The sequence below is a fragment of the Streptomyces sp. NPDC007264 genome (genome assembly GCF_042869095.1).
In the GTDB taxonomy this organism is placed as follows: Bacteria; Actinomycetota; Actinomycetes; order Streptomycetales; family Streptomycetaceae; genus Streptomyces.
The window spans coordinates 1-56283 of record NZ_JBIAFD010000020.1; the positions used below are offsets into that span (position 1 = coordinate 1).

General features: G+C 71.0%; 50 protein-coding genes and 11 pseudogenes (1 of these 61 only partly in view). 26 read left to right on the top strand and 35 right to left on the bottom strand.

Features of this window, described 5'->3' with window-relative positions:
• Together ACFYMU_RS28035 and ACFYMU_RS28040 are read right to left on the bottom strand one after the other, a co-directional pair.
• A partial coding sequence (locus ACFYMU_RS28035) for a hypothetical protein (protein ID WP_388378754.1) occupies positions 1–507 on the bottom strand: 507 nt, incomplete at its 3' end.
• On the bottom strand, positions 504–1112 hold the full coding sequence (locus ACFYMU_RS28040) for a hypothetical protein (RefSeq protein WP_388378757.1): 609 nt from the start codon (positions 1110–1112) through the stop codon (positions 504–506). The genes ACFYMU_RS28035 and ACFYMU_RS28040, both read right to left, overlap by 4 nt.
• 186 nt (positions 1113–1298) lie before the next feature.
• Here ACFYMU_RS28040 and ACFYMU_RS28045 point away from each other — a divergent pair, with 186 nt between their 5' ends.
• From ACFYMU_RS28045 to ACFYMU_RS28065, 5 genes and pseudogenes are all read left to right on the top strand, one after another.
• A complete protein-coding gene (locus tag ACFYMU_RS28045) occupies positions 1299–2696 on the top strand; it encodes a DNA-binding protein (protein WP_388378760.1) in 1398 nt (465 codons plus the stop codon).
• Positions 2697–2806: 110 nt separating this feature from the next.
• Positions 2807–3613, top strand: a complete 807-nt coding sequence (locus tag ACFYMU_RS28050) for a TnsA-like heteromeric transposase endonuclease subunit (RefSeq protein ID WP_388378763.1) — start codon at positions 2807–2809, stop codon at positions 3611–3613.
• A gap of 59 nt (positions 3614–3672) precedes the next feature.
• Positions 3673–5715, top strand: coding sequence for a Mu transposase C-terminal domain-containing protein (locus tag ACFYMU_RS28055; protein WP_388378765.1), 2043 nt, complete (start codon positions 3673–3675; stop codon positions 5713–5715).
• Positions 5716–5789: 74 nt separating this feature from the next.
• Positions 5790–6758 carry a TniB family NTP-binding protein gene (locus ACFYMU_RS28060; RefSeq protein ID WP_388379035.1) on the top strand — a complete coding sequence of 323 codons (969 nt, stop codon included), beginning with the start codon at positions 5790–5792 and terminating at the stop codon, positions 6756–6758.
• Positions 6759–6990: 232 nt separating this feature from the next.
• Positions 6991–7359, top strand: a pseudogene (locus tag ACFYMU_RS28065) (SRPBCC family protein); the annotation flags it as partial.
• Between the two features lie 22 nt (positions 7360–7381).
• Here ACFYMU_RS28065 and ACFYMU_RS28070 read toward each other — a convergent pair.
• Positions 7382–8398 (bottom strand): amidohydrolase family protein, encoded by a 1017-nt coding sequence (locus tag ACFYMU_RS28070; RefSeq protein ID WP_388378768.1) that lies wholly within the window; start codon positions 8396–8398, stop codon positions 7382–7384.
• 282 nt (positions 8399–8680) lie between these two features.
• Entirely contained in the window at positions 8681–9271 is a 591-nt protein-coding gene (locus ACFYMU_RS28075) for an NADPH-dependent FMN reductase (RefSeq protein WP_388378770.1), read from the bottom strand.
• Between the two features lie 86 nt (positions 9272–9357).
• Between ACFYMU_RS28075 and ACFYMU_RS28080 the strand changes: the two genes are divergently transcribed.
• Positions 9358–9843 carry a MarR family winged helix-turn-helix transcriptional regulator gene (locus tag ACFYMU_RS28080; RefSeq protein ID WP_388378773.1) on the top strand — a complete coding sequence of 162 codons (486 nt, stop codon included), beginning with the start codon at positions 9358–9360 and terminating at the stop codon, positions 9841–9843.
• A gap of 126 nt (positions 9844–9969) precedes the next feature.
• Here the strand turns inward: ACFYMU_RS28080 and ACFYMU_RS28085 are convergent, their stop codons facing one another.
• Entirely contained in the window at positions 9970–10497 is a 528-nt protein-coding gene (locus ACFYMU_RS28085; protein WP_388378776.1) for a hypothetical protein, read from the bottom strand.
• A gap of 343 nt (positions 10498–10840) precedes the next feature.
• On the bottom strand, positions 10841–12319 hold the full coding sequence (locus tag ACFYMU_RS28090; RefSeq protein ID WP_388378779.1) for an MFS transporter: 1479 nt from the start codon (positions 12317–12319) through the stop codon (positions 10841–10843).
• Positions 12320–12561: 242 nt separating this feature from the next.
• Between ACFYMU_RS28090 and ACFYMU_RS28095 the strand changes: the two genes are divergently transcribed.
• Positions 12562–13452 carry a helix-turn-helix domain-containing protein gene (locus ACFYMU_RS28095; protein ID WP_388378781.1) on the top strand — a complete coding sequence of 297 codons (891 nt, stop codon included), beginning with the start codon at positions 12562–12564 and terminating at the stop codon, positions 13450–13452.
• 21 nt (positions 13453–13473) lie between these two features.
• Here the strand turns inward: ACFYMU_RS28095 and ACFYMU_RS28100 are convergent, their stop codons facing one another.
• Together ACFYMU_RS28100 and ACFYMU_RS28105 are read right to left on the bottom strand one after the other, a co-directional pair.
• A complete protein-coding gene (locus tag ACFYMU_RS28100; RefSeq protein WP_388378784.1) occupies positions 13474–13905 on the bottom strand; it encodes a tautomerase family protein in 432 nt (143 codons plus the stop codon).
• A gap of 72 nt (positions 13906–13977) precedes the next feature.
• On the bottom strand, positions 13978–14607 hold the full coding sequence (locus ACFYMU_RS28105) for a carboxymuconolactone decarboxylase family protein (protein WP_388378787.1): 630 nt from the start codon (positions 14605–14607) through the stop codon (positions 13978–13980).
• 81 nt (positions 14608–14688) lie between these two features.
• Here ACFYMU_RS28105 and ACFYMU_RS28110 point away from each other — a divergent pair, with 81 nt between their 5' ends.
• Positions 14689–15600 (top strand): LysR family transcriptional regulator, encoded by a 912-nt coding sequence (locus ACFYMU_RS28110; RefSeq protein ID WP_388378789.1) that lies wholly within the window; start codon positions 14689–14691, stop codon positions 15598–15600.
• Positions 15601–15970: 370 nt separating this feature from the next.
• On the opposite strand, the pseudogene ACFYMU_RS28115 reads toward ACFYMU_RS28110, so the two are convergent.
• Positions 15971–16684: pseudogene (locus tag ACFYMU_RS28115) on the bottom strand (alpha/beta fold hydrolase).
• A 419-nt stretch (positions 16685–17103) separates the two neighbouring features.
• Here ACFYMU_RS28115 and ACFYMU_RS28120 point away from each other — a divergent pair.
• Positions 17104–18090 (top strand): Ig-like domain-containing protein, encoded by a 987-nt coding sequence (locus ACFYMU_RS28120; protein WP_388378792.1) that lies wholly within the window; start codon positions 17104–17106, stop codon positions 18088–18090.
• Positions 18091–18383: 293 nt separating this feature from the next.
• Positions 18384–19403 (top strand): DUF4331 family protein, encoded by a 1020-nt coding sequence (locus ACFYMU_RS28125; protein WP_388378795.1) that lies wholly within the window; start codon positions 18384–18386, stop codon positions 19401–19403.
• 152 nt (positions 19404–19555) lie between these two features.
• Here ACFYMU_RS28125 and ACFYMU_RS28130 read toward each other — a convergent pair whose 3' ends face one another.
• On the bottom strand, positions 19556–19693 hold the full coding sequence (locus ACFYMU_RS28130; RefSeq protein ID WP_388378798.1) for a hypothetical protein: 138 nt from the start codon (positions 19691–19693) through the stop codon (positions 19556–19558).
• A gap of 283 nt (positions 19694–19976) precedes the next feature.
• Here ACFYMU_RS28130 and ACFYMU_RS28135 point away from each other — a divergent pair, with 283 nt between their 5' ends.
• Positions 19977–20642, top strand: a complete 666-nt coding sequence (locus tag ACFYMU_RS28135; RefSeq protein WP_388379038.1) for a nitroreductase — start codon at positions 19977–19979, stop codon at positions 20640–20642.
• Positions 20643–20687: 45 nt separating this feature from the next.
• A pseudogene (locus tag ACFYMU_RS28140) lies at positions 20688–21184 on the top strand (IS5 family transposase); the annotation flags it as partial.
• 188 nt (positions 21185–21372) lie between these two features.
• Here the strand turns inward: ACFYMU_RS28140 and ACFYMU_RS28145 are convergent.
• The gene (locus ACFYMU_RS28145; protein ID WP_388379041.1) at positions 21373–22608 is read right to left on the bottom strand and encodes an IS701 family transposase; all 1236 of its coding nucleotides are present in this window, start codon (positions 22606–22608) and stop codon (positions 21373–21375) included.
• A 214-nt stretch (positions 22609–22822) separates the two neighbouring features.
• A pseudogene (locus ACFYMU_RS28150) lies at positions 22823–22921 on the bottom strand (IS5/IS1182 family transposase); the annotation flags it as partial.
• Here ACFYMU_RS28150 and ACFYMU_RS28155 point away from each other — a divergent pair.
• Positions 22919–23125, top strand: a pseudogene (locus ACFYMU_RS28155) (transposase family protein); the annotation flags it as partial. The pseudogenes ACFYMU_RS28150 and ACFYMU_RS28155 overlap by 3 nt on opposite strands.
• A gap of 89 nt (positions 23126–23214) precedes the next feature.
• On the opposite strand, the gene ACFYMU_RS28160 reads toward ACFYMU_RS28155, so the two are convergent.
• Together ACFYMU_RS28160 and ACFYMU_RS28165 are read right to left on the bottom strand one after the other, a co-directional pair.
• Complete coding sequence (locus ACFYMU_RS28160) at positions 23215–24849, bottom strand: hypothetical protein (protein WP_388378801.1); 1635 nt, start codon at positions 24847–24849, stop codon at positions 23215–23217.
• 698 nt (positions 24850–25547) lie between these two features.
• Positions 25548–25712 carry a hypothetical protein gene (locus ACFYMU_RS28165; protein WP_388378804.1) on the bottom strand — a complete coding sequence of 55 codons (165 nt, stop codon included), beginning with the start codon at positions 25710–25712 and terminating at the stop codon, positions 25548–25550.
• 115 nt (positions 25713–25827) lie between these two features.
• Here ACFYMU_RS28165 and ACFYMU_RS28170 point away from each other — a divergent pair, with 115 nt between their 5' ends.
• Positions 25828–26265, top strand: coding sequence for a hypothetical protein (locus tag ACFYMU_RS28170; RefSeq protein ID WP_388378807.1), 438 nt, complete (start codon positions 25828–25830; stop codon positions 26263–26265).
• A gap of 268 nt (positions 26266–26533) precedes the next feature.
• A complete protein-coding gene (locus ACFYMU_RS28175; RefSeq protein ID WP_388378810.1) occupies positions 26534–26680 on the top strand; it encodes a hypothetical protein in 147 nt (48 codons plus the stop codon).
• Between the two features lie 125 nt (positions 26681–26805).
• Here the strand turns inward: ACFYMU_RS28175 and ACFYMU_RS28180 are convergent, their stop codons facing one another.
• Both ACFYMU_RS28180 and ACFYMU_RS28185 read right to left on the bottom strand, forming a co-directional pair.
• Positions 26806–26958 (bottom strand): zinc-binding dehydrogenase, encoded by a 153-nt coding sequence (locus ACFYMU_RS28180; protein WP_388379043.1) that lies wholly within the window; start codon positions 26956–26958, stop codon positions 26806–26808.
• Positions 26959–27065: 107 nt separating this feature from the next.
• Positions 27066–27851: pseudogene (locus tag ACFYMU_RS28185) on the bottom strand (NADP-dependent oxidoreductase); the annotation flags it as partial.
• On the opposite strand from ACFYMU_RS28185, the gene ACFYMU_RS28190 reads away from it, so the two are divergent.
• Positions 27801–28229: a winged helix-turn-helix transcriptional regulator gene (locus tag ACFYMU_RS28190; RefSeq protein WP_388378813.1), complete on the top strand. Its 429-nt coding sequence runs from the start codon at positions 27801–27803 to the stop codon at positions 28227–28229. The pseudogene ACFYMU_RS28185 and the gene ACFYMU_RS28190 overlap by 51 nt on opposite strands.
• A 64-nt stretch (positions 28230–28293) precedes the next feature.
• On the opposite strand, the pseudogene ACFYMU_RS28195 reads toward ACFYMU_RS28190, so the two are convergent.
• Positions 28294–28585 (bottom strand): annotated as a pseudogene (locus ACFYMU_RS28195) (dihydrofolate reductase); the annotation flags it as partial.
• Between the two features lie 463 nt (positions 28586–29048).
• On the opposite strand from ACFYMU_RS28195, the pseudogene ACFYMU_RS28200 reads away from it, so the two are divergent.
• Positions 29049–29195: pseudogene (locus ACFYMU_RS28200) on the top strand (helix-turn-helix domain-containing protein); the annotation flags it as partial.
• Here ACFYMU_RS28200 and ACFYMU_RS28205 read toward each other — a convergent pair.
• Both ACFYMU_RS28205 and ACFYMU_RS28210 read right to left on the bottom strand, forming a co-directional pair.
• Positions 29146–29538 (bottom strand): transposase family protein, encoded by a 393-nt coding sequence (locus ACFYMU_RS28205; RefSeq protein WP_388378816.1) that lies wholly within the window; start codon positions 29536–29538, stop codon positions 29146–29148. The pseudogene ACFYMU_RS28200 and the gene ACFYMU_RS28205 sit on opposite strands and share 50 nt — an antisense overlap.
• A 181-nt stretch (positions 29539–29719) precedes the next feature.
• Positions 29720–30075, bottom strand: a pseudogene (locus tag ACFYMU_RS28210) (winged helix-turn-helix transcriptional regulator); the annotation flags it as partial.
• Here ACFYMU_RS28210 and ACFYMU_RS28215 point away from each other — a divergent pair.
• Both ACFYMU_RS28215 and ACFYMU_RS28220 read left to right on the top strand, forming a co-directional pair.
• A pseudogene (locus ACFYMU_RS28215) lies at positions 30050–30743 on the top strand (NADP-dependent oxidoreductase); the annotation flags it as partial. The pseudogenes ACFYMU_RS28210 and ACFYMU_RS28215 sit on opposite strands and share 26 nt — an antisense overlap.
• 170 nt (positions 30744–30913) lie before the next feature.
• A complete protein-coding gene (locus ACFYMU_RS28220; RefSeq protein WP_388378819.1) occupies positions 30914–31435 on the top strand; it encodes a hypothetical protein in 522 nt (173 codons plus the stop codon).
• A 125-nt stretch (positions 31436–31560) separates the two neighbouring features.
• Here the strand turns inward: ACFYMU_RS28220 and ACFYMU_RS28225 are convergent.
• Positions 31561–32258: pseudogene (locus ACFYMU_RS28225) on the bottom strand (SDR family NAD(P)-dependent oxidoreductase).
• Between the two features lie 64 nt (positions 32259–32322).
• Positions 32323–32919, bottom strand: coding sequence for a hypothetical protein (locus ACFYMU_RS28230; RefSeq protein ID WP_388378822.1), 597 nt, complete (start codon positions 32917–32919; stop codon positions 32323–32325).
• 518 nt (positions 32920–33437) lie between these two features.
• On the opposite strand from ACFYMU_RS28230, the gene ACFYMU_RS28235 reads away from it, so the two are divergent.
• Positions 33438–34103: a hypothetical protein gene (locus ACFYMU_RS28235; protein WP_388378824.1), complete on the top strand. Its 666-nt coding sequence runs from the start codon at positions 33438–33440 to the stop codon at positions 34101–34103.
• A gap of 142 nt (positions 34104–34245) precedes the next feature.
• On the opposite strand, the gene ACFYMU_RS28240 is transcribed toward ACFYMU_RS28235, so the two are convergent.
• Genes ACFYMU_RS28240 through ACFYMU_RS28255 form a run of 4 tightly spaced genes read right to left on the bottom strand, consistent with a single transcriptional unit; the run spans position 34246 to position 39115 of the window.
• Positions 34246–34875, bottom strand: coding sequence for a TetR/AcrR family transcriptional regulator (locus ACFYMU_RS28240; protein WP_388378827.1), 630 nt, complete (start codon positions 34873–34875; stop codon positions 34246–34248).
• Positions 34872–35246 (bottom strand): hypothetical protein, encoded by a 375-nt coding sequence (locus ACFYMU_RS28245; protein WP_388378830.1) that lies wholly within the window; start codon positions 35244–35246, stop codon positions 34872–34874. Before ACFYMU_RS28245 ends, ACFYMU_RS28240 begins: the two co-directional genes overlap by 4 nt.
• Positions 35236–35817, bottom strand: coding sequence for an AMP-binding protein (locus ACFYMU_RS28250; protein WP_388378833.1), 582 nt, complete (start codon positions 35815–35817; stop codon positions 35236–35238). The genes ACFYMU_RS28245 and ACFYMU_RS28250 overlap by 11 nt, the downstream gene beginning before the upstream one ends.
• A gap of 22 nt (positions 35818–35839) precedes the next feature.
• The gene (locus ACFYMU_RS28255) at positions 35840–39115 is read right to left on the bottom strand and encodes a carboxyl transferase domain-containing protein (RefSeq protein WP_388378836.1); all 3276 of its coding nucleotides are present in this window, start codon (positions 39113–39115) and stop codon (positions 35840–35842) included.
• 380 nt (positions 39116–39495) lie between these two features.
• Between ACFYMU_RS28255 and ACFYMU_RS28260 the strand changes: the two genes are divergently transcribed.
• The 3 genes from ACFYMU_RS28260 to ACFYMU_RS28270 all read left to right on the top strand — a co-directional run bounded on the left by ACFYMU_RS28260 (position 39496) and on the right by ACFYMU_RS28270 (position 41273).
• Complete coding sequence (locus ACFYMU_RS28260; RefSeq protein WP_388378838.1) at positions 39496–39879, top strand: putative zinc-binding protein; 384 nt, start codon at positions 39496–39498, stop codon at positions 39877–39879.
• 5 nt (positions 39880–39884) lie between these two features.
• Positions 39885–40676 carry a YwiC-like family protein gene (locus ACFYMU_RS28265; RefSeq protein ID WP_388378841.1) on the top strand — a complete coding sequence of 264 codons (792 nt, stop codon included), beginning with the start codon at positions 39885–39887 and terminating at the stop codon, positions 40674–40676.
• Positions 40677–40850: 174 nt separating this feature from the next.
• The gene (locus ACFYMU_RS28270; RefSeq protein WP_388378844.1) at positions 40851–41273 is read left to right on the top strand and encodes a hypothetical protein; all 423 of its coding nucleotides are present in this window, start codon (positions 40851–40853) and stop codon (positions 41271–41273) included.
• 161 nt (positions 41274–41434) lie between these two features.
• On the opposite strand, the gene ACFYMU_RS28275 is transcribed toward ACFYMU_RS28270, so the two are convergent.
• The 3 genes from ACFYMU_RS28275 to ACFYMU_RS28285 all read right to left on the bottom strand — a co-directional run bounded on the left by ACFYMU_RS28275 (position 41435) and on the right by ACFYMU_RS28285 (position 44112).
• Positions 41435–42262: a class I SAM-dependent methyltransferase gene (locus ACFYMU_RS28275; RefSeq protein ID WP_388378847.1), complete on the bottom strand. Its 828-nt coding sequence runs from the start codon at positions 42260–42262 to the stop codon at positions 41435–41437.
• Between the two features lie 99 nt (positions 42263–42361).
• The gene (locus tag ACFYMU_RS28280; RefSeq protein WP_388378849.1) at positions 42362–43270 is read right to left on the bottom strand and encodes an N-acetyltransferase; all 909 of its coding nucleotides are present in this window, start codon (positions 43268–43270) and stop codon (positions 42362–42364) included.
• A gap of 332 nt (positions 43271–43602) precedes the next feature.
• The gene (locus ACFYMU_RS28285) at positions 43603–44112 is read right to left on the bottom strand and encodes a GNAT family N-acetyltransferase (RefSeq protein ID WP_388378852.1); all 510 of its coding nucleotides are present in this window, start codon (positions 44110–44112) and stop codon (positions 43603–43605) included.
• 336 nt (positions 44113–44448) lie between these two features.
• Here ACFYMU_RS28285 and ACFYMU_RS28290 point away from each other — a divergent pair, with 336 nt between their 5' ends.
• Positions 44449–45858 carry an FAD-dependent oxidoreductase gene (locus ACFYMU_RS28290; protein ID WP_388378854.1) on the top strand — a complete coding sequence of 470 codons (1410 nt, stop codon included), beginning with the start codon at positions 44449–44451 and terminating at the stop codon, positions 45856–45858.
• Between the two features lie 312 nt (positions 45859–46170).
• Here the strand turns inward: ACFYMU_RS28290 and ACFYMU_RS28295 are convergent, their stop codons facing one another.
• Positions 46171–47172 carry an ArsR/SmtB family transcription factor gene (locus ACFYMU_RS28295; RefSeq protein ID WP_388378857.1) on the bottom strand — a complete coding sequence of 334 codons (1002 nt, stop codon included), beginning with the start codon at positions 47170–47172 and terminating at the stop codon, positions 46171–46173.
• Positions 47173–47462: 290 nt separating this feature from the next.
• Positions 47463–48647, bottom strand: a complete 1185-nt coding sequence (locus ACFYMU_RS28300) for an NADH:flavin oxidoreductase (protein WP_388378860.1) — start codon at positions 48645–48647, stop codon at positions 47463–47465.
• Positions 48648–48786: 139 nt separating this feature from the next.
• On the opposite strand from ACFYMU_RS28300, the gene ACFYMU_RS28305 reads away from it, so the two are divergent.
• Complete coding sequence (locus tag ACFYMU_RS28305) at positions 48787–49374, top strand: TetR/AcrR family transcriptional regulator (protein ID WP_388378863.1); 588 nt, start codon at positions 48787–48789, stop codon at positions 49372–49374.
• 146 nt (positions 49375–49520) lie between these two features.
• A complete protein-coding gene (locus ACFYMU_RS28310) occupies positions 49521–50975 on the top strand; it encodes a nitronate monooxygenase (protein ID WP_388378865.1) in 1455 nt (484 codons plus the stop codon).
• Positions 50976–51089: 114 nt separating this feature from the next.
• Here ACFYMU_RS28310 and ACFYMU_RS28315 read toward each other — a convergent pair whose 3' ends face one another.
• From ACFYMU_RS28315 to ACFYMU_RS28335, 5 genes are all read right to left on the bottom strand, one after another.
• Positions 51090–51314 carry a hypothetical protein gene (locus ACFYMU_RS28315; protein WP_388378868.1) on the bottom strand — a complete coding sequence of 75 codons (225 nt, stop codon included), beginning with the start codon at positions 51312–51314 and terminating at the stop codon, positions 51090–51092.
• Positions 51315–51424: 110 nt separating this feature from the next.
• On the bottom strand, positions 51425–52345 hold the full coding sequence (locus tag ACFYMU_RS28320) for a GlxA family transcriptional regulator (protein WP_388378870.1): 921 nt from the start codon (positions 52343–52345) through the stop codon (positions 51425–51427).
• Entirely contained in the window at positions 52342–52887 is a 546-nt protein-coding gene (locus ACFYMU_RS28325; protein WP_388378872.1) for a cysteine hydrolase family protein, read from the bottom strand. The genes ACFYMU_RS28320 and ACFYMU_RS28325 overlap by 4 nt, the downstream gene beginning before the upstream one ends.
• Before the next feature lie 208 nt (positions 52888–53095).
• Positions 53096–54817 (bottom strand): SpoIIE family protein phosphatase, encoded by a 1722-nt coding sequence (locus ACFYMU_RS28330; RefSeq protein ID WP_388378875.1) that lies wholly within the window; start codon positions 54815–54817, stop codon positions 53096–53098.
• Between the two features lie 329 nt (positions 54818–55146).
• Positions 55147–56283 carry the 3' portion of an alkaline phosphatase D family protein gene (locus ACFYMU_RS28335; protein WP_388378877.1) on the bottom strand. The gene runs 504 nt beyond the window's last position, so the window shows 1137 of its 1641 coding nt (coding positions 505–1641); its start codon lies off the right edge, out of view; its stop codon occupies positions 55147–55149.

Sequence of the window (56283 nt, forward strand, 5' to 3'; positions counted from 1 at the left end):
GAGAGCTACGAGGCCGGACTGCACCTGTGTGGTGCGATGCTCTGGCTCCGAAGCATCGCACCACACTCTTGATCCGAACTCCAGACAGGACCTAGGAGAGTCGTCGGCCGGCTGGAGTGCGCCGAGCGCGGAAGCGTCGAGGAGCAGCGCGGTGCTGCCGCCGGAAAACGGGGGAAGATCCCCTTGTTGCCGGGCAGTGGGCAGTTGACCGAGAGCAAGAAGCACCGGCCGGTCGTCACGGGGAAGGCGATGGAGGTCGTCCTCTAGTTCGCGCTGGTCCGATGTGGTGCGCAGATAGATGAACCGGCGCGGTGTGCGGGGTCTGCCGGGCCATTCGAGGACCATGTCGGGGACATGGGTGTGGTTGAAGAACTCGGTTTTGGTGACGGTGGCGCCAGGGTCCATGCGGCGCAGGTGCCGGGCGACGATGTCTTTGACCCGGGTGAACATCATCCGGTCGTCGGGCTCGTCCATGGCCTGGGAGATCGACTGTTCGACGATGTTCACCACGAGCCCTCTCTGCGGGTGAGTTCGGCGGCGACGATGGCTGCCCAGTCCTTGAGCGGCAGGAGGGTTTCCTGCTTGTCCGAGAGCACGATCAGCCACAGGCGTGCGGCGACCGACTGGGCGAGTTCGCTGTCCAGGAGTTTTCGGGCTTCCTCGGTGTCGCTGGTGCCGAAGACGCGGCTGCTGTGCTGAAGGACCGCGGCTTCCACCTGGCCGGGTGAGTTGAGGGTGGACCAGGAGTTCGCGCGGAAGGGTGCCCAGGTGATCCACATGAAGTGATCGCTGAGGTGGTGCTGGGCCTGGGCGGCGACGTAGCATTTGGCGAGGAACTCGTCGAACTGCGTTCCTTGATCGCTGGGTTGCGCGTAGTTCTTGACCTCCGCGCAGAACATGTCGTTCTGGTAGGGGTCGCCGCGCATGGCGCCCCCCAGATCGAAGGAGAACGTCCGGCCTCCGTACGGCCACAGCAGAGTCAGCCGGCGACCGCAGGACTCCGAGTCCGTGTTCGCGTACGCGCCGAAGATACGCATCGTGCCCTCGAGCCACTGCTTGGCTCTGCGGGCCCCCGAGAAGCCCTTCACCTGAGCATCTTCGCCAACCACCACGAGCGTAGCTTAGTGCGATCGGATCATCACGATGCGCTCGAATGGGCCAATCCCCCGCCACATCGACGCCTGCCGTCCCTGAAGGGGAAACCCACGGTCTGGGGACGTAAGCAGACGGCGGGCTGGGGACTGGACGGCTACTGCGAAAACGCCCGCCCGGATCGGCGAACGCGAGACCGTGGTGGAGTGACCCATCATCCCGGCCTCCTGCGGACAACTCCCCTGCAGGGGGAGACGACCTCGTCGCTGATCTGCCGCGTCGCAAGCCGCTACGGGATGGAAGCGAAGGTGTTGCGATCATGCTGGCAGTGGCGCAACTACCCGCCGGGGCACGACGGCGGGGGCACGCGGGCCGACGCCGAGGTGCTGCTGAACGCGGCCGGACGGCAACTCCTGGCGGGCCTGTGCGGCGTCGAGGAAGACGTCCTGGCGCGGGCGTTGCCGTCCTGGGGGCAGGAGGACTCCAAGCTGTCGGCCGGAAAGAACGAGGTACCGGCGGCGGCGTGGCGGACCGGGGGCGCGGTCGCCGGGCCGGTGGCGTTCGGCTGCCGCCTGTGCGCGGCCCGGCGCACCGGGACCGCCGTGCGGGTGGTACGCTACGCGCCGCGGTGGGAGCGGGTGTGCGTGCGACATGGGCGGTGGCTGTTGGACGCGGACGCCAACCAGCCGCTGGAGCACCTCGATCTGCGTGGCCTGCCGGAGGTAGTGGCGGCGCAGCGGCGGTGGGCCTCGGTGGCGCGGCGGGCGGTGCGGGCCGGTGCGGAGCCGGAGAGGGTGTTCGCGCTGGCGCACGCGGTGGTCGCCCGGTGGTGGGAGCAGGCCCTGCAGTGGGAGCGGGAGACGATCTGGCCGCGGCGCCTGCACCAGGTTGCGGGCGGGGATGCCGGCGGTGATCTGGAGCGGTGGCGGATCGTGGGGCGGGACGCGGTCGTCTTCCCGGAGGTGGTGGCGGTGGCCGACGCGCTGCTGGACCCGGCCATGGCCGAGCTGGTGTGGACCGACAGCGGTGCCGGGCGGCCGCAGGCGCTTCCCGCCGACGGGATGTTCTGCCGCAGGCTCGGTGAGCGGCTGGGGCGGGGATGGCTGGGGCCGCTGGCCGCGACGGACCACGGCGGGCCCCTCACTGCGTGGATGGGCAGCGTCATCCGCCTTCGCCGCGGCGCCGGCGGGCCGCCCGGGTGCGACAACGACCCGTGGTGGCTGCGGCAGGAGCACCAGAGCGCGACCATGGCCGGTCAGCTGCGGGTGCTGGGCAAGGAGAAGAAGGCGCCTGGTTCGGGGACGATGTGGCGGGCTGCGGTGCCCGCCGAGCAGCGCAGGCTGATCACCAGCGCTATCGACAGCGCCGAGGAGCAGCTGCTGCAGCTGCGCGGTGTGCAGACCGGTCCGACCGCCGAGGTCGCCCGGCGGCTGCTGCGCGGGCTCGGTCACAGTGCCGGTCTGATCGAGGCGGCCTGGAAACGGACCGCGGTGGCGGCGGTGAACGGCGGGGTGCCGCTTGGGGAGGTGGCCCGGTGGGTGGACATGCCCGTTGAGGTGCTCAGCCAGATGCTGACGGCGGGCAGGCAGGAGAACGGCGGCTGAAAGCCGATGCGCCGAGGGGCAGGTCGGCTGTTAGCTGATACGGCACTCGTTCGTGGCAGAAATACTGAAAGCGGCGGCGTCTGCCGGCGGGAGCGGTTTGGCTGGCGCGGGTGACCAGCACAGGAGCGGCCCGGCACTGGAGCCGGGCAGGGCGAGCGGCCGTGGACCAGGGCAGCGGGTTCGAGGCGGTGTTCCTTGACCCGGTGGGGCAGGCGGTCCGGCAGCGGTGGGCGGATGCCGCCATGACCGTGGCGTTCGAGGACTTGCCGCCGGTGTCGGCGTTCCCGGTGGTCCCGGGACGCCGCTGGGGTCCGGGCCTGTGGTGGTCGGCGACCACCGGGCGGCACGTGGCCGCGGGGTCGAACGCGATGCGTGTCCAGCTGATGCTCCTGGACCGCGACCCTGACGTGGCGGGGCTGGCGGGGCGGCCGGTGCGGCTGCTGTGGCGTGATCTGCGCGGGCGGGTGCGTTCCTGGGTGCCGCAGCTTTTCGCCCGCCGTGCCGACGGCACCGCGCTGCTCGCCGACTGTCCCAGCCACCCGGGCGCGGGCGGGGAGCGCGCGAGGAAGGCCGCCGAGGCAGTGGCGCAGGCGTGCGCGGACATCGGCTGGACCTACCGGCGTCTCTCACCGCTCGACGACGTCCTGGCCTCCAACCTGAAATGGCTGGCCGGCTACCGCCACCCCCGCAACGCCGGCCGCCCTGGTCTGACGGAGGCCGCCCTGGCGGCGTTCACGCGGCCACGGCCGCTGATCGAAGGCGCTGAAGCGGCCGGCGACCCGATCGAGGTCCTCCCCGCCGTCTTTCACGCCCTGTGGCAGGGACAGCTGACGGTCGACCTGGACACGCCGCTGCACGAACGCGTCCCCGTCGGCCCGCGGGGCTGGAGCGGCCCCGAGACGGGAGATGCCGGGTGACCGCGCGGCGCAATGCCCGGCCGGCCGTGAAGGTCGGCGCTCACGTCCGCTTCCGTGGCATGAAGTGGCAAGTGGTCGCCCTGTCGGGACAGGACATCCACCTCGTCGGCCCGGACGGCGGCGGTGAGGCCGTGCTCGCCGGGTACCTGTTCGCCGACCCCGGCTTCACCGTCCTCGGGGCCGATGCGCCTCAGGCGGCCCCGCAGTGGGGGCTGTTCGAGACCGCTCCCGCCGCCGCGCGTGAGAAAGCGCTGGCCTGGCAGCGGCACGTCAGGGAAGTCGAATGCGGCCTGCCTGGCGGGCCTGGCAGCGAAGGGGTGGTGCGGGAGCAGTTCGACCCCGAGCGGCACACGCTGGCCCAGCGCGAGCAGGCCAAGGCCGAGGAACTCACCGCGCTCGGCTTCGGCCAGGTCTCGCGCACCACGGTGCAGCGCATGCGGCTCGCCTACCGCAAACAAGGCCTGTGGGGGCTGCTCGACCACCGCACCACCCGCGCCTCCAGCCCCACCGGGCGGGCCGACGAACGGGTCGTCGCCGCCGTCCGCGAGGCACTGCGCCGCCGACGCGGCCGCTCCAAGGGCACCATCAACGGCCTGTTCCCGCTGATCAACCAGATCCTTCAGGACCGGTACGGCCCCGGCACGGTGCCCGCGCCGTCCCAGGCCACGCTGTACCGGCTCGTCACCAATCTCGCCCGGCCCGGCGAACTGCCCTCCGGGCCCGTGAGGCAGGTGCCCGCGAGCATGGACGGGCGGGCCTTCACTCCCGCCACGGCGCTGCGGCCCGGCGAGCAGGTCCAGGTCGACACCACCCGCCTGGACGTCCTCGCCCTCTTCGACGACGGGCGTCTGGCCCGGCCCGAACTCACCATCGCCGTCGATGTCGCCACCCGTGCCATCCTCGCCGCCGTGCTGTGCCCGAGCGCGACCAAGGCCGTCGACGCCGCCCTGCTGCTCGCGGAGATGGCCGTCCCCCACCCCGCCCGGCCCACCTGGCCCGACATCCTGCGCATGGACCACGCACCCGCACTCCCCCACCAGCGGCTGGCCGCACTCGACGAGCGGCTGGCCGGCGCGGCGGCCCGGCCCGTCGCCCTGCCTGAGACGATCGTCGTCGACCGCGGCAAAGTCTTCGTCTCCGCCGCGTTCACCACCGCCTGCGAACACCTCGGCATCAGCGTCCAGCCCGCCCCGCCCCGCGCCCCCACCGCCAAAGGCATCGTGGAGCGGACCTTCGGCACCATCAATGCCCTGTTCTGCCAGCACCTGCCCGGCTACACCGGCTCCGACGTCACCCGCCGCGGCCCCGACACCGAGAAAGACGCCTGCTACAGCGTCGCCCAGCTCCAGGACCTGCTCGATGAGTGGCTGGTGCACTACCACCACCGGCCCCACGAAGGCCTGCGCCACCCGATGATGCCGAAGAAGGCCCTCACGTCGAACCAGATGTGGGCCGCGCTCGTCGCCGTCGCCGGGCACGTCCCCGTCCCGCTGACCGGCAGCGACTACCTCGAGCTGCTCCCCGTGCGCTGGCAGGCCATCACCCCCGCCGGCATCACCATCCACCACCGCACCTACGACCACGATCTCCTCGCCCCGTACCGCGGCCAGGCCTCCCCCGTCGCCGGCCGCGGCGGGAAATGGGAGATCCACTACAACCCCCACGACGTCCGCCAGATCTGGATCCGCCTCACCGACGGCGGCCTCACCGAAATCCCCTGGATCCACCGCGACCACGTCCACCAGCCGTTCAACGACCACACCTGGCAGCACATCCGCACCCACGCCCACCACAACAACCACGACGACAGCCAGCAGCACGAGGCCGGCCTCGCCGACGCTCTCGACCAGCTCATGCGCCGCGTCCACAGCGGCCACACCACCACCACCGAACAAGCTCTCCTGGCCCGCGCCACCACGCTGCCGGTTCCCGCCGCACGGCCCCCGCAATACGGCACCGGCCCCGCCACCGACGAGTCGGCGCAGCACGCCGAGGACGACAGCATCGACGACCTCGACGACCTCCCCGACGACGACACCCGCCCCGCCGCGGCCGCCGGATTCGGGCTCTACGACGCATACGAGGAAGCCGACAAATGGTGAACCCGAACCCGCAGAGTGCGGGCAGCACACCAGTCGGCGCCAGCAACAGTGATGCGGCCGAGCTGTCCTGGCCCCTGACCACCTGGCAAGGCTGGCACCGCTTCGCCACCACCGAGCCGCCCGCCCCGCCCCAGCCCGGCGACCCGCCCCGCAGCACCGACGAACGTCTCGCCTACCACTCCTCGTTCGTCACCATCCGCACCCCCGCCATCAGCCAACTCGCCACCCAGGTCCGCACCCTGATGATCCTCGGCCGCCACCAGCAGACCACCGCGCGGCCCTCCCTCATCGTCACCGGACCCGCCGCAGCCGGGAAAACCACCGCTCTGCTGAACGTCGGCCGCGCCTGCCACCTCGCCCACACCCGCAAAAACCCGCCCCCGCCCGGATCAGCCCACTCCACGGCACCCGTGGCGTACGTCCTCGTCCCGCCCGGCGCCACCGCGAAAACCCTCATCACCGAGTTCGCCCGCTACCTCGGCATCCCCGTGGCCGCCCGCATGACCCAGACCCAGATCACCGACGCCGTCTGCCACACCTACACCCAAGCCGGCGTCCAACTCGTCCTCATCGACGAGATCCACCGCCTCAACCCCCGCACCACCACCGGCGCCCAGGCCGCCGACCTGCTCAAAGACCTCACCGAACGCCTCCCCGCGACGTTCGTCTACGCCGGCATCAACGTCACCGACACACCCCTGTTCAGCGGCACCCGCGGCGCCCAGCTCGCCGGACGCGCCACCCTCATCACCTGCGGCCCCCTCCACGCCCGCCACGGCACCAGCGAACCCTTCCGCGACGTCCTCACCGACATCGAGAACGCCCTCGACCTCACCCACCACAAACCCGGCGTCCTCCTCCGGCACGCCGCCTACCTCCACCAGCGCACCGCCGGCCGCATCGGATCGCTCACAAGGCTTATCCGTCAAGCAGCCATCACCGCCATCCACGACGGCACCGAACGCATCACCAAAGCTGCCCTCGACGCGGTACAGCTCGACCACCTCGCCGAACAACACAGACGCCCCACCCGCAGCCGCTAACCCCCACCCACCGAACAGGCCAAACAGCGCTGACCAGCGAAAACACCAACCGAGCCTTTACGCGCTGACGAAACCCACAACGAACCCGGTCCCACTCAGCACACACGACACAACCCCAGCTCACACCCCGACCCGCCCGCTGGAACCGTGCACCCGGCCTCCCTCAACGAACCCACAACACACCAGGCCAGCAAGCCCGCGATACACCAACAAGCCCCCCTCCGAGCGTTACCACTATCTGACCGACTGGCGCTACAGCGGCCCCGACCGCGGCACCGGGTCCCGCGCCACGGTCACCGCCGCGCTGGGCGGCACGAAGACCGACGTCGCCATCGAGGTCGTCGAGGCCGATGCGCCGCGGCGTATCGTCGAGCGCAACGTCAGCGCGGCCGGCCGGCGCCTGGCCCACGGCACCTACACCATCGAACCGCTGCGGACCGGCGGGAGCCGCATCTCGTTCACGTACGCCTGGGCACGCGCCCCTCTCGCCGACCGGTTGCTGGCCCCTGTCGTACGGCCCACGATGCGGCGCACCAACCGCACGGTCATGCGGCGCCTGGCGGCCGAGTTGGCTCGCCACGTCTCCGCCGCCGGCTCCTGACATCGAGACGTGTCGGCCCTCTTCACAGTCCGAACAGTCCTGCCGCGTTGTCGTGGCACACCGCCCGCAGCCAGTCCTCGCCGAGACCCAGCCGTTCCAGGGCTCGGAGCTGGTGCGCGTACGGGTAGGGGATGTTGGGGAAGTCGGAGCCGAGCAGGATGCGGTCGCCGTGTCCGGCCAGCCGGGGCAGGACCTGGCGGGGAAACGGCATGAACCGCTCCGTGAAGTCGGTGAACGCCATCGTCGTGTCCAGCCGCACCTCCTCGTACCGGTCGGCGAGAGCGAGGAACTCCTCGTACTCGGGCATCCCCATATGCGCGACGATCAGCCGCAGCCGGGGATGCCGCGCCAGCACCCGCGCGATCGGCTCGGGGCCGGTGTGTTTGCCGGGCGCGGGCCCGGAACCACAGTGGATCACTACGGGTGTCCGGGCCTCGGCCAGCAACCCCCAGGCCCGATCGAGGAGTTCGTCGGCCGGGTCGTACGCGCCCACCTGCACATGCGCCTTGAAGACGCGCGCGCCCGCCTCGACGGCCTCCCGGACGTACGCCTCGGCGCCCGGCTCGGGGTAGAGCGTGGCGGTGTGCAGGCAGTCGGGGGTGCGGCGGGCGAAGTCGGCCGCCCAGCCGTTCAGCCACCGGGCCATGCCCGGCTTGTGCGGGTAGAGCATCGCGGTGAAGGCCCGTACGCCGAACCGGCGGAGCAGGGCCGCCCGTTCCGCCTCCTCCTGCCGATAGGTGATCGGCCACTCGAGCCCTCCGGTCAGCGGCCCGAGCGCGTCGAAGTAGGCCCAGACCTTGCGCAGAACGCGCTCGGGCATGAAGTGCGTGTGGACGTCGACCAGCCCGGGAAGACCGAGTCGCTCCCAGAAGCGGCGGACCTCACCGGCCTCCTGGTCCGCGGACGCGTCACTCCCGGTCCCTCGCAGACCCGTGGCCGCGTCCGCGCCCGGCGATCCGTGGCTGGTGCGCGGGGGCGTGGGCGGGGTGGGGTCGGCGGGACCGGCAGGGTCGGCGGGTGCCATGTGCTGATCGTTCATGTCGCCACGATCGGCTCTGGTGCGGTGGCGGGTCCACTGCCTTGCGCAGGGGATCCATGAGGGATGTGTCACCTGGCCCTCCGACCGCGGGACGCCCCGGCACGACGCGCGGGTCCGGCAGAACGGGCCCCGTGCCCGGGATCCGCTCGGCGTGCCGATCCGGCGCCGGCGGGCGGGCGGCGGGCGGCGGGCGGCGGGCGGCGGGCGGCGGGCGAGGAATTCCCCCACATGGCGCGGGGCATCGAGCGTGGCCGTATGGGTGGCCATCGTGAAGACTCTGGTTCAGCGGACGGTTGCGCGCGCCTCCGACTTCGCCCCGCGCAGGCCGCGCAGTGCGCCGGACCAGGCGATCACCTGGTCGAGCATGCCGCGGACCGCGACGTCGAGGTCCTTCGTCGGGACGAAAGCGCCGGTGGAGAACGCGGGGATCAGCGGGACGGCGGGCTGTGCGCGGACCGTGGCCACCTGGAGCTCGGCGAGCACGAGCCGCAGCGCCTCGGCGGCCCGGACGCCCGCCGCCCGTCCGCCGTAGCTGACGATGCCGGCGGCCTTGTCGTTCCACTCCCGGTAGACGTAGTCCAGGGCGTTCTTGAGCGCGCCGGGGAAGGAGTGGTTGTACTCCGGGGTGAGGAACACGAAGCCGTCGAAGCCGTCGATCAGCACAGACCAGGCACGGGTGTGGGGGTGCTCGTACTGCTGATGCGTGGGGTTCCCGCCCTCGTCGAGGTTGCCCAGGCCGTGGTGGGCGAGGTCGATCAGCTCGTAGTCGGCGCCGCCGTGGGCGCGTGCCGTGTCGAGAAGCCAGGAGGCGATCTGGTCGCCCCGACGTCCGGGGCGTGTGCTGCCGAGGATGATGCCGATACGGAGAGCCATGGTGTCCTTTCCAGGCAAGTTGACGTGACAACTCTAGGTAGCGCGAAGTTGTCACGTCAACTCGGCCGGTCGGTATGATCCCGGTCATGGCACAGACCCGTACGCTGGAGCCCGAGGAGTGGGAGCTCTGGGACACCTGGATGCGCGCGCAGCGCCTGCTCACCCGGGAACTCGACCGTGGTCTGCAGCGCGACTGCGGCATCTCGAAGGCCGAGTTCAGCGTGCTGGTGACGCTGTGGCAGGCGCCCGGCCGGGAGATGCGCGTCGGTGAGCTCTCCGAGTCGCTCGACTGGGAGAAGAGTCGCGTCTCGCACCAACTGACACGGATGGAGAACCGCGGCTTCGTGGCGCGGACCCCGCGCGGGGTCGACGGCCGCCGCGCCGGGATCGGGCTGACCGCCAAGGGCCGACACGCCGCACAGAGCGCCATCCTCGTGCACGCCGGCAACATCCGCCACTACTTCCTCGACACACTCACACCCGAGCAGGCCGCGGCCTTCCGGGCCTGGAGCGGGCAGATGATCGACCGGGTCGAGCCGCGCGGCAGCGAGACCACCGACGACGCCCGGTAGGACTCCGTCGGGCCTGTCCGGCGGGCTCGTTCGAAACGCCTGGCAGACCCTCCCCTGCGGCGACGGCGCCGAGGGGCCGCGCGTCCACGACCAGGTAGCGGCCAAGCTGCCCGCCAACCCACCTGTTCACAGGGTGATGACGGCCGTGCGGGCTGCTTCGATGAACTCTTCGAGACGGTGCCGGTAGCGTTCCTGCGCTTCGTCGAAGCGCTCACGTGCCTGAGGCTCCCCCTGAGAGACACGCCATAGCGCCGAGTTGGTCTCCGACGCCGCTTCCAGCACGCTGCGGGCGGCGTGGGCAACGGATTCGGGGCCCTCCAGCACGATGACGCGCACGCAGCGCATGAGGGGGTCGAAGGCGGTACGCAACTGCGTGCGGAGTTCCTCGATGCGCGCCATCTGGTCGTCCTGATCGGTGAGTTGGAAGTACGCGTCGCCGACCTTCCAGTACAACTCGCCGGTGACATGCGCCTGCTCCATCAGCTCCAGGTACGCGTCACGCCGACTGCTCCGCACCCGGTCACGGTGCTGGACCTGTATCGATGCCTCCGCCTGGACTCTTGCCGCCCGCGCGTTCCCGAGAGTGGTCACCCAGCTCGCCAGGACCGCTGTACCGCCGGTGAAGACGGCAACCCACACCGCGCTGTCCCCCATGGTGCTCCAGTTTCGACGGGCGGCTTCGGCCTGTCGAGGCTGCCTCCGGCCGAGGCAGGGCCTGCGCGGCTCACGGTTGGCCGGTCGGCACGTGCGAGGCCGGCGCACCGCATCGAGCGCACACCTGGCATGCGTCGGACACAGGGGGCATCGAGTCGCCTCGGGGACATCAGAAGGACCTCCTGCCGGTGCCTGTCCGGGGCAGCGACGGATGTGTCCGGCCTCCCCCGCCACTCAACTGACGCGCAGTCACAGCGTTGTGGCGCAGTGCCGCGGCGTCGAGGGGCGCGCGCCGTCACCGCCGCAGGCATCCCGCACCCGGAACCGAGCCGTCCCGGCGGGGTCAGCCACGAGGCAGGAGGAGGCGGGAGAGGGCGGCGGTGACGAGGAGGAGGCCGGCGACGGCGAGGAGGCCGACGCGCATGCCCGAGAGGGAGAAGGCGCCGCCGGGGCCGGAGAGCAGGCTGCCGAAGAGGGCGACGCCGAGCGCGCCGCCGGTCTGGCGAAGGGAGTTGAGCAGCCCTGACGCGGTCCCTGCCCGCTCCTGCGGGACGGCGTCCATCAGCAGCGCGGTCAGCGCGGGCACGGCGAGCGCCCCGCCGACGCTCAGCGGCAGCAGCAGGACGAGCACCAGCCACACGGGGGTGTGCGCGGCCAGTGGCAGCATGGCCAGCATCGCTGCGGTGAAGACCAACTGTCCGGCGACGATCACCGGACGCCGCCCGATCCGCTCCGCCAGCCGCGGCGACACCAGGTTGGTCGCCGTCACCGCCGCCGACATCGGGACGAACATCAGCCCGGCCGCGATCCCCGACATCCCGCGCAGCTGCTGGTAGTACAGCCCCAGGAGGAATATCCCGCCGTAGAAGGCGGCGTTGACGGCGAAACCGACCATGAGCGGGACGGCGACCCAGCGGTCCATCAGCATGCCCGGCGGCACCATGGGTTGGTGGTGGCGGGCCTCCAGCACGCGGAAGGCATACCCACAAGCGACGGCGAGCGCGGCAGCGGCCAGCACAGGGCCGCTGGTCCAGCCCAGGTGGCCACCCTCGATCACCGTGAAGGCCAGCCCGGCCAGGGCCAGCACGGCGGTGAGCTGGCCGCCGCCGTCCAGCGCAGCGGGCCGGCGCGGGAAGGGCGGCACCCGCACCAGCAGGCCCAGGATCACCGCGCCCACCGGAAGGTTCAGCAGGAAGACCGCCCGCCAGCCGACGGAGTCGGTGAGCAGCCCGCCCAGCACGGGCCCCGCGGCCATCGCCACCGAGCCGCCGACCGTCCACAGAGCGATGGCGCGGGCGCGGGCCCGGGCGTCGTCGTAGGCATGCCGGATCAGAGCCAGCGAGGCCGGCATCACGACCGCGGCGGCGGCACCCTGCGCCACCCGCGCGCCGACCAGCATGCCGATGCCGGGCGCGAGCGCGCAGCCGAGGGAGGCGAGGGTGAACAGGGCGACCCCCCAGCAGTAGGCGCGGCGGGCGCCGGCTCGGTCGGCGAGGGCGCCCGCCGAGAGCATCAGGGCCGCGAACATCAGGGTGTACGCGTCCACCACCCACTGCAGCCCGGCCATCCCGCCGCTGAGGGAGTCCCGGATCGCGGGCAGCGCGATGTTCACGGCCGAGACGTCGACGGTGATCACGGTGAACCCGAGCAACGACGTGACCAGCGCGACGCCGCCGCGTCGCGGCGCGGCGGGTGCGCCGGCGGGCGGCACGGTGACTCGGGCCCGGTCCGCCGGCCGTCGCCGGAGCCTTGGCGCCGACGGCTCGTCATCGTGCCCGTGAGCGGAGGCGGTGAACCGGGACGGGGACGGGGTGGCCCGCATGGTGGACTCCTGGAGGGTGCAGGTGACGGCTCATCAGGGATGGCCGGGCGGGCGGTCGCAGCGCGCCGGGGCCGCGGTCCGGTGTCTCGCACCCCCTGAGCCACGGCGGCCGGACCGCCCGCTCCAGGATCAACTCTCCACCCGCGAACGGCCGCCCGGCAGACCGCGCTGTACCCAGGGTGCCGCGTTCCAGGCCCTGCCACGGCCCCCCACGATCCTCAACCGCCTGCGACAATGACCGAATGGGAGCATCAGCGGATACGAGGGGCACCGAGCTCGGCCGATACCTGAAGGCCCGCAGGGCGCAGGTGCGCCCGGAGGATGTCGGCCTCCCGGTCGGCGGGAGCCTGCGCCGCACTCCCGGACTGCGCCGGGAGGAGCTGGCCGTGTTGGCCGGGGTGAGCGTCGACTACTACATCCGCCTGGAGCGCGGCCGGGAGACCAATCCCTCCCCCGCCGTCGTGGACGCCCTCGGCCGCGCCCTGCGGCTGCGCGGCGACGGTTACGAACGCCTGCACGAGCTCGCCGAGCTGGCCTCCGGCCGGGCCTCCGAGCTGCCTGCCTGCCCGGACCACATGGTCCGCGAGTCGGTACTGCGGATGCTGGAGTCGGTGCGCCCGCTGCCCGCCTACGTGGTGAGCCGCTACAACCGCGTACTGTCCGCGAACCCGCCCGGCCGACGGCTGATGCCCGGGCTCTGGGAGTGGCCGGAGGACCAGCGCAACCTCACCCGCTATCTCTTCCTCCACCCGGTCGGCCGGACGCTCTACGAGCCGTGGGAGGAGACGGTCGCGCTCTCGGTGGCGCATCTGCGCGCGGTCGCCGGGGCCGACCCGGACGACCTCGAGCTGAAGAAGCTCGTCGGCGAACTGGTGCTGAAGTCCCCGGATTTCGCGCGGCTCTGGGAGCGGTACGACGTCTGCGAGCGCGGCGGCGGGCAGAAGTCCTTCCGGCATCCGAAGGTGGGACTGATGACCCTGACCTACGAGGTGATGCGACTGGCCCGGACGGGCGGCCAGCGGATGGTGGTCTACCAGGCTGCGCCCGGCACCCCGGACGAGGAGGCCATGCTCCGCCTGGAATCCGCGGACGCCCGACCGGAGCCGGCGTTGGCGTCTCGCGGCGCTTCGTGATCCCGGCCTCAGCTCCCGGCCTCAGCTCCCGGCCTCGGGGCCGGTGAGGACGGCGTTCATGCGCTCGTCATAGCCGGTGGCGGAGTCGACGACGCGGCCGGCGGCCCACCAGTTCTCGCCGGCTGTTTCGTTGATCGTCATCAGGATGTCCTCTTCGGGGACGTCGGCGAACAGCTGGAGGTTGTCGACGATCGCCCGGAACAGTTCGGCCTTCTGCTCGGCGGTGCGGTGGTTGAAGGACAGCTGGATGAACATGGCGCGTTCGCTGCGACGGAGGCCGAACACCACGGGCTGCATCTGGAAGTTGTCGGGCGTGACCTCGTGGAAGACGTGGAACTGGTCGTCCTGGGGGACCTTCAGCACGTCGACCATGGCCTTGTGGATGCCCAGGGAGACGTTCCGGCGGTACTCGGGGGTGGTTCCCTGGCGCATGTAGACGTTGATCAGAGGCATGATCCTTTGCCTTTCATTTCGTTCCTTCTTGTTCTCCGTGTCGGCCACCGGTGACGTCGGCGTGTCGGCGCTTCAGGTGGTGGGCGCCTCGGCATGGTCCGGGGAGGGGGCCGGTACCTGGAAGCAGGCCAGCAGGGCCGAGGTGGTGAGGTACTGGCCGATGAGGTTGACCAGGGCGATGAGTGTGTTCGTGCCGAACGCCGCCGTTGCCTCGTCGTAGAGATCGTCCGGCACGCAATGGTCGCGGACCAGTGCGGTGGCCAGACGGTGGGCGAGATCGGCGTCGGGGCGCAGACCGCGGGGAGCCTCGCCGCGGAGCAGGGACGCGATGGCCGGACCGGGCAGGCCGGCCTTCTCGGCGGCTGCGGTGTGGGCGTACAGCGCGTAGTCGGCCCGCCAGTGCGCGGCCACGGTGAGGACGACCACCTCTCGGACATCCGCCGGAACGCCGGCCCGGGTGAGCGCCTGGGCCCACTCCAGCAGCGGCCGGGCGATGTGCGGAGTGCGCAGCAGGGCGTTGAACGGGCCGATGAACCGACCGTCGGGCAGGGCAGCCGTGTAGCCCGCCTCTTCCGCGCTGTGCACCCGCGTGGCCTGCAGACGGTCGCGCAGTGCGCGCTGTGCTTCATCGAGGGCGTCGGGAGGAAGGAGCGGCAACCGGCCGCCCGGTCCGGAAGTTCCGTCGGTGGGGTGCTCGTTCACACCCCCACGCTAGGGACGCGGTGGGCATGCTGCCAACGAATGCCCGGCATAATGGATATGCGGTTTACTCATGGAGAGCTCATGGAGATGACACTGATCGGGCTGCGGGTGCTGCGCGAGGTGGCGGAGCGGGGCACCTTCACGGCCGCAGCAGACGCGCTGGGGTACACGCAGTCGGCCGTCTCCCGGCAGATCGCCGCACTGGAACAGGCGACCGGCGCCCGGCTCTTCGACCGCTACCCCGGCGGCGTCCGGCTGACGGGCTCAGGCCGGGCCCTGCTGCGGCACGCCGTCGTCGCCCTGGACGCCCTGGCGGCCGCCGACCGGGAGTTGCACGGAGCGGAGGAGGCCGAGAGGGGCCGCGTCCGGCTCGGCTTCTTCCCCACCGCCGGAGCGGTGATCGTGCCCCGTGCCCTGGCGTTGCTGCGTCAGGAGCACCCGCACCTCCAGGTGACGACGCGTGAGGGGACCACTCCCTCGCTGGTGCGCGCGCTGCGCGCCGGCACCCTGGATCTCGCGCTCCTGTCCTCCCGGCCACCGCACCGATCCCCCGACACGGACGATCCGCCTCTGAGTGTCGAGCCGCTGCTGGAAGTCCACCTGGCCGTGGCGGTGCCGGCCGGCGGCCCGTTCGCCGAACGGGGCGGCGTCAGCGTCGAGGAGATCGCGCGCGAACCGTGGATCGCCAGTCCCGGCACCGCGGACGAGCCACTGCTCGGCGTCTGGCCCGGTCTGCCCGGGCGGCCCACGGTCCGCCACACAGCCCGCGACTGGCTGACCAAGCTCCACCTGGTCGCGACCGGCGCCGGCATCACCACGGCCACGCCGACACTGCTGCCCGCCGTCCCGTCCGGCGTACGCATCGTGCCCGTCGAAGGCGTCGCGGAGGAGGTCCGACACGTCAGCCTGGTGCGCCTGCCGGGTCCCCTCGGGGCGCCCACGCAGGCGCTGGCACGCGCGCTGCGCCGGCAAGCGGCCGACCTTGCCGACTGACCGTCCCCGCTGCGGACAGTGAACCTTGTCCGGCCTCGACCTGGTGTGAGGAGAAGGCCGAGCACGGCCTTGATCAGGTCGGTGATGCGGGTGGTGCTGAAGCGCAGCTTGCGCAGCAGCCGTCACAGGAGCCGCTCGGCGAGCCAGGCGCAGCCGCTCGGTCCGCCGGCCGAACCGGCGGGTGAACCCCGGACCGAGGAGAACAGCAACTCACCCGGTGGCCGTATTTTGTTCACGGCGCGGCACTGTCGACCAGGAGCCTGAGAACGGGCAGCGCTTCGGCAACGGCTTCGGCGACAGGCGGAGCCGTGGCCGGGGGCGAACGGTGTTCGGGGCTCTCGACAGCTACCAGACGCCCTGTGTCAGCGCTTCACGAGGGCAGGGCGACCAGCCAGTCGGTGAGGATCCGGTTGACCTCGGCGGGGTGTTCTTGCTGGCTCCAGTGGCCACAGTCGTCGAGGAGGTGGGAGGAGATCAGCCCGGGCAGCGTGGCTGGGTATGCGTTGATCGCGTCGGCCAGCCACGTGGTGGAGGCGTCCAGCCGGCCGCCGATGAACACCGACGGCTGGGTGACGGGTGCGCCGTCGAAGGCGGCGAGGTCGTGCCAGTCGCGGTCCATGTTGCGATACCGATTCAGCGCCCGGGTCAGGCCCGTTCTCTCGAACTCCCCGCGTAGACGTCCAGGTCGCTCTCGCCGGGCCAGGCGGGAAGCCGGTCGGCGGGGAACCGGTCACGCAGCATCCCGCCCCTGCCGACGAAGTGCGGGTTTGAGCAGGGCGGAGTCGGCTGCGATCGTCGCCCTCCAGTCGTGGCCGACGATCACGGCCGATTCCTCACCCAGGGCGTGCACCGCCTCGGCGTTGTCCGCCACCAGCTCGAGCATCTGGTATGCGGCCGTGTCAGCGGGCTTGGAGGAGCGGCCGTAGCCGCGGATGTCGATGGCGACCGCGCGGTATCCGGCCGCGGCCAGTACCGGCAGCTGGTGCCGCCAGGAGTACCAGGACTCGGGGAAACCGTGCACGAGCAGCACCAGCGGCCCGGTTCCCTGCTCCACCAGGCGGATCCGGCCTGCCGGGTGGGGAATACCGAGCTGAGGGCCGCGGCTGGGTCCGGGCTGCCCTGAGGGGTCTTGGGGTAGTCGAGCTGGGGGGAACGGGGTCCGCCGCCAGGGGCGGCCGAGGAGGCGGCCAGATCGGTGGGCCGACGCGCGCCGGCCTGGCGGGGGGGGATTCGCCCGTGTCGCGGTGGTCGTAGGGCACGACGTGGAAGCCGCGGCCGGCCGGTTCGGCAACCGGACCGTCCGGCGCCAAGCCGGGAGGTCCGGAGGTGGGAGGTCCGGAGGTGGGAGGCGACGTTGTCGCGCCCCTCGTGAGCCCCGAGCGGGCGGTGCGCACCGAGTTTTGGGACTCGCTTTACGCAGCACATGCAACCGCGGCTCAACCTTCGTTGTCTGACAGGGAGTCGGGCCCGTCAGGGCCGCGGAGCGAGAGAGCGGGGCAAGTCGTGGGACGGCGCAAGGGCGGCATAGCGATCGCACTCGTCACGGGGGCGATGCTGGTGGGCGCGAGTGCCTGCGGGGGAAGCGGCAGCGACAAGGCGAGCGGGGACGACGCAAAGGCACCGGGCAAGCCCAGCGTGAGCGCCTCTCCGTCACCGACGAAGCCCGCGGGTCCGCCGATGCTGTTGGACACGATCACCCCGCAAACGGGGACCACGGTCGGTGTGGCCATGCCGATCTCGGTGGTCTTCACGAATCCCGTGGCGGCGACGGCACGGGCCACCGTGGAGAAGCACATGAAGGTGAGCGCCTCGCAGCCGGTGGCCGGGGCCTGGCACTGGTTCGGGGACAGGCGCGCCGACTGGCGGCCGAAGACGTACTGGCCCTCCGGCACGAAGGTGAAGATCGACGCTGACATGAAGGGCGTCAGCAACGGCAACGGACGTTACGGCGTGCGCAGCTACACGCACACCTTCACGATCGGCGACGACGTGCGCGCCGATGTCTCGGTGACCGGCCACACCATGAAGGTGACCCGGAACGGCACATTGGTGCGCACTCTGTCGATCAATGCGGGCAGCCCCCAGTATCCGACGTGGAACGGCACGATGGCCGTCATCGACAAGCAGGAGAAGGTACACATGACCTCCTGCAGCGTCGGCATCAGCTGCGACAAGGGCAGCCCCAACTTCTATGACCTGACGCTGCCTTGGGACGTCCATCTGACCCAGTCCGGCACCTATGTGCACTACTCGACCGGCGACCCCAATCCGGGCAGCGGCAGTGCGCGCGGCTCGCACGGCTGCGTCCATCTGTCCATTTCGGACGCCAAGTGGTTCTACGGGCAGGTCAAGCAGGGCGACCCCGTCACCATCACCGGCTCGACCCGTGCCAAGGCCCCGGCCGACAACGGCTACGCCGACTTCAACCTGGGATGGGACCAGTGGCTCGCGGGCAGCGCGTCCGGGGAGGGGACGACCGCGACGCTGTGATGCGCCGTGGTGGCGCCGCGCGGCCCCGGTCTTCTCCACGGTCACGATCCAGGAGCCGAAGCAGGCCCCCGGATCGGGTCGAACCCCCGCACCACGGCAAGGGCTCGGCCTCGGTGCCCTTGCCGGTGATCCATTGGGGGGATGTTCGGCAACGGCGCTTTCTCCATCGCGGATCGGGCCGGTGCGGCGGGCTAGCGTGGCGGCGCTGCCAGGGTACAGGGCTTCATGAGGTGCGGATCGGCCGTTCGCTCGCTCTGGCGCGGTCTCATGGAGTGAGAGAGGAAGGGCCTGACATGTCCAACCACTTCACCGGCCTCAGCCTTGGGCCGCCGCTCGGCGACCAGCGGCTCGACCTGTGTGACCTGTACGCCTTCCAAGCACCCGGCGATTCGAGCAGGACCGTTCTCATCCTCAATGCCAATCCCAACGCCGACGCCCTCCATCCGGATGCCGTCTACCGGCTGAACGTCGACAACGACGGCGACTACCTGACCGATGTCGCCTTCAGCTGGGTCTTCGGCCCGGCGGCGGCCGACGGCTCGCAGACCTACAGCGTCTTCATGGCGACCGGTGCGGAGTCCCGCAAGCCGGAAGCGGTCGGTACCAGGATCGTGTCGGATGCCGCCGTCTCCTTCGGCCCGCAGGCCGACGTGGTCAGCAGCGGCGACTACAAGGTGTCCGCCGGCAGCCGCAGTGACGCCTTCTTCTTCGACTTCGACGGCATCAAGAATCTGTTCGACACCAGCGGCAAGCGGAATTTCACCGCACCGCATCTGGGTGGCCGGTCACCGTGGACCGGCGTCGACTCCAACGCCGCGGCCAACGTCTTCTCCATGGCCGTCGAACTGCCGACCGCGGAGCTGGCCCCCGATCCGAAGCTGCACATCTGGGGCAGGTGCAGCGTCCTGCGCGACGGCGAACTCGTCCACGCGGACCGGGCCGGGCACCCCTCGATCAGCAGCTTCTTCAACACCGACGACACCAAGGAGGAGTACAACGCCGGCGAGCCGGTCAATGACCGGGCCAGGTGGACGGACCAGTTCGTCCACCTACTGGGCCACACCGGCGGCTACACGCGCGAGGAGGCGATCGCCGCGCTCGACGAGCACGGCATCCTGCCTGACGTGCTCCACTTCGATCCCTCCAAGCCGGCCGTCTACCCCAATGGGCGGATGTTCACGGAGGACGTCATCGACATCCGCGTCGCGTTCCTCACCAAGAACGAGGCTCCTCCCACCGGTGTGACCCCGCACACCGACATCTTGGACGAGTTCCCGTACCTCGGCGACCCGCACCCGGCGGCCGCCTCCTGACAGGTCCCGGCGGGACGCGCGACGCGCCCGGGCTGCGGCGATCGCGCCGCCGTGAGTCCGTTCGTCAGATGGCCCCTCGGCGGGCCGTTCACGGAAGTGACGCTGGCGGGCGGCACGCACCGTGGCCGGCCGCGGCTTTCGACCGGGCGGGCTCAGACCTGAGCTGCCGGGGAGAGGTGCTCGGGCACGGACAGCCACCGGCCGGACTCCTCGCGGCGGGACACGATCGTCTCGCGTTCCTTGAGCGTCTTCTGCGGCGGCCGTGGTGCGCACCGTGGTTTCGACGGCATGGCTGAACACGGCGGTGTCGCCGAAGAGCTGGACCAGCCGTCCGCTGGAGGTGCAGGCCAGGAGCCGGAAGTCGTTCTCGGGTGCGTTCCATGGCGGAACACCCTCGATCAGGGGGTAGGGGAGGTCGGTGCGTCGGCGGTGGGGGCCGCACGCCGCAGGTAGTGAAGGGCAATTACGGGCGGGCTTTGGGACCGATCACGGCGATACGACTCCACTGTTGCCTCCTTGCATGCTGAAGACGGTAGAGAGGTGGCTGTCGTCGGCTGGGAGGGACAACAAGACGTGGACGTGTATGAGGCCGTGGACAGTCGCCGGGCCGTGCGGGCGTTCAGCGATGAGCCGGTGCCCAAAGAGGTACTCGAACGAGTGCTGGCCGCAGCGACACGAGCTCCGTCGAGCGGGAACCTCCAGCCGTGGCGTGTGTATGTCGTCAGCGGCGAGCCCTTGGCCGAACTGAAGAGGCGCGCAACGGCGAGGGCATGGGCGGGCGACCCGGGCGATGAGCGGGAGTATCCGATGTACCCGACCGAACTGACCTCGCCCTATCTGGACCGCTTTTCGGCCGCGGCCATCCAGCGGTACGAAGCACTGGGGATCGAGCGTGACGACCTCGACAGGCCCAGGAAGATCGCCGCCTTGAACTCGGAGGCGTTCGGGGCGCCGGTTGTGCTGTTCTGCTACCTCGACCGGACGATGGGGCCGGGGCAGTGGGGGGATGCGGGGATGTACTTGCAGACCGTCATGTTGCTGCTGAGGGCGGAAGGGCTGCACAGCTGCCCTCAGGTGATGTGGACGATGTATCGCAAGACGGTCAGCCAGTCGGTCGGGGCCGATGACGGGCTCGTGCTGTTCTGCGGTGTCGCGGTGGGCTTCGAGAAGGAAGGGGTGCCACCGCTGCGCACCGGGCGGACGGACATGGCAGAGACGGTGAGCTTCATCGGGGTGTGACCGCCGGGCGGTCAAGTACGACGGGACCGCGCTACCGCGACCGCCGACACCGCCCATGTCAGGGCTGAAAGAGGGGCGAACACACAGGTCCGAGCCCCGTGGACCGGGACAAGCCGGGTTCCAAGATGCACGTCCTATCGGACGCGAACGGACTGCCCCTTCTGGTCGGCGTCCCGGCCGGCAACACCCACGACAGTGAAGGGCTGAAGCCCATGATCGAGGGTCACCAAACGCGACACGACCCCCGTCGTGGCCGGCACTTCAAGCCCCAGCGCCTGCACGCGGACAAAGCCTACGACCGTGCCGACCTGCGTAGATGGCTGCGGTGGAAGCGCATCGGAGTCCGCATCGCCCGCAAAGGCATCGATTTCAGCGAACGATTAGGGCGCCGCCGCTGGGTCATCGAGCGCACCATGTCGTGGCTCTCCGGCTACCGCCGACTCAGCCCCCGCTACGAGCGGAACCCCCGTAACTACCTGGCATTTCTCGGACGCGCCGCCGCCCTGTGCTACTACAAGCGTCTCATCCGCCTCACCACATAGGAAAACAGTCTAATACTCCAGCAGTACTTCGTGGCTTGACCTGGGGAAACGTCGAGCGGTGGGAGTGTAGCGGGCAGTTGGCCGTCACGGGCGGCTTCTGCCCGCCCACCCCTCGAAGGAGTGCCCCCGACGGCGGTAGTGGCAGCGGCGGGCCACCGCTTGGCGTCGTCGGCGCCAGTGCGACCAGCTCAACGCATGGGTGTGGGTGCGAAGGTCTCGGGGTGCGTGAGCTGCCAGGAGTCGCCGCACTTCCGCCACGGTGAGCTCGATGACCACGGCATCCTCACCGGCGGATCCCCCTTTTCGGCTGCTCGCGCGCTCATCGCCGCGAGGAAGGCGTGGGCGAGCATGGCCAGGGTGATGTGTCGGTACCAGCCGACGTAGCGGCGGACTTCGTACTCGTCCAGGCCGCACTCGTTCTTCGCCGCCTGGAAACACTCCTCGATCGCCCACCGGGCGCCGGCGACCCGCACCAGTTCGTCCACTGCGACATCCAGCGGTGCGTAGCCGAGGTAATAGGCGATCTCGTCCGGCCGGCTCAGGCTGCGCCGTGCCAGCGCCCACCGCCGACGGATCAACACGCCGTCCTGGTGGTCGTACTCGGCCACCGGTCGCAACTGGACGGCCGCCCAGTCGTACTCGCGCTGCCCCTTCGCGCCCGCGCCGCAGGGACGGCGTTCCCATGCCTGGTCGGGGGCCTGCTCGAAGGCCCTGTCGATGCGTGGGCCGGCCAGGGAGAACTGGGACTTGGGGACGGCCAGGACATAGCCGACGCCGGATGTCTCCAGCATCCGGCGGAAGCGGTGGTCCTGTCCGTAAGCGGCGTCCGCCGTGACCCAGGCGATCGGCAGCGGCGAGGCCAGCGCCCTGCGGACGATCGTCGCCGCGAGGGTGTTCTTGGTGGCGAACTCCCGCTGATCGGGGACCTTGGCCGTGCGGCAGCGGTCGCGGTCGTCGGTCCAGGACTTGGGCAGGTAGAGCTCGCGGTCCACCAGGGCGCGGCCGGCTGTGCTGGCGTAGGCGGCGAAGACGCCGATCTGGCAGTTCTCGGTGCGCCCCGCGGTGCCGGAGTACTGCCTTTGGACTCCGGCGGAGGTAGTGCCCTTCTTCAGGAATCCGGTGTCGTCGATGATCAGTACCCCGTTGGGGCGGCCGAGGTGTTCGGCGACGTAGGTCTGCAGGTCGTCGCGGATGTCGTCGGGGTTCCAGCGGGCGCGGGAGAGCAGGTGCTGCAGGCCGTCGGGGGTGGCGTGGCCGGCGTGTTCGGCAAGTTGCCAGCTGTTCTTGCGGGCCACCGGGGCGAGCAGTGCGCGCACGTAGTCCCGCATGCGGCGGCGTGGTTCGACGCGGCCGAAGTGGTGCCCGATGGTGGTGAAGAGGTGGTCCAGGTCGCGGTCCCAGGTCTCGGCTGCCTGTTCGGTGATCACGACCCGAGGCTTCCCAGTGCCCGGGTCGACCTTGCCGTCGGGGGCACTCCTTCGAGGGGTGGGCGGGCAGAAGCCGCCCGTGACGGCCAACTGCCCGCTACACTCCCACCGCTCGACGTTTCCCCAGGTCAAGCCACGAAGTACTGCTGGAGTACTAGGAAGCACTGCATGAACGTGCAGGTCATCGCCGATCCGTTCGGCCGACTGTTGGGATGTGGGCCTGGTCGAGGGCGTTGATGACGCCGTGTTCGCGGGCCGCGCGAACATGGTAAACGGCGCTTGGCAGCGCGGGCGAGGCCCACTGTTTCCGTTCCGCGGCCGATGGGAAACGCTATCCGCAGGTCAGCAGGCTGTGAACCGGTCCCGGGCCAAGATCCGTGCTCTCGTCGAACAAGCCATGGCCAGCCTCAAGAACTGGCTGCTCCTCCGCAAACTCCGCTGCTCGACCACTCGTATCGCGCACCTCGTCCAGGCCCTCCTCACCCTGCATCACGCCAGCTCAGCCGCAGGTTGAAAGGCCTCACCCGAAACCCCGGACCAGCGGCGCCCCGACGGCAGCAAGAGGCGGCAGCGGCACGGTGGTGTCGTGCGCCGTTTCGGGAGCTACTTCCCCGGCTGGGTGAACATGAGGATTCTCGGTGTCAGCAGTTCGGAGGAGTCCGGCCCGCGTTCGGTTCCCGGCTTGATGTAGTCGCGCAACGAGGCCATGAACATGCCATGCAGGGCTGGGTCGCCCTCCGCGGAGGTGTTCACGTGTGACGGCAGCATCTGAGTGGTGATCTCGGTGCAGTTCTTCGGCCAGCCGGGCAGGCGCCGGAGCACTGCGCAGTCCCGGGTGAAGTAGTGCACGAAGAATTTGCCACTATTCTTGACCGTGTTCGCATAGCCGTCCGCGGAACCTTTGAGGGTGGTGTCCAGAACGTTCGCCACGCCCATCAGCAACGAGGCGTCGTTGACGGACAGGGCGGTGTAAGTCGCATTGCCAGTTTCGGTGGCGAGAGTGTCGACCACCGCGTAGACCTGTCCGGAATCAAGCGGCAGCGGTGGTGTGAAGAAGTAGGCCGCGTCCTGCTGGTCGCCCAGGCAGTTCATGTTGATCGCGCGGCAGTACGGCCCGATCCACCCGTAGTCCCGCACCAGGTTGGGGATCAGAGAGGATGCCGGCGGCGACTGCGTGCAGTCGTTGGTCAGCAGGTGCGCCGTACTGCTGACACGGTCGCACACCGCGGCGACCAGATTCCCCAGGTCACCTGCCAGGTGGGCCTCGCTGTTCGCCGTTCTCTTCTCGAAGCTCAGCGATCCGTAGCGCCGTACGGGTCCCAGGGAGTCAGGGGCACGTACGCGCAGCACCGTCAGCGGAGGATTCTTTCGCCACGTGTCCGCAGCCTGCTCCTGGCCGGGGTCGGGGACGGCGTACCGGAACGCGGTGAAGAAGTCGATGGCGTCCTTGCCCATGCCCAGCGGCCCGATCGATCCGAAGTTGTCGCGGGCGGGGATCTGCTCGGTGAAGATGTCCTCGCCGGGAACGCCCTGGGCCTGCAAGGCCTGGCGTACGGCGCGGTCGGTGGTGCCGCTGGGGGTGATGATGAAATACCGGTTCTTCTCGAAGGAGTAACCGGATTGCCGTTCCATGACGACGTTGTTGACGGTGTCCCCGAGTGCGGACAGGCTCTGGACCCGCCCCGACCGCCGGTCGTCGGGTGGAATCGTGTCGAACAGGTATTGCATGGGGACAGGCGGATCGGCCGTGCGCTCCCATTTGAGGTAGTCACTGGTCTTCCACTGCCCACGCTGGCTGGATTCCCACGTCTGGAGCCCCATGTAGCGCCCCGGGGGTGGCATTTTCCCGTAGAGCACGATCGCGTCTCGCGGATCGAGCCGGTAGGCCGCCGTGTAGCCGGGCCTCGTCCGGCCGAACGCGTTCACCACGGCGGGATCCACGTACTCGTCCGGCCAGGTCTTCACGACGGGCACCACGTATGGGGCCGCGGGGTTGTTCAGGAAGCAGTTCTTCAGCAGTGGGTAGGTGGCGTCCTTGCAGTCCTGCTGGGTATACAGCCTCGCGTATCCCGGATTGACCTGAAACCCGCTCTTTTGCAGGCCGGCGACCAGCCCCGTGGTGATCGCATCACCGGCCGCGCCTCCCTCCGCGCCGGCCTGGTGCTGACCACACCCGGATATGGCGAGCAGCATCACGCACGTCAGCGGATACCAGGCTCTCGGCGTGACGTGGCCCATGGTCATCCCTCCTGGCCAATTCAATGCCTTAGGGTGCTCGCAGCCACCCCCACATCGAGGACTCTCAGTAGAACGAGTGTCACCATGAGTACGCGCGCGGTGCCACCGGACCGAGGCAGCCGGGCGAGCTTCCGCCATCGGCGACTGCCGCCACAGCGCTGCGCCACAGTGCCATCCATCCGGCTCACCGGCGCCCGGTCGCAGGTCACGGGTTGTCGGCGACGGCTCAAGAGTGATCCAGAGCCACGGCACCGCGACCTGCTCGAACGGCGCCACGCTGCGACCTGCATGCCGAAGCGCCACGGGCGCCCGCCCGCCGTCCACTCGGTCCGCACACCGACCGGGGCGCGAGCAGGTGCGGGCCCGCACCCGTGCGTGGTGACTCACCGAGCGGAGGATGCCGGCGGCGCGGCGATGTACGCCTTCGCGGCGTGAGATGGCCTGCGTTGGCCGTGAGTACCGTCTGGGACGTCTTCACACGTGCAGCGCCGGGCACCAGGCCGCAGCACCACCCGTCGTCCCGTGACCGGGAGACCAGCAGGGAACGGCAGGTAGGACCCGTACACACCCCGCCCGGCTCCCGCAGTCAGGGCACCGAGCCCCGTCGGTCCGACACCTGACACCGACGGCACCGCGACCACGCCGACGGCCACGCCCTCGGCCGCGAGCTCCTCCACCGTCTCCCGCGTCACCGTCCATCACTCCGGCGGGTTCCGCTCGGCCTCCAGCCGCACAGCCAACTCGGCGATCTCCTGCGCGAGTCCAGCCACCCAACACCGCACCGGCGCCTGCCGTTCCTCCAGTTCCCCGATCAAGGAGCCGCACAGCACGGCAATCGCGCAGTTGGCGCCAAATCCGGACACGCAAGGGCCTGGTACCGGTCATTCCCCCCTGCGACGACTCCCGGGGAGCTCCTGCCACTGAGATTCTGCCGGTGCCCCTGTCGTCATGGGGCGTCCAACATCGGGAGGCGTTGTCGTGACCTTCTCTGCAAGATGGTCGATGCTCACGGCGTCGGCAGCGATGGTCGGCGCGATCACACTGGCGCCAAGCCCGGCCGGCGCCGCCGCTGCCTACAACGACTATTTCGGTGTCAACACGGCTGACGGCTGCGGCTCTGTCGACTTCATCGATTACGGTACATGGCCGAACGGCAGTACCAACGACGACTACGCCGTGGTCCACGATACGTGCAGCGACGGCCACGGTGTGAAGGCATACGCCTGGCTCAACGGCTCATACCTCGGTTCCAAGTACAACGGCAACGGGTTGGCGGGGGCCCCCGTGTACTGGGACCCCTTTGGCAACGTGCTGCCGGACGACGAAGTCGGCCTCAAGGTATGTCTCGTGGACGGGGACGCAGACCCCACTCCGTTCGCGTGCTACTCGGCTTCCCAGGTGAGCGTCGACGGCTGACAACTGCTGGACCAGGCACGGTGCTTCTGTGTCGCGAAGCCGCGGGGCGAGAGCCATGCATGGCCGGTGATGCCACGACGGCTACACCGGAACTGTCCGTCCAGCGGGTGAGTTTCACCGTTCTCCGGGCCTTCGCGGACCGGCTCGTCGTCGCCCCGAGACCGGCCGGAAGACGCCTGCGGGCGCGGCGGCGACATCGCCGACGGCCCGGTCCGGGGCGAGAATTCCGGGAGGCCAGGAGTTCAGTGGCCGAGCGGTCCCAAGACATGTGGCGCAGGACGGTGCCGTCGTCTTCTTCGGACAACTCCGCGTCGGCAGGATCGAGGTCCACTTCGACACCCGCGGGTTCGAGCGATCGGCGTATGCGCTGATCTGCCGCAAAGGCGGTCACACCAAGGGCGTCGGGGCCGCCTGAGTCCGGTGCCGGCGAGGGGGAGTCGTCATGCCGCTCGCCTGGACCGCGGGGAGTGGAGGGGCGGTGACGGGATGTTCTGTGCGGGGTTGACCTCAGCGGCCGATTCGACCGTTCTACGCCGGGGATCAGGGCACCAGCACCAGACGGCCGCGCAGCCCACCCGCCGCCATCCTGCGGTGCGCCTCGGCGACCTTGTCCAGCGGTAGGACATCGGCGACCCGCAGACGCAGCCCGGCGGCAGCCAACTCGGCGAGTCGGGGCCGTCCGCGCGAATCCACACGTTGCCCACCCGGATACCGCGCAGCGGCGTCGGTGCGTTGCCCAGCACGCTGACCAGCGCACCCCCACTGCGCACCGCTTCCAGCGCGAGCATGCCCACCGATGCCGCGTCGACCGCGGCGTGCACGCCGCCGGGCACCAGGTCGCGCACCGCTGCGGGCAGGTCCGCATTGCGCGGCACGAAGAACTCCGCCCCGAGATCGCGCACCATTTCCTCGTCGTCGGCGCCCGCGACTGCAACCAGCCGCGCACCGGCCAGCACGGCGAGCTGGACCGTGTAACCGCCCACCGACCCCGCCGCTCCGGTGACCAGCAGTGAGTCGCCGGGCTTGACCGCAGCCACGTCGAGTGCCTGCACGGCGGTGAGCCCGCCCAAGGGCAGGGGCGCTGCAGCCACCAGGTCGGTGCCGGGAGGCACGGCAGCGACCGCGTCGGCGTCCAGCACCACGTACTTGGCCTGCGTCTTGAGAGGCAGCGCCAACCGGTCGGACAGTCCGATCACCGACTCGCCGGGGCGGAAACCGGCGACCTCGGGCCCGAGCGCGTCGACGGTGCCGGCGACGTCCCAGCCGATGCCGATGACCTCGCGGTCCGGGAGCAGGCCGCCCGCGGTGAGCGCGCCGGAGCGGGTTTGGATGTCCACGGGGTTGACAGCCGCAGCGGCGACCCGGATCCGGATCTGGCCGGGCTTCGGTTCCGGTACCGGAACCTCCGCCACCTCAAGGACTTCCGGGCCGCCGAAGGAACGTACGATCACAGCTCTCCTGTCCACAAACCTAGAGGGCGTTGCTCTCCATAGGGAAGTACGCACTTCGGAGTGCGTACCCGACCTTGGAGTGCCATGGCCACCCGCACCGCCGCCCGGCGGCGCTCCGACGAGCGCGCCGCCCACGACGCCTATCTCGCCACCTGCCCGGCCCGGCAGTTGCTGGACCGGATCAGCGACAAGTGGGTGAGCCTGGTTCTCAACGCGCTGGCTGACGGGTCGCTTCGGTACAGCGACCTGAACCGGATCATCGCGGGGGTCAGCCAGAAGATACTCACTCAGACGCTGCGCACCCTGGAACGCGACGGCCTCCTCACCCGCACGGTGACGCCGTCGGTGCCGGTCCGGGTGGACTACCAGCTCACCATGCTCGGCCGCAGCCTGCTGCCATTGATGGCCTCGATCAAGGAGTGGGCCGAGTGCCATATCGAGGAAGTTCAGACCGCCCGCGCGGACTATGACCGGCGTGCGGCTGCGGAACCGAAGGGTGGCCCTCGGCCGTGATCGTGGCCGAGGGCCACCCTCGTGCCTGTGCGGGGAGCGGTAGCGGGACAGCGGCCGGCTGGGCTCAGTGCTTGGTCACGAAGATGTGCGTGGCGGCCTGGGCGGGGAGTTCGGTGATCTGTCCGCCGCTGCCGACCGTCACGCCGCCGGGCGAGGACGTCACGCTCACGACCGCGCTCGCGCCGTTCCGCCCGGGGCCCGGGCCGCTGAGGCTGACCATGCTTTCGTCGAGGAACGGATCCACGGTGCTGTCCTCACCGAGCTCCTCCAGGCCGGGGATCGGGTTGCCGTAGGGCGAGTGCGTCGGGTACCTCGCTCATCACGTGCTCCCAGCGGCAGGCTTCGGCGTGAACCTGCGGCCTCCCGATCGGGCAGCAGATCAACCGGCCGTCGGGTCTCGACATCGACCAGAGCTGTCCCGTAGACGCGGCCCTTGCGCATGGCGTACTCATCGACGCCGACCACCCGCGGGGCTGGCGTCTGCGGGTCAGGTAACGCGTCCACCAACCGCAACACCGCGCTGCGGCTGACGGACACTCCGAAGACCCGCCGTGGTCCAGCTCGCCAAGCGGATAAAGATGGCGCCGGTGCGTGAGGCATCGGTCCGAAGCTGGCAACCCAGGTCTCGAAAGCACGATCTGCTGCAGCTTCTGCCCCTCCTGGTCGGTCAACCTGCGCACACGGACAGGCTCAGCCACCACACCCCCAGCAGTCGGACGGACGGACGTCACCGCACATCCAACCGCTGCAACCGCCAACCCGGCGGACCTATGTGGTCAGAGCACTAGCCTGGGGCGAGGATGACCGCACCGGCGGGCGATGATGCTGCTGGCCTCGGCCGGCGGGAACCGGGTCCCGGTGATCGCGAAGCTGGTGCAGGCCGACGAGGACACCGTCCGCGACGTGATCCACTGGTTCAACGAGATCGGCCTGGCCTGCCTGGACCCTCGGTGGGCGGGAGGCCGTGCGTCGAACTCAACCGCTCGGTCCACCTGCTGTGCCGCCGGGTCAGCCCAGACAGCTGCTCGACGAACGTCCGCCGTCCGCATGAATCGTCCGGACAGAAGAACCTGCGGACCCGAAGGCAGAGGACCACCCGTCGTCCCGCACCGGGTACGTCGGCGGGAAACCGCAGGTAGGAGCCGTGTATTCGGGCCGATCGGCTCCCACAGTCAGGACACGCTGCCTCAGCAGCCGTACTTCGGGCCCCGATAATTGTCGCCTCGTCGTTCACGTCCACCGACAGCACCGCCACGTCCGCGATGGACGGGAACAGCAGCTCCTCCAGCCGGAGCGACTCCTCTTCCACGACTCCGCACTGTCGACCACACCAAGGTCGGCACCGGTCATTTTCAGGCAGGTTCCCGAAGGTCGATCCGAGCGTCGGTCGTCACTCAGCGTGCCCGCTTCACGGAAAGCGAGCCAGAACCACTTCTCGTGAACGTCCGCTGGCCCTCTGACCACCAACCGTAAATGAGACGATTCCGCCAGTCGCTACGGGCGACCGGTCCGAGATCGGCGTCGAGCGCATCGAGCACTGCCTCGCCGTTTGCCCTCGCCCACTCGGTCAGCATGTGGATCGGATCGATCAGCGTCGCCCCGAGCGGGGTGAGTTCGTACTCGACGCGGGGCGGCACCTCGGCGTAGGCGCGGCGGCTGACAAGTCCGTGCACCTCCAGCCGCCGGAGCGCGTCTGGGTGAGCATCTTGCGGGAGATTCCGCCGATCAGCTCGATCAGCTCGCCTTGGCGCACCGGGCCCTTGCTGAGGTCGTAGAGCACGACCACCGTCCACTTGTCCGCGATGAGCTCCACCGCCAGACGTGCCGGACACGAGGTGTTCGGGATGCCGCTGTTCCCGCGGGCGGCGAGCGCGTACGCCGAGGTCGTGTCGGCGCCCGCGTTGCATCTGGCGCGCAAGCCGGCGCCGCTCTCGCACGTCGAGGCGTCGGCGCTGCCGGTCGTCGGGCTGACGGGGTGGCAGGGCCTCGTCGACCTCGGCGGCGTGACCGAGGGCGACCGCGTGCTGGTCCACGGCGGTGGTGGTGGGGTCGGCCACGTCGCGGTCCAGATCGCGAAAGCGCTCGGCGCGTACGTGATCGCGACCGCCAGTGGGAGCAAGCGGGAGTTCGTCGAGGGGTTCAGCGCCGACGAGGTGATCGACTACACGGCGGTCGACTTCACCGAGGCCGTCCGCGGCATCGACGTCGTGCTCGACACGATCGGCGGCAACCGTCGAGCGGTCGCTCGGAGTGCTCCGCCCAGGCGGTCACCTGGTGACGGCGGTCGCCGAGGAGGATTCGGAGCTCGCCGCCATGTACGAGGCGGCCGGCATGCGCTTCAGCGGCATCGCCGTCGACCCCGATCCGGTCGCCCTGCGAGGTCTCGTCGAGCTCGTCGAACAGGGCAGGCTCCGGGTCCACGTGCAGGAGACGTTCCCGTTCGAGCGCGCCACCGACGCGCACCGGCTGCTCGACGGCGGTCACCTCCGGGGCAAGCTCGTCCTCACCGTGTGAACAGGGCCGGCTCGGTGAGGTCGCCGCGATCGAGGAAGCCCTCTCTCCCCCGCCGAGCAGAATACGCTCGCCGCCATGCGCGACATCGCGGTCCTGCACACCACCGTCCACCTGGGCGTGCCCGATCTCCGCGGTGGCGTCGCGCATCGGCTCCGAGCGGCGAAACACGGATGCGAAGCAGCAGTCCTGAGTACTACAACGAGGGGATGACCGTCTTCCTCTGTTCCAGGTGCGGCACCGCGATCACGCCGGAGCTGGCCGAGCTTGCCACCGTCCCCGACGTCTCCGACGACGAGCGCGACCGGGACAAGAAGACACGCCGGGCACCTTCCACCGTTCCGCGGGGCCACTACGCGATCGATCCCGAACCCTGGGGACCTCCCTACGTCGTGCAGGACGATCAAGGGGACCCGAAGCCTGTCCATGCGCGCGGACCTGTGGTCTCGCGCGAAGAAGGGTTCGTCGTCTCGGCCGGCACGCGAGACACCGTGCTGCTGCATCCCGACGACGCGGCCGGCCTCCGGCCCCTGCCCAACTGGGAGAACAGCACGGGGTGCTGCGGACCGACAGGCGACGAAGGACTCAACCGGGCCTGCCCCTGCGGCGCTCCGGTCGCGACCCTCGCGGCCGACTGCTTCGGGCCCTACGAACTGCACCTCGACCCCGTCCGGACCTCCGCGTTCTCCCGGTGAGACCGCGGAGCGCGCGGCGACGGTGCACTCGACGCAGCCCGACGGAGCGCGGCGCCCCACGGTTTGGTCCTCAACGCGCTCGTGCCTGAGCCGGCTTCGCTCCTCGGCACAGCCCAGGGCAGTGGTCAGGCGTTCAGGAACTGGTGGAACTGCTTGTCGAACTCCCGCGGGTCCTTGCTCAGCGAGGCCTCGACCATTGCGGTGAACTCGTCGACGACCACCTCGAAGGCGTCGGCCTCCACACCGTCGAGGGTGATACGGGCGACATCGGCTGGGTCCGCCTTGGGTATGTCGTAACCCTTCATCAGATCGGTGTCTGCGGCCCCGAGATGGACCGAGGTGACGAGCCTGCGTGAGCGGCCAGTTCCTGGCGCAGCGCTCTGCTCATGCTCCAGACGGCCGCCTTCGAGACCACGTAGGCGCTGCTGCCGGGGAAGACGAACCAGGACGCCGAGGAGGCGATGTTCACGATCGAGCCCCCGCCGTTCGCTGCGAGGACAGGCGCGAAGGCACGGGCCATCGACAGCGTGCCCCAGAAGTTCACGTCCAGCACGGCGCGGACCGCCCGCAGATCGCCGAGCAGGGCGCCGCCTCCGATGCCGGCATTGTTGACCAGCAGGTTCACGTCGTCCGCCACGCGGGCCGCGGCTGCCACGGCGTCCGGGTCGGAGATGTCCAGGGCGAGGACCTCGACGCCGTCGAGATCGACGGACTCGGGGCGACGGGCAGTCGCGTAGACCTGCGCGCCTCGCTCGACGAGTTGGGCGGCGATCAGCACCCTGCCCAGGGCACACGATCGGCTCAAGGAGCTGATCCGCCTCACCGCCCAGTACGAGAGCTCTCCGGCGACCTGCTCGGCGAGCACGGACGTCGCCGCATCGCCCACGTCACCTCGGCGACGCTGACGGCCGTGCGGAAGGCTGTTCCCGCGGAGCCAACGACACGCACAGCGAGGTCGGGAAGGCGGGCTCCACGCGCTCCACGTCCCGGCAGCCTCCGGTCGAGCTCCGGATGATCGGCTCCCAGCCGGACTTCTTCGCCCGGAAGTACCAGCGGTCGCCCAGCCGGGACGCGCAGGCGGGGTCCGTCGGGTCGTCGCAGGCCGGTCCCGTGCGCCAGGAGAAGTCCAGCACCAGCCACCTGCCGTCGCACTTCTCCGAGTCCCGGTACGTGTGCTCGGGCGCGCCGACCGCCATCAACGCCTGGTCGTAGGAGGCGGCGGTGCAGCCGGTGGCCGGCGGTGTGCAGCCCAGCTTCCCGCACAGCCGCAGCGCTGGCGGCCTGGCCCCGTCGGCGGTGAAGCGCGTGAAGTTGTCGACGATCACGTCGCGGTCGCCCAACGACTCGGGCAGCCTGACCCGTGCCGTGGCGGTGCGCTCCTCGGTGCACCCGGAGCCCCGGTCCCCGGACGGTGAGGTGAAGGTGACCTGCACCCGCACGAGGTCCGTCATCGGGTCCGTGAGCACCGCCTTGAGCTTGCGCACGCACGCGCGTGCACCACTGGGCACCCGCGCGTCGAGGAACAGCGTGCGGCGGTCTCCACCGACGCGGACTCCGGTGACGGCGGAGGGCCCCATCGTGGTCCACGGGATCGGTCGGGTCGTCGCCGACGGCGGTGCCCCTCCGTCCCCCTGACCGGCCGTCTGTGTCCCGCACGCCCCGAGAAGAAGCACGGTGACGGCACAGAGCCAGGCCGCCGCAGCCGCTCGACACGTTCCGGCTGATCGCAACACTTTCCGTCCCCCGCCCTGCACCGACGTCGCCCCAGGCAATATAGGGCTCGGAGAGGGTCACACGTGCCCCGGCCGCCGTGGTGGCCCGCGTCGGCCTGCATCGGGACGGTGTAGCCGAGGTGGTGGAGCCTCCCCACCAGGGAGGTGTCGGCAGGACCACCCGCTCATCCGGTGTCCAGGCCCAGCGACGAGCAGCGCCGAGAGCGGCAGGATTCACGTCGTCGGCGACGAACCGACGAGAACCCACCACACCGACTCGGGGGACACCCATGAACGAAGCCGTCGCCAGGCGCCTGACGGGTATCGCGGGCATCGCCACCGCTGCCGCCCTCATCGTCGAAGTACCCCTGTACTTCGTCCACTCGGGCCCGCCACCGGACTCGAACGTCCTGACCAGGCTGCTGATCGGAATCATCGCGCTGGCGTTCCTGATCGTGTTCGTGACGGCCTTCCGCGAACTCGTCAAGCGGGTGAACCCCGACTACGAATGGGCCGGCACGATGGCCTTCGCCGCCGGACTGGTCTATGCGACGGTCACCCTGGTCTCCAGCGGGTTGGAGACCGGCGCGGTCATCGCCGCCGACCACCCGATCGACCCGACCGTCACGGTCAGCGGCACCTACGTCCTCTACGGGTCCATCGGCCGCCTCGTGCTCGCGCTCTTCCTGACCGCCGTGGGCTTCGGGATCTCCCGTACGAACCTGCTGCCGCGCTGGACCGCCCGCTCCGCCTACCTCCTGGCAGGCGTCAACCTGGTCTTCGTACCGTCCCTGTTCTTCGGCAACACCCCCGCGCACTTCTACGCGGCCAACGGCTGGGGCACCACCGCCCTGATGGGCGCGATCCTGAGCTACTGGATGCTGGCCCTGGGCATCTCCGCCTACCGCAGCGCCGCACGACGTGTGCCCGTCGGCTCACCCGCCCGGCAGCACTGACGCCACCGGCGCAGCAGCCCGTCGCGGTGCCCGGCCCTCGGTCCGGGCACCGCAGCTTGCCGCGTGCCCCTCCGGCTCCGGCCCCACCACGCTCGCCGGCGCAGCCCCGGGCCGCGTCGGCCGGGGGTGCCGCGCAGGGTGTTCAGACCCCGCGGGCGTCGATTCCCAGCAGGCGCAGGTACAGGGCGTTGAGCGTGTCCACGGTGTTCTCGAAGTGCGCCGGATCGGTGATCCGGTGCCGCGCGAACCGCGCGAACATCCCGAGAACGGCGTCGGCGACCGCTTCGGCGTCCGCCGCCGGATCGGCCCGACCGGCAGCGGTGAGCCGCTCCACATAGCGGATCATCCGCCGCCGCGGCCTCTCCTGGATCTCCGTCCAGATCACCCCGATCTCGGGGTCGGCGAGGGCCTGGTGCTCGATGACCGTGAGCAGATCGAGGTGCTGGGTATAGGCGGCGAGGAAGGCGGCGCTGGACGCCCGGCCGAGGGCCACCGGGTCGTCCTCGTCGACGCCGGGCACCTCGTGCGCGGCGAGGAACTCGTCGCGCACCGCCGCGGCCACGGACGTGAAGATGTCCGCCTTGGAGGTGAAGTACAGATAGAACGATGCACGGGAGACATGCGCCGCCTGGGTGATGTCGGCGATGGTGGTCCGCGTGTACCCGTGCGCGGCGAAGACATCCTCCGCGCAGCTCAGGAGCCTGGTCCGGGTTTCGTGGTCCTTTCCCTCCCGTGAGGTGCGCGCCCGTGCCCAGGCTGCCTCTTCCGTCATGATGGGCCGTGCCCGCGTTCGTCGAGGATCTGCCGGCGCAGCTTGTACTTCTCGATCTTGCTGGTCGGGGTGCGGGGTAGGTCCTTCACCATGCGTACGATACGTGGCCGCATGTACGTGGGCATCGCCGCGCGCGCGTGGTCGTGCACGTCCTGGACGGTGAGCCGGGTGCCTTCGGCCGGGACGACGAAGGCGACGACGACGTCCTCGTCGCCCTCCTCGGACGGGACGGCGAACACGGCGCAGTACCGGACCCCGGGAAGCTGGTTGATCACGTCTTCGACCTGGTACGACGAGAGGTTCTCGCCGCGGACCCGTATGCGGTCGCCGAGCCGGTCCACGAAGTAGAGCAGCCCGTCCTCACCGCGCACCGCGGCATCCCCGGTGTGCAGCCAGAGGTTGCGCCACGCGGTGACCGTCGCCTCCGGTCCGCCCAGGTACTCGAAGCGCGCAGACGTGGATGGAGTTCCGCGACGTCGGCGACGTGGTCATGGGCGTTCGGGGCGGTGCGTACACCACCAGCGGTGGCGGTGCCTGCAGTTGGTCCACCACGTCGTTGACCGCGGGCAGCAGCCGGGCGTCGGTGACGAGCAGCGAGGGTGCGGTGTCGTTGAGCTGGTAGGCGAGAAGCCGGCCGGTGAATCCGAAATTCACCGGGCAGTAGACGGCTCCGGCTTTCCAGATGCCGAACATCAGCAGCGCGGCGATGTACGAGTTCGTGGTCAGCACGCTGACCCGGTCGCCCTTCGCGATGCCGTGCGCGGCCAGGTTGCCCGCGATGTGATCGCTGATCCGGCCGAATTCGGCGTAGGTGTGGGTGATCCGGTCCTCGCCGTAGTGCAGGAACACCCGGTCCGCGCGAGTGCGGGCCCAGTGGTCGAGGCGCTCGGTGACGATGTCGCCGTCGGCCTGCAGGAGGGCGAGCAGTGCGTCGTTGTCCACCGTGATTCCTCTCTCGGGGATCTCAGGGGCGGGTGCCGAAGGCGGGCCGGCCGAGAAGCGTGGGGATCAGCCGGTACGCGTCGCGCACCCAGTCGCACAACAGCGGCCGGCTGTCCCGGGGATCGATGACGTCCTGGACGCCGAACCTCTCCGCGGTGCGGAACGGTGATCCCACGTTGGCGAGTTCGGTGCGCAGGCGGTCGGACTCGGCGGCAGGGTCGTCGGCGGCCTCGATCTGTGCGCGGAAGGCCGCCTCGACACCGCCCTGCACGGGCAGTGACCCCCAGTCGCCGGACGGCCAGGCCCAACTGCGCATGGCCCGGTGACGGTTGACGATGCCGGCGCCGCCGACGCCGTAGACACGGCGCACGATGAGTTCGGCCTGCGGCACCCGGGCCTGGTAGACGGCGCTGATGGCGCGTGCGCCGTGCCGGATGGTGCCTCGTCGTTCGGCGGCCAGTCCGATGGTCATGCCCGCTTGATCGGTGAGGCTCACGACGGGCAGGTGGAAAGTCTCGCACAGGTCGACCAGCCGCGTGACCGCGAGCGCTCCCTCGACCGACATGGTCGCGCCCTGGCTGGGGTCGGCTGCGATCACGCCGACCGGATGGCCGTCGAGTCGGGCGAGTGCGGTGACGGTGCCCCCGCCGTATTCGGCGTAGGTGAACACCGAGCCTGCATCGAAGATCGCTTCGAGGACCGGTCCGATGGCGTACGGGCGGCGCTTGTTGTGCGGAATCGCCGACAGCAGGCAGTCCTCGCGGCGATCGGCCGGGTCGGTCCCCGGCAGCACGGGAGGCCCCTCGTACACGCTCCGGGGAAGATACGACAGGAAGGCCCTGATCACCTCGAACGCGGCGTCCTCGGACTCGACCACCCGCTCGACGGCTCCGCTGGCGCGGTGCACTTCGGTTCCACCCAGTTCGTCCTTGGTGAGGATCTCACCGGTGGCGCTGCGCACCAGGGGTGGCCCGGCCGTGAAGAGCTGACCGACGCCGTCGACCATGACCGCCAGGTGGGACATGACCAGCCGTGCCGCGCCGAGACCTACCGTCGGCCCCAGGCAGGCGGCCACGACCGGGACCATCGACAGGTTGTCGACCACCGCGTCCCACGCCGGGTTGATCGGGACGTAGGTGTAGCCGGCGTCGAGGGCCATCTTCACGCTGCCGCCCCCGCTCTGACCGTCGAGCAGCCGAACCATCGGCAGCCGCATCTGATGCGCGTACTCCTCGAGGTAGATCTGCTTGGCGTGGATCGCCGCGTCGCCCGCACCGCCGCGCACCGTGAAGTCGTCGACACCGAGCACCACCTTGCGTCCGTCGAGGTGTGCGGTGCCCGCGACGAAGTTGGTCGGGGCCACCGACACGGCCGCGCCGCGCTCGTCACGCGCGGCGAAACCCGACAGCGCGCCGATCTCGGCGAAGCTCCCGGGGTCGGCCAGCGCGGCGATCCGTTCCCGGGCGGTCATGCGGCCGGTGCCGTGTTGGCGGGCGATCTTCTCCGGCCCGCCCAGGGCGCGGGCGAACGCCTCGCGCCGTGCGATCTCCTCGACCTCGGCCGACCAGTCCTCGTCCACGTCCTGTTCGCCGGCCCGGGAGTCGCCCGCAGCGGGATCTCCAGGGAGCGTCGCCGCCTCGGTCGCCTCGACCAGCATGAGGGGTGCACCTGCCTCCACGACGTCGCCCGGAGCGGCCAGGAGCCGCAGCACGTGCAGGTCGCCGTCCGCACGGAGCGCGTGCTCCATCTTCATCGCCTCGAGCACCAGCAGCGGGGCCGAGGCCGGCACGTCCGTACCGGCCTCGGCGGAGACGGAGACGACCACGCCGGGCATCGGCGCCCGCACCGCGTCGGCTCCTTCGGGCAGGGCCCGTGTCGCCTCGTGCGCGACCGGTCCGGACGGTGCCGTGTCGGCGGGGTCCGCGGCGAACGGGGCGGCGGGCGCGAGGTGCGAGGCGAAGCCGGCGAGACGGGCCGGAAGGTAGGAGGTGTCCCATGCGCCGGTCAGGAAGTCGGGGTCGGTGAGGATCGCGTGCAGCAGCGCCCGGTTCGTCGCGACGCCGTCGATGCCGCACTCGGTGACCGCCATGGCGGCGCGGCGCGCGGTGTCCGCGAAGTCGTTCCCGACGGTAATGATCTTGGCGAGGAGGGGGTCGTAGCGGGGGCCGACGGTCCATCCGGCATAGCCCGCGGTGTCGACGCGTACCCCCGGCCCGGAGGGCAGGGTGAAGCCGGTGATCGTACCCGTCGCGGGGTACGGATCTCCGGAACGGTCCAGCTTCTCCGCGTGGAGACGGGCCTGGAGGGCGAAACCGCGGACGGCCGGGGGTTCGGCCAGACCGCAGTCGGACAGACGGGCTCCCCGAGCGAGGCGGATCTGGGTGCTCACCAGGTCGACTCCGGTGACCGCCTCGGTGATCGTGTGCTCGACCTGCAGGCGCGGATTGGCCTCCATGAACCAGAACTCGTCACCGTCGAGGAGGAATTCGACCGTGCCGATGCCGCGGTAGCCCGCAGCGGCCGCCAGACGTGTCGCGGCGGCGATGATCCGCCGTCGGGTGTGCGGGGCGAGCGAGGGGCTCGGAGCGACCTCGATCAGTTTCTGATGGCGGCGCTGGATGCTGCAGTCGCGCTCCCACAGGTGACTGACGCCACCGTGGGTGTCGGCGACTATCTGTACCTCGATGTGCCGGGCGTCGGAGAGCAGTTTCTCCACGTAGAGCGCGCCGTCGCCGAAGGCGGCGCGGGCCTCCGAGGCACAGCGGTCGAACGCCTCCCCGAGTTGCGCGGCGTCGTGCACCTCGCGCATGCCCCGCCCGCCGCCGCCCGACAGCGCCTTGACCATCATCGGGCCGTGCGCCTCGAAGAAGGCGCGCGCCTCCTCAGCCGTGGTGGGCCCGGACGATCCGGGAGGCACCGGAATCCCGGCCTGTTCGGCGACGCGGCGGGCCGCCACCTTGTTGCCGAGCCGGGCGAGCACCTCTGGCAGGGGCCCGATGAACCCGACTCCGGCTTGCTCGCACGCCCGCGCGAAATCGGCGTTCTCGCTGAGGAAGCCGTACCCGGGATGGACCAGATCGGCGCCGCACGAGGCCGCCGCCGCGACCACGGCCTCGATGTCGAGGTACGCGCCGGGTCCCGTCCCGGGCAGCGGGAGGGCGAGGTCGGCGCGCAGGACGTGCAGGGCGCGGGCGTCGTCCTGCGCGTGGACGGCGACCGCCGTATCGCCCAGGAGATGGATCGCCCGGATGATCCGGACCGCTATCTCTCCCCGGTTCGCCACCAGAATCCTGGCCATGCCGCTCCCCACTGACACTGACGTCACTGTCAGCGCCTTGTATAGCACGCCGCCACGGCCGGACCGACCCCGCCCGGTCGCCGGCCCCGGCGCGAGAACGTCAGCCGCGGCGAGCGACTGCCGTGCCGAACGACTGCTGCGCCGAGCGACCGCCGCGCCTCACGGAGGGGTTGGAGAGCCGCGCACGGCGGCCCCGCCCGTCGGGGGCGACCCCTGCCGGGTGGTCGGTCACCTGCTCCCGTGGGCCGCCGCATGTTACAGTACGGGTTAGTAGAAACAATGTTTTTTCGTTTCTATGGGCTCCGGTCGCGTCCGGCGGCCGGACTTGTGGTGCCCGGGCGCCGGCGGACACGGCCGGCCCACCCCGGAAAGGATTTCCGTTGACCAAGCGCCGCGATCTCCCGCTCGTCTATTCCTGCTCCGGCTGCTCGAGCGCCGCGCAGATGACGAACTGGCTCGCCGTCCAGCTCGACCGCCGCGGTGTCGCGGAGATGTCGTGCATCGCCGGGGTCGGGGGCGACGTCCCCAGCCTCGTGCGCAAGGCGACCAGCGGCCGGCCCGTCATCGCCATCGACGGCTGTGTCCTGCAGTGCGCACGCAACTGCCTCGCCCGCCACGGCGTGGCGCCGACGGTGCACCACCTGCTCAGCGACGACGGCGTGCGCAAGCGGCTCGGGGAGGACTTCGACGAGTCACAGGCGCAGACAGTGCTCGGCGGATTGCTCACCCGCCTCGGCAGCGAGCTGAGCCCCCAGGGGCGGTGACGGGGATGTCCGCCTCGACCGACAGGACCCGTGCGACGCGCGGGACCGACGCTCCCCGCCCGGCGCCGCCCGCCCGGCGACGACGTCGCGGCCAGTGGATCCCGCCTCAGCACGGCGCCTGGGCCATGCTGCTCGTCCCCTACGTGGCCGGCCTGATCGCCGTGGGCTTCTCCTGGGTGCAGCTGCCGCTGCTCCTCGCCTGGGTCGGCGGCTACATGCTGTCCTACTTCGCTCTGCTGGCGGTCAAGACGCACCGCCCTGGCCGGGTCCGCGCCCAGCTCGTCTTCTACGGGAGCGTCACCCTGGCGGCCGGGGTCACGGTACTCGTCGCGCGGCCGCGGCTTCTGCTCTTCGCGCCGGTCTTCGCCGTGGTCCTCGCGGTCAACGGGCTCTTCGCCTCGGCCCGGCGCGACCGTGCTCTGGCCAACGGCCTGGTCTCCGTCGTGGCGGCGACGCTCATTCTGCCCGTCGTCGCCGTGGCCGGCGGGACGGCACCCTGGCAGGTCACCGCCACGTTCCTGGTGACGCTTCTCTACTTCACCGGGTCGCTCCTGTTCGTCAGGACCACCATCCGAGAACGAGGCAACCGGCGGATGCTGGCCGTCTCGGCCGGCTTCCACGTCGTCGCGCTCGGGGCGGCGGCATGGCTGGCACCCCTGTACGCCGTGCCCTTCACCGGGTATCTGATCCGCGCGGCCGTCCTGCCGCAGCGCGCTCTCACCCCCAAGAGCATCGGCATCGTCGAAATGCTGTGCTCCGTCGTGCTCCTCGCGACCGTCGCCCTGGTAACGGCCTGACGCCCCTGCGAGGCCCGGTCGGGGCGGCCTGATACCGGCCCCGCAACTCCTCGGCGACGGCGCCGAACTGACGCTCCCGTGACGAGCCGGCACCGCGGACGTCACGCGGCAGTCCCGTCGGTGCGCCGGTGGCTGACTGCATGAGAAGCTCGGGCAGTGACGGGTGGAGGGCGCGTGGATCGGAGTGAGGACGACATCCTGGCTGAGGAGCTTGCTGCTCTGGGGGCCGTGGGCGGCGGCAGCGGTGGCTTGACCCGGCTTGTGGCCAAGTGGATGAAGAAGAACGTCCATGAGATCGACCTCGTCGTCCCCCTGCCGTTCGACGATGCCGTCAAGCGTGTCGTGAACGTGCTCGGACGAGCCGGGCGAATGGTGGAACCCGTGCATGTCGAGCCCGGCAGGAACCTGGGGACGATCCGTGTCGTCGCCGGCGGAGGTGCCGGTGGCTTGAATCCTGTAGTGGTCACTGCCCTGGTGACCGAGGACGGGGCGGGCGGCTCGAAGGTCAGGCTTCGCGCAGCCGCCAAGGAAGGCTTGATCAAGCAGCGAGCGGGCGAGAAGACCGCCGCCCGTCTTGCGGCGTCGCTGAGTACGTAGCGCGGATCAGGCATGACGAGCGAGGCGTCCGGGACGGACCCTCCGGACGCAACCCGGCCCACGGCAGGGCGTTCGGCCTGGTCGGTGGAGGCGGAGGCGGCCTTAGGCTCTTCGGCCGCTCACCGGACCGTGGCCGGCGGTTCGGAGATCGGTCGTCGGCCTCACTCGGCGCGCTGCCCGACACGCAGCACGCTCAGACAGCGGCGTGGCACTCGATCCCCCATCCGCGTGCGGATGCGCTCGGCAACGGCGTCGAGCAGGGGCTCACGGACGTCCCGGTCGAGCCTGCGATACAGCGACGTCGAGCGAAGGAGATCGGCGAAGCCGTCGCCGTCGAACCACTGAACGGTCGGGTACCGGCGCACGGTCGTCGGACCGAACAGTCCTCCGGGGTCGCTGTCCGGGCCCCAGCCCTCGTCGACGAGGCCTACGCCGTCCTCCAGCGGCGGATGCCCCCAGCCCGGGTTGCCGGGGCAGAACCGCTCGTGGAGATCGGCGGTCTCCGCGTACACTTCCGGCTCTCCCGGCCGGCGGACGACGACGTTGCCGAGCAGCGCCATCCATCCTCCGGGACGCAGCACGTCGTGCGCATGCTGCCACCCGACCGACGGGTCGACCCAGTGCCACGACGACGCGGCCACGAGAACATCGAAACGCCGACCGCGGTCGTCCCACTCCTCGAACGTCGACGTCTCGACTTCGACGTTGCGGAAGGAAGCAGTCCGACGGCGAGCGAGCGCGGCCATGTCTGCGCCCGGCTCGACGGCGGTCACCGAGCATCCGAGCGCGGCCAACGAGCGCGTCGCCTGACCGGTGCCGCAGCCCACCTCCAGCACCGACGAGTCGTCGTCCATGCCGGTGACGGCGACAAGGTCCGCGAACAGCTCGTCGGGGTACCCCGGGCGGACCCGGTCGTAGAGCTCCGCCACCTCGTTGAACACCCTGCCGAGGTGGTGAGGATTCGGGTGCGTCTCCGGGTCATCGGTCACGAACGCACAACCTATGGGGCCGTCCACGAAGACACCATCGGATTACCGGCAGCCGCCGCCCACCCCTCCACAGTTTCACCTGTTGTCGTGAGGATGACCTCATCGGGGCCGGTGCTCCCAGCGGCGGTCGGTGCGCGTCAACTCGCGGAAGCCCGACGCGAGCAGAAGGTCGACGGCGGCACGGTCGTCGGCCCGCTCGTACGCGAGAAGGCGATCGACTCCGCACAGGCGGAGCCAGTCGGCGGCCTGGGCCAGCAGCCGGCGCTCCAGCCCCTCGCCGTGGGAGCCGGGGGTGATGTGGAGATTGCCGATGTCGGCAAGGGCCTTGGCCCTGGCGTGGCGTTCCGGCCGGGCCAGGGCCGTGTCGACCTCGATGAAGCCGAGGCTGCGTCCCTGCCCGTACGCCGTGAAGCGGGTGCCGCACTCCCCCACGGTTCGGTCGACCGTGACGCCCGGGCGGGGTTCGAGCCGCGGCAGATCGGCGACGTGTGCGATCAGCACCACCTCCGTGTCGCCGGTGTGCCGGAAGTCCGCGCGCTCGTAGGCGGCGCGGATGTGCGGCCAGACACGCGGCAGTCCGTACACGGCCGGCGCGGGCAAGGCGCCGTCGGCGTATCGAACGCGGACCTGCCACCGGGCCAGTTGGGCCAGGCACGCGGCCATCAACACGTCCGCGGCCTCCTGTGTGCCGGGCCGGAAGGATGCCGGCGGGAAGAAGACGAACCAGTCGATCACGCCCGCGTCCCGGTAGTCCTCGCCGACCTCGGCGTCGGCGCGGTGGCGCAGCAGATGGCCCGCGGCGACCACGTGCCGGTGCTGCTCGGCGACGAGCGTGACCCGCTCGCTCACCCACGCGTCGGTGATGAACTCCTCCGGCTGCCGCCCCAAGGCGCTGAGAACGGTGTTCACGGACACGGAGACGCCGGGGACGACGGCGGCGATGTGGGCGTTCACCAACTCGGTCAGCTGGTCGCGGTCGTCGCGGTGGAACGGGCGCACCTCGGGCATGCGTGACCTCCGGTCGAAGAAAGGTGTCGGAAGGCCGCCATGCGATGCGGTACGAGCCGAGGATACGGCGGTACGACGACAGAGTGCGACCGGGTTCCGCCACGCCTCGAGGGTGACGATCACCCCGTCCGAGCGGGCTCCCTCCGCGCTCGGACGAAGGGCGACCGACGGCCGTCCCCGGGACGGCGTTCACCCCTGCTGCCCGGCGTCGATCTCGGCGAGGAGGGCCTTCGGTGCGGGTCTTGGTCTCGTCGCGGATCGGGCGGACGGACTCGACGCCCTTGCCCGCCGGGTCCTGCGCCGCCGCACCGCCGAGGACGGGAGCCGGACGGCTAGGAGACGGCCGGGCTGCGGCGCTCGACGAGGAGGACGTCGCGCCAGACGCCGTGGTGGCGCCCGATGCGCTCCCGCGTCCCGATGACTCGGAAGCCGACGCGCCGGTGGACGGCGAGACTGGCGGTGTTCTCGGGGAAGATCCCGGACTGGACGGTCCAGACACCGGCCCGCTCGGTGGAGTCGATCAACGCCTTCAGCAGGGCCGAGGCGACACCACGGCCCCGGGCGGCGGGGTGGACGTAGACGGAGTGCTCGACCACTCCGGCGTACGCGCACCGGTCGGAGACCCTGGTCGCCGCGACCCAGCCCAGCACCGCCCCGTCCTCGTCCAGGGCGGCGAAGCGGTGCTCCGCCAGTTTCGACGCGTCGAACGCCTCCCAGGTCGGCGCGCTGGTCTCGAAGGTGGCGTTGCCCTCGTCGATGCCGATCTGGTAAATGGCCAGGACCTGCTCGGCGTGCTCGGCGGTCAGCGGCACGATCACCGCGCTCACGGCTGCGCTGCTCAACTGCGGCTCCTTCTCCCTCTTCTCGCTGGGCGTCATGCCACGGCCGGCGCCGTCAGGGAACCCCCGCAGGCAGCAGGGCGCGGCGGTCGGCGGGCTCCAGCGGAAGCACCCTCGGACTCGAGACAGGCATTCGACACACGTCTATGTTGACATATGTCGAACCAGGTGGGCGACGGGCACAGACGGCGCATCGGGCCGGAGAGGCGAGGCGGGCCGACACGGAACGTGAAGCGGGCCCACGCTTCGACGTGCGTCTATGTTGACGTACGTCGAAACAGACTGGCATGCTGGTCACCCCGGGATATCGACAGACATCGAAACAACAGAGGAGTCGCCGTGAACGCGCCCACCGCCGAGCTGCCCGTCGTCGTGATCGGAGCCGGACCGGCCGGTCTGGCCGCCGCCGCCCACCTCGTCGACCGCGGCCTCACCCCGCTCGTCCTGGAAGCCGGCCCCGCCGCCGGTACCACCGTGCGCGAGTGGTCGCATGTGCGGCTGTTCTCCACCTGGGCCGAAGTGGTGGACACGGCCGCCGAGAAGCTGCTCGCTGCGACCGACTGGACGCGTCCCGACCCGGCCGCCTACCCCTCGGGCGGCGACTGGGCCGAGCAGTACCTGCAGCCGCTCGCCGACGCCCTCGGCGACCGCGTACGCCTGGGCGTCACCGTCACCGGTGTCTCCCGAGCCGGCCGCGACCGGATCGTCGACGCCGACCGCGAGGCCCAGCCCTTCGTCGTACACGTCACCCATGCCGAGGGCCGCGAAGAGCGGATCTTCGCCCGCGCCGTCATCGACGCCTCCGGAACCTGGACCACGCCGTCCCCGGCCGGCGCCGACGGTCTGCCCGCGCTCGGCGAGAAGGCCGCGGCCGACCACGTCGCCTACCGTGTCCCCGACCTCAGGGACCCGGCCGTCCGCGCCCGGTACGCGGGCAGGCGCACCGCCGTGATCGGCTCCGGCGCCTCCGCGTTCACGGCGCTCGTCCTCCTCGCCGACCTGGCCGGCTCCGACGACGGTGCCGGTACGAAGGCGCTGTGGATCCTGCGCCGGGGCATCTCGGGCTCCACCTTCGGCGGCGGCACGGCCGACCAGTTGCCCGCACGCGGCGCCCTGGGCCTGGCGGCGAGGGCAGCCGTCGACGAGGGGCATGCCGACGCGGTCACCGGCTTCCGCACCGAGGCGATCGAACGGCACACCGACGGACGCCTCGTGCTGGTCGGCGAGGACGGCCGGCGGCTGGAGCCGGTGGACGAAGTGATCGTGCTGACCGGGTTCCGGCCCGACCTGTCGTTCCTGTCGGAGGTCCGCCTGAACCTGGACGAGCGTCTCCAGGCCCCCGCCGCCCTGGCCCCGCTGATCGATCCCAACCAGCACTCCTGCGGCACGGTCTACCCCCATGGCCACCGCGAACTCTCGCACCCGGAACAGGACTTCTACCTCGTCGGCATGAAGTCCTACGGCCGCGCCCCGACGTTCCTGGCCATGACGGGCTACGAGCAGGTCCGCTCCGTCGTCGCCGCCGTCGCCGGGGACCTGGAGGCCGCCGACCGCGTCGAACTCAGCCTGCCCGAGACCGGCGTGTGCGGCGGGGCCGGTCTCTTCGACGACCCGGAGGCGGACGACGCCACGGGCGGAGGCTGCTGCGCTCCCGCACCGCAGCTCGTCCAGCTCGGCGCACCGACCGCGACCGTGGCCGCGGTCCCCGTCGAAGAGGCTCCGGCGGGCGGCTGCTGCGGCGGCTCGTGACCGACCCCGGGACGTGCGCGTGGGGCCACGACCGGCTCGCGGGGCTGGTGGGCACCCCACCACGATCCGACTCGCGGGGCTGGTGGGCATCCCGCCACGACCGGTCGTGGCCAGGGACAGCGCCCGGTGCCGCACCCCGGGACGCGCGCCGTCCCCGACGACCCGGATCGCGGCGGCGCCCACGAGCCCGCTCCGACGGCCCCGGCGCCTCTCGTGAACGCAGGCCGGCCGGCGCCGGCCGCAGCGCCCTGCTCGTCCTGCGGCACCGCCCTCGGGCGGCGAGCCGGTCGACGCCTCGCCGCCTCGCCGCCGTCACCGCACCGTGCCGGCCAGCAACGCCTCCCCCAGCCGGGTGCGGTGGTGCAGGACATGCATGCCCTCACGGCGGGAGACCAGCAGTCCGGCTTCCCGCAGGACCGACAGATGGCGGCTGGTGGTGGAGGGTGCGAGGTCCAGGGCGGCGGCCATGCCGGTGGTCGTCATGGGGCCGTCCAGCAGCTCCAGCAGGCGGGCACGGGAGGCCCCGATCAGCTGGGCGGCGCAGGAAGCGGGGCCGCCGTGGCGAGAGCGCTCCAGCCAGCCGGGGGCCGGCGAGAGCGGGTACACCAGGACCTGAGGCAGCGTCTCGTCCACCAGCGCGAGCGGTGCGCGGACACAGAAGAAGGCCGGAACGAGAGTCAGGACCCTTCCGTGCAGGCGCAGTTCACGCTTGAGCGGGTACGGGGTGCGCAGTGTGCCGCTCTCGTAGCGCCAGCCGGGCTGGGCACCGAATCCGGTGAGCAGGCCCTCGGTTCCCCGGTGCAGAACGGCTTCGGCCCGGACGGCGCGGTCGACGGCGGCCTCGGCGCGGATCGCGGCCGTGTACGGCTCGACGGCGATGGTGTAGTAGTCGCGCACCCAGCGGCCCAGACGGGCGAGCGCCTCGGGACGGCCCTGGGCCAGGAGCCGCACGCCGCGCGGGACGGGGGTCCGGCTGCGGTGGTACAGGCGGGTGAGTTCGGCCAGCAGGCGGCGACGCGGGGTCGCCATGATGCGCTCCAGGGCGGTGTCCAGGTCGGCGTCGCCGCAGCCCGGGGTGAGGAAGTCGGGGAAGTAGGAGGCCGCCGGGCACAGGTGCATCAGGGCACGGGTCGCCGGGAGGAGTCCGGCGCGGCGCAGTGACTCGGCGACCTCGCGCCGCCAGGGTTCGAACACGAGCGTGGTGTCCCGGCTCTGCAGCAGGTGGAGGCTGAGCGCGGTCTCCCACAGCGGATCGGTCCGTTCGGCGATCCGCAGCCGGGACAGTTCCTGGCCGGTGAGGTCCACCCGCAGCACGCGCACTCCCGTGGTCGTCGCATCCGCCGGCGCGCCGGCGCCGGACCGCGGACGGAGTCTATGCGCGTCACACGTTTGACGGATACATGGCGGCGACCGGGTGACGCAAAACACTGTGCGGATGGGCCGCGGAGGCCCGCGGGCGGTCGGTGACCGTGCGGCGGGACCGCCGGGCACGGTGCCACCGGCGCGCAGGCCGGGACGTGGAGCGCCTCGCCCCGGCGGCTCTCCGGCTCCGGCGTGCCGGACACCGTCTCGGCTCAGTCCGGTGTGCCGGACACCGTCTCGGCTCAGGAGGCGGCCCTGTCGGTCGCCAGGACGCAGTGGGTGCCGCTGAAGATGGTCGGCATGCACTTGTTGCAGTGGATGCACAGGGACCGCGTGTCGCCGTCCTTCTCCATCCGGGCGACCAGATCGGGCTCCCGCAGCAGCGCGCGAGCCATCGCCACGAACTGGAAGCCCTCCGCCATGGCCCGTTCCGCGGTCGTGCGTCGGGAGATGCCGCCGAGAAGGACGAGCGGCAGGTCGAGAGCGGCCCGGAACTGCCGGGCGCTGTCCAGGAGATACGCCTCCTGATAGGGGTAGGCGCGCAGGAACCGCTTGCCCACCGCGCGCACGCCCAGACGGACGACCGGATTGCGCATCGCCGCCGCGAACTCCTCCAGCGGTGCCTCGCCACGGAACAGGTACATCGGATTGAGCAGCGAGCTGCCCGCGGTCAGCTCCAGCGCGTCGACGCTGCCGTCGGCCTGGAGCCACTGCGCCACCTGAAGGCTCTCGTCGAGCCACAGCCCGCCCGGCACACCGTCGTCCATGTTCAGTTTGGCGAGGACGGCGATGCGGTCGCCCACCGCCTCACGGACCGCGCGGGCGGCGTCGCGGGCGACCTTGGCTCGGTTGGCGAGCGAGCCGCCGTACGCGTCCCCGCGCCGGTTGATCCGGGGACTCAGGAAGGAACTGGCGAAGTAGTTGTGCCCCAGGTGGATCTCCACCGCGTCGAAGCCGGCGTCGATCGCGAGGAGCGCGGCTTCGGCGTGGGCACGTGTGATGCGCTCGATGTCGTCCTGACTCGCCCCGCGGACCATGCGCAGCGCCTGGGCGCTGAAGGAGCGGGAGGGGCCGAGGGCTGGCAGGCCGTTGGAGCGACCGTCGGCCACGGGTCCGGCGTGGCCGATCTGGGCCGACACGGCTGCGCCCTCGGCGTGTACGGCGTCGGTGAGCCGGCGCAGGCCGGGGAGCGCGTCGGGGCGCATCCAGAGTTGGTGGCGCTCGGTCCTGCCCTCCGGCGCGACGGCGCAGTAGGCGACGGTGGTCAGCGCCACGCCCCCGGCCGCGTGCCGGCGGTGGAACTCGATCAGCTCGTCGCCGACCTGGGCGCCTCTGGTCATGCCTTCGAACGTGGCCGCCTTGATGAACCGGTTGCGCAGCGTCAGGGGGCCGAGGCGCGCGGGCTCGAACAGTGCGGGTGAGGTCATGGGGTCTCCCGGGGCGTGGTGGGCCGGCAGGTCACCTGCGTGGGGCGGAGTGCTGGGCGTTCGCGTGCGGAGCGGGATTCAATCACATATCAATCAGTGATTGAACAGTGATGGCGGCGGCTGTGGTGCAATGACGTCCATGAGCCATCCGGACGCTCCCACCCGAGAACGTCTCCTCACCGCGGCCAAGCAACTGTTCCTGGAAAAGGGCGCCGACCAGGTCTCGCTCCGCTCGGTCAACGCGACCGCCGGGCTGAATCCCGGGGCGGTCCACTATCACTTCGGCTCCCGCGAGGGGCTGGTGTCCGCGCTCCTGGAACGGGAGTTGCGTCCCTTGTGGACCGAGCGGATGCGGGCCCTGTCCGGCTCTCCTGACGTACGCGACCTGGTGGCGGCGCTGGTCGAGCCCTTCGCCGAACTGGTGAGCACCCGGGACGGCCGGGTGCTCTGCCATCTGCTGGCCCGCTCGGCCCTGCCGACGGGCCGGCTCCCCCATGTCTCCTCCCTCTTCGCGCCGGCACCCTTCGAGGTGCTGATCGGGCGTGCGCTGCCCGGCCTGTCGCCCCGGGAGGTCACCGAGCGCTGCCGTCTCGCGTTCAGCCTGGTGATGGAGACCTACGGGCGGCCCCTGACCAAGATGCCCGCGGAGCCCTCGGGGTTTCCGCGCACGGAGACGGTCGTCGCCTTCGTGCTCGCCGGACTGACCGCCCCTCCCCTGCACGGATAGGGCCGTTCGGTCCCCCCGCCCCGGCTGGACGGCCCTACCAGGCCCGCTCACGGGAAGGGGAGGATCCCCTGGTACGTTCTTACGGTCCCGTAGGTTACGGGGCCGTAGGTAGGCGTGCCCAGTTCGGCAACACAGAGCGAGGACCCGTGAGCACAACCCAGCAGACAACCGAGCGCCCATGGCTCATCCAGGGCGGTATGGGCATCGGGGTGTCGGGATGGCGACTCGCCCGGGCCGTCGGGCGCACCGGACAGCTCGGGGTCGTCTCGGGGACCGCGCTGGACACCGTGGTGGCCCGGGTGCTGCAGAACGGCGACCCCGGTGGACACATCCGCCGGGCGCTGGCGGCCTTCCCCGTCGCGGAGATCGCCGACGCCGTACGCGAGCGGTACTTCGTCGAGGGCGGGATCGAGGACGGCGAGCGGTTCCTCGCCACCCCGCGGATGCGGGCCGACGACGACTGCCCCGCCCAACTGCTGACCATCGTGGGCAACTTCTGCGAGGTGTGGCTCGCCAAGGAGGGCCACAGCGGACCGATCGGCATCAACTACCTGGAGAAGGTCCAGCTCGCCACGGTCCCCGCCATGTTCGGCGCGATCCTTGCGGGGGTGGACTACGTCCTGGTCGGCGCGGGCATCCCGGCCCAGATTCCTTCGCTCGCCACCCTGCTGACCCTCAAGCAGCCCGTCACCGCCGAGGTGACCGTCGAGGGGGACGACAAGCCCTGGCAGCAGCACTTCGATCCCGCCTCCGTCCTGCGCGGGGTCGACGTGGGGGACCTGCGCCGCCCGGACGTGCTGGCCATCGTGTCGCTGCCGGTGCTGGCCTCGTACCTCAACCGCTCCGAGGAGACCCGGCCGGACGGCTTCGTCGTCGAGGGTCACACCGCGGGCGGCCACAGCGCCCCGCCGCGCGGGCCGCTGCGGCTGGACGAGAACGGGGAACCGGTCTACGGTCCCAAGGACATCCCGGACCTGGCGAAGATGGCCGCTCTCGGCCTGCCGTTCTGGGTCGCCGGCGGCCAGTGCGGTCCCGAGCGGGTCGCGCAGGCACGGGCGGCCGGCGCCGCCGGAGTCCAACTGGGCAGCGTCTTCGCCCTCTGCGAGGAGTCGGGGCTCGATCCACAGCTGCGGCGGGAGCTGACCGAGCGCGGGCTGCGCTCGGCGTCGGTCGCCCGCAACGACCCGGCGGCATCCCCCACCTCGTTCCCCTTCAAGGTCGCCGACCTGCCGGGCACGCTCTCCGATCCGGGCGTCGGTGCCGCCCGTCGGCGGGTCTGCGACCTGGGATATCTGCGCACCCCCTACCGCACAGAGCGTGGTGGCGTCGGCTACCGCTGCCCGGCCGAACCCAAGGTCGCCTATCTCCGCAAGGGCGGTGCCGTCGAACAGACGGAGGGGCGGCAGTGCCTGTGCAACGGGCTGCTCGCCGCCATCGGGCTCGGGCAGCGGCGGCCCCACGGCTATGTGGAACCCCCCATCGTCACCATCGGGCAGGACCTGGGCTTCCTCCCCCGGATCGCGCCGGACGGCGCCCCCTACAGCGCGGAATCGGTGGTGCGCTGGCTTTCCTCGGGGGTGTCCCCCGCCGCCCGCCCGTAGCGTGCGGAGGCCGGCGGGCCGGGCGGCATCGGTCCGCCGGCCTCCGGTCCGCCGCCCGGCCGCCGCCGGGCCGAGAACCGATGGCACAGGGGCAGGGGCGAGCGGCCTCGGCGGTCAGTAGTCGTGGCCGCCGCCGCAGCTGTAACCGCCGTCGGAGTCACTCTCCGAGGGGTTGCCGCTGCCGTGGGTCGCCCAGTGGTCCATGGCCGCGAACATGACCGTCGCCGCGATGGAGACCACGACGAACACGAAGAACAGCCACCCCCCGTGGAGGACATCCCCGTGAGCCAGGCCGAAGGAGACCGCGAATCCCACGCCCAGCCCGCAGATCACTTCCATGACCTCCCCTTTCCACGTCGGGCCGCCCCATGCCCGCCGGGTCCCTCAACTCTACCGGTGGCGTGAGCCGTTGGACCTGACGGCCCCTCATTCCACCGACGGGCGGCGGCTCAGGACCGGACAGTGGGGCGGTGGCGCAGGCGGCGCAGCATCCTGGCGTCCTCGAATCCCACCTCGCGGGCCGCGGCCTCCGCGGTGGCGCCGTGGCCCAGCAGGTGTTCGGCCCGCTCCAGCCGCAGGGTCTGCTGGTAGCGCAGGGGGGTGAGGCCCTGGGTGGCACGCGCGAACCGGCGGGTGAGGGTGCGCGCACTGACACCGGCGTGTGCCGCCAAGGTGGTCAGGGGCAGCGGTTCGGTGAAACGGTCGTCGATCAGGTCCTGGACGCGGTGCACGGCGTCGTCCAGGTGGGCCCGGTACCGCAGCATGGCGCTGGCCTGGGGCTCGTGGCCGTTGCGGCGGGCGTGGACGACCATCTCCCGGGCCACGCGGGCGGCGAGCCCGGGGCCGTACCGCACGGACACCAGGTGCAGGGCGAGGTCGATGCCGCTGGCGATGCCCGCCGACGTGACCACGCGGTCGTCGGTGGTGAACAGCACGTCCCGTACCACGGTCGCCCGCGGATGGCGGGACGCCAATTCCTCCTGCACGTCGTGGTGGGTGGTGCAGCGTCGCCCGTCGAGCAGTCCCGCCCGGCCGAGCGCCTCCGCCCCGGCGCACACGCTGGCGACCGTGCCGCCGGCCAGGTGGTGGGCGCGCAGCCGCAGCAGCACGTCGTCGCCGATGGCGGGGCCGTCACGCAGGGTCGGCCCTCGCCAGCCCGGCACCACGAGGAGGTCGCCGGCCTCCAGCGAGGGCCACTCGGTGTCCGCGACCAGCGGCAGCCCCTGGGCGCTGAGGACCTGCGCGTGCTCGGCGACGTACGCCAGCTCGTACGGCCGCCCGAACTGCGCCGCCGTGCCGAAGACCTGCGCGGGACCCGCCAGATCGAGGAGGTGCACGCCGGGCAGCAGCACGAAGACGACGCGGATCACGCCCCTGCCGCCTCCGCCTCCAGTTCGGCCACCGTGGCGATACGGGCGAACCGGTCGCGCAGGACCGCCTCGGTACGCTCGATGATCGCATCGGTGCCGAGGTCGCCGATGGGGTGCGTGGCGGTGGCGTCGGTGACGAACACCATGCGGTAGCCGAGATCGCTGCCCACGCGGGTGGTGGTCTCCACACACTGCTCGGTGCGGATGCCGCACACCCGCACCTCCCGGATGCCCGCCTCGGTGAGCAGTTGCTGGAGGTTGGTCGTGGTGAAGGCGTTGTGGGACGTCTTGCGGAGCACCGGCTCGCCCGGCCGCGGGCCGTCCAGCTCTTCCAGCAGGCGGACGTGGCCCGACGCCGGGTCGAAGACCCCTCCGGAGCCCGGTTCGGTGTCCAGCACCCAGACGATCAGGTCTCCGGCGGCGCGGGCCAGGGCGACCAGCCGGTTGACGGACTCGGCGATCTTCGGGTTGGAGATCCGGTCCCACAGGGGGTGGGCGCGGAACGATTCCTGGACATCGACGACGATCAGTGCGCGATTCATGGCACCCATTGTGACCAGGTACGGCTCATCCGCCGTAGTCCCGATCAGGGCCCGTGACGGAACGATCCGGTCATGCGGTGAGGCCACCGACCCGGTCGTCGGCCCGTCGCCGCAGTGCCGTGGTACGGGCCCTCGCGGGGCCGTACACGGCGCGGACGGGCCGTACCACGGGGCCGGATGCCGCACGGCGTCCCGACCCGTCCCGCGGTCAGGTCTCGAGGGGGATGCGGAGGGCGAGCAGGGCGACGTCGTCGTCGTTGCGGGGCGGACGGGCCCGGTCGAGGAGTTGATCGGTGAAGGGCTTCAGGGGACGGTGGGCGAGGGCAGCGGCGTGCCGGCTCAGCCGGGAGAGTCCCTCGTCGAGGGAGTGGTCCCGGGACTCGACGAGGCCGTCGGTGTACAGCAGCAGCGTGGATCCGGGTGGCAGGATCACCGTCGCGTCGGCGCGGGCCTCGCGGACGGCGGTGCCCAGGATGAGGCCGTGGCCGCCGGTGAGGTAGCGGGCCAGGCCGTCGTGGGTGATCAGCAAGGGCGGTGGATGTCCCGCGTTGGTCCAGGTCAGCTCGCAGTGCCCGTCGTCGGCCACGGTGATCCTGGCGAAGATCATGGTGGCCATGGGGACCTCCGCGATGTGCTGGCAGGCGTGGTCGAGCCACTCGACGATCTTGCTGGGTGGCTCGTGCTGCGCCCAGGCGTAGGCCCGGAGCATGTTGCGGAGCTGCGCCATGCCGGCCGCGGCGTCCAGGTCGTGGCCGACGACGTCTCCGATGACCACGGCGGTGGCGCCGTCCACCAGGGTGAAGGCGTCGTACCAGTCCCCGCCGACCTGCGAGGCGTCGGGTGCGGGAAGGTATCGCGCGGTCATCTCCAGGCCGGGCACCAGCGGCAGCTGGGGCAGCAGGTGACGCTGCATGGTCTCGGCGACCCGCCGTTGCTGCTGGAAGAGGCGGGCGTTGTCCAGGGCCAGTCCCGCGCGGCGTGCGATGTCCTCCAGCAGCACCAGGTCGGCGGCCGTGAACGGCTGGGGCTGCTCGGAGCGGCCGAGGGTCAGGGCTCCCAGCACGTCCCGCAGACCGTGGATCGGGACCGTGGCCGCGGAGTGCATGCCGGTCGCCTCGAACAGGTGACGCTGTTCGGCCGCCATGCCCGAGTCCGGTGGGCCCCGGTAGGTCTCGGGCCCCACCAGCGCCGACGCCACGCCGCGCAGCGCCCGGGCCAGGGGCAGCGCGGACTGTTCGGGCACGGGCGGCAGCGGTCCCTGGAGGTCTCGGCGGTGCGCCAGGGTGTCGTGCTCCGCGTGCGTGACGGCGAAGCGCCACACCTCGTCGCGCTCGGTGATCAGGTCGACGACCGCCCAGTCCGCCAGCCGGGGCACCGTCAGGGCGACCAGGCGGCACAGTGCCTCGTCCACGTCCAGCGTGGAGGTCAGCTGTGTGGTCGTCTCGGCGAGCAGCGCCAGACGGTCCAGCTCGGACAGCGAGGCGGTGGGGCGGGGCTCCGGCTCGCCGGGCGTGGTGTCGTCGGCGCAGGGATGGAAGAGCACGAGCGTGGCCTCGGGGCCGGCGGGGATGCCGCAGGGCGTGGCCAGCCAGTCGACGTGCAGCAGGGAGCCGTCGCCGCACTCCATCCACTCGTCGGTGCCCTGGGCCGTGTGGCCGGCGAGCGAGGTCTCGCGCACACAGCACTGGGCTCTCGGCACGTGTGCGCCGTGGCGGTCACGGTGCAGCAGGTCATGGGAGTCGTGGCCGATCAGGGCTTCGGCGGGTCGGCCCAGAAGCTGCTCGGCCGCGGTGTTGACGCCGATGATGCAGCCCTGCTGGTCCGCCAGGTAGGCACCGGCGCCCAGAGCGTCCAGCACCGTGGCGAGCGCGCCCCACCCGTTCTCCGGGGGTCCCGCACCCGTCGTGGCCGCTGCCTCGGGGTCCGTCATGCGCCTGCCTCCTCGTCGCGGGAGGACCCCCTGCGGTCGACGTCCGCTCCTGCCTCGTTGCTCGGAGTTCCCCGTCCGAGGGGTGGTGACACGCCAGACGGCCCGTCGGCCTGCGACTTTCCCCGCGGCGGCCGGGGCTGTGCGGGGAGGGCGGCGCCGGCCCGGGAGGGCGGCGGTCGCCTTCCGCGCCCGACCGCAATGATCGATGGCCCGGAGCGCGCCCACGCCGCCGCGAGGGGCGCCGGTACGGTTCCGATCGCACCGCCGCCCCTCCCCGTGCCCGCGCTCGCGGGCCCTGGAGAAGGCCGTACGGGCGCGGCTGACCGGGCCTAGGCCGGTTTCAGTCCCTGGTCGCCGACCTCGGTCACGAAGGAGGCGGCCGTGGTGAGCGGTGCGCCGGGGGTGGTGACGTGGGGCACCGTCTTGAAGTCGATGCGCGCCAGGTCCCGGCCCAGCTCCACCGTCGCGTAGCCGCGCAGGCCGTTGTAGAACCTCATGTGCGGATTGGCGGCCATGGAGGTGGCCCAGTTGGACGGTTTCGCCGACCCGTTGCCGCCGCTGGAGATCGACGTGGTGACGACCTCGGTTCCCATGGTGCGGGAGTTCTGGTCGGTGAAGTCGCGCTTGATGTCGAAGGCGTAGTGCACGTGCACGTCCCCCGTGAGCACCATCAGGTTCTCGATGCCCGAGCTCTCCGCACCCGCGAGGACCCGTTCCCGGGAAGCCGGACAGCCGTCCCACGAGTCCATGGAGACCTTGGACGGCAGGGCGGTCGTGTTGTGGCGCTGGGAGAAGGTGACCTGCTGGGGCACCACGTTCCACAGGGCGCGCGAGCGCCGCCAGCCGTCGAGGAGCCAGCGCTCCTGCGTGTCACCGGTCAGAGTGCGGGCGGGGTCCTCGGACTCGGGGCCCGGGTACTGCCAGCCGTCGCCGTATGCCTGGTCCGAGCGGTACTGGCGGGTGTCGAGGACGTCGAACTGGGCCAGCCGGCCCCAGTGCAGACGGCGGTAGAGCCGCAGGTCGGGGCCGTCGGGGAGCTGGGGGCTGCGCAAGGGCATGTTCTCCCAGTAGGCCCGGTACGCGGCGGCCCGGCGGATCAGGAACTGCTCGACGGGGTCGTTGTTCTCCGAGACGTCGTCGGCGTAGTTGTTCTCCGTCTCGTGGTCGTCCCAGGTGACGACGAAGGGGTGGGCGGCGTGCGCGGCGGCCAGGTCCGGGTCCGACTTGTAGAGCCCGTAGCGCAGTCGGTAGTCCTCCAGGGTCACCATCTCGTGGTCGTACAGGTCGGGGACGGTACCGGTCGGGTAGGAACGCGCACCGCCGCTTGAGTCGACGGCGTACTCGTAGAGGTAGTCGCCGAGGTGGAAGACGATGTCGACGTCGTCCTGGGCCAGGTGGCGGTAGGCGGTGTAGTGGCCCTGGTCGTAGCGCTGGCAGGAGACCAGCCCCAGGGTGAGCGCGGACAC

Bases quoted from the DNA above. Each gene is read 5' to 3' on its own strand.
- ACFYMU_RS28055 (WP_388378765.1), top strand. From the start codon at position 3,673: ATGAAGTGGCAAGTGGTCGCCCTGTCGGGACAGGACATCCACCTCGTC.
- ACFYMU_RS28070 (WP_388378768.1), bottom strand. From the start codon at position 8,398: ATGAACGATCAGCACATGGCACCCGCCGACCCTGCCGGTCCCGCCGAC.
- ACFYMU_RS28075 (WP_388378770.1), bottom strand. From the start codon at position 9,271: ATGGCTCTCCGTATCGGCATCATCCTCGGCAGCACACGCCCCGGACGT.
- ACFYMU_RS28080 (WP_388378773.1), top strand. From the start codon at position 9,358: ATGGCACAGACCCGTACGCTGGAGCCCGAGGAGTGGGAGCTCTGGGAC.
- ACFYMU_RS28085 (WP_388378776.1), bottom strand. From the start codon at position 10,497: ATGGGGGACAGCGCGGTGTGGGTTGCCGTCTTCACCGGCGGTACAGCG.
- ACFYMU_RS28090 (WP_388378779.1), bottom strand. From the start codon at position 12,319: ATGCGGGCCACCCCGTCCCCGTCCCGGTTCACCGCCTCCGCTCACGGG.
- ACFYMU_RS28095 (WP_388378781.1), top strand. From the start codon at position 12,562: ATGGGAGCATCAGCGGATACGAGGGGCACCGAGCTCGGCCGATACCTG.
- ACFYMU_RS28100 (WP_388378784.1), bottom strand. From the start codon at position 13,905: ATGCCTCTGATCAACGTCTACATGCGCCAGGGAACCACCCCCGAGTAC.
- ACFYMU_RS28110 (WP_388378789.1), top strand. From the start codon at position 14,689: ATGGAGATGACACTGATCGGGCTGCGGGTGCTGCGCGAGGTGGCGGAG.
- ACFYMU_RS28125 (WP_388378795.1), top strand. From the start codon at position 18,384: ATGTCCAACCACTTCACCGGCCTCAGCCTTGGGCCGCCGCTCGGCGAC.
- ACFYMU_RS28130 (WP_388378798.1), bottom strand. From the start codon at position 19,693: ATGCCGTCGAAACCACGGTGCGCACCACGGCCGCCGCAGAAGACGCTC.
- ACFYMU_RS28160 (WP_388378801.1), bottom strand. From the start codon at position 24,849: ATGGGCCACGTCACGCCGAGAGCCTGGTATCCGCTGACGTGCGTGATG.
- ACFYMU_RS28190 (WP_388378813.1), top strand. From the start codon at position 27,801: ATGGCCACCCGCACCGCCGCCCGGCGGCGCTCCGACGAGCGCGCCGCC.
- ACFYMU_RS28220 (WP_388378819.1), top strand. From the start codon at position 30,914: ATGCGAAGCAGCAGTCCTGAGTACTACAACGAGGGGATGACCGTCTTC.
- ACFYMU_RS28235 (WP_388378824.1), top strand. From the start codon at position 33,438: ATGAACGAAGCCGTCGCCAGGCGCCTGACGGGTATCGCGGGCATCGCC.
- ACFYMU_RS28240 (WP_388378827.1), bottom strand. From the start codon at position 34,875: ATGACGGAAGAGGCAGCCTGGGCACGGGCGCGCACCTCACGGGAGGGA.
- ACFYMU_RS28255 (WP_388378836.1), bottom strand. From the start codon at position 39,115: ATGGCCAGGATTCTGGTGGCGAACCGGGGAGAGATAGCGGTCCGGATC.
- ACFYMU_RS28265 (WP_388378841.1), top strand. From the start codon at position 39,885: ATGTCCGCCTCGACCGACAGGACCCGTGCGACGCGCGGGACCGACGCT.
- ACFYMU_RS28280 (WP_388378849.1), bottom strand. From the start codon at position 43,270: ATGCCCGAGGTGCGCCCGTTCCACCGCGACGACCGCGACCAGCTGACC.
- ACFYMU_RS28300 (WP_388378860.1), bottom strand. From the start codon at position 48,647: ATGACCTCACCCGCACTGTTCGAGCCCGCGCGCCTCGGCCCCCTGACG.
- ACFYMU_RS28305 (WP_388378863.1), top strand. From the start codon at position 48,787: ATGAGCCATCCGGACGCTCCCACCCGAGAACGTCTCCTCACCGCGGCC.
- ACFYMU_RS28315 (WP_388378868.1), bottom strand. From the start codon at position 51,314: ATGGAAGTGATCTGCGGGCTGGGCGTGGGATTCGCGGTCTCCTTCGGC.
- ACFYMU_RS28325 (WP_388378872.1), bottom strand. From the start codon at position 52,887: ATGAATCGCGCACTGATCGTCGTCGATGTCCAGGAATCGTTCCGCGCC.
- ACFYMU_RS28330 (WP_388378875.1), bottom strand. From the start codon at position 54,817: ATGACGGACCCCGAGGCAGCGGCCACGACGGGTGCGGGACCCCCGGAG.